The following is a 56,414-nucleotide window of genomic DNA, read 5'->3' on the forward strand; positions in this document are numbered from 1 at the left end:
AACTTCTGTCCTTTTTTCGCCATGAAAACACCCCTTAAAAGTAGTTCCGTTCACAGGGGGTTTTTCCTGTGTCTACTTTAAGGGGTGCACATCATGTTCAGCTGGGGGCTTTTTTTGGGTTGCTCTTTATCCCTTCAATACGCGGTTTACATGTTGGATCACGTTGTCTACGGTGAATCCGTACTCCTCCATCACTTGACCGCCGGGGGCAGAGGCGCCGAAGGTGTCGATGGCCACGATGGCCCCTTGATCACCGGTGTATTTCTCCCAGCCGGAGGGGTGGGCCGCTTCCACGACCACCCGGGCTTTCACATTGGAAGGAAGGACCGATTCCCGGTAATCCTCCGATTGTTGGTCGAAAAGTTCCCGGCAGGGCATGCTGACTACGCGCGCTTGCACTCCCTGTTCTTTCAACTGTTTTTGGGCGCTGACAGCCAGACTCAGTTCCGAGCCGGTGGCGATCAAGATGACATCGGGATCGCCGTTGTCAGCATCCGCCAGCACATAGCCACCCTTGGCCACTCCATCGAACCCTTTGTCCGCGGTTCCTTCCAGGACGGGCAGGCCTTGGCGGCTGAGAGCGAGAGCCACTGGCCCGTCGTTCCGGGTAAGGGCATGCCGATAGGCTGCCACGGTTTCGTTAGCATCCCCAGGGCGGAACAGTTGGAGGTTGGGAATCAGCCGCAAGGAGGGGACCTGTTCCACCGGTTCATGGGTAGGGCCGTCTTCGCCGACAGAGATGCTGTCATGGGTCAGCACGTATAGGACGGGGAGGCCTGACAAAGCCGACAGACGGATCGAGCCCCGCATGTAATCGGAAAAGACGAGGAAGGTGCCGCCGAAGGGGCGCAGTCCGCCGTGATAGGCCATCCCGTTCAGGGCGGCGCCCATGGCATGCTCTCGCACCCCGAACCAGACATTGCGCCCGGAGTAATCCTCGGCGTGGAAAACCTTTTCCTCCTTCAATGTGGTCTTGTTGGAGGAAGCGAGATCAGCCGAGCCACCAAACAGGTTGGGAACGGTCTTGGCCAGTGCGTTGAGGGCATCACCGGAGGCGGCACGGGTGGCGATCTTTTCCCCGGTCTCGTAACGAGGAAGTTCCTGGTCCCAGCCTGCGGGCAGCTCCCCGCGCATCGCCCGTTCCAGCTCCTCCGCCAACTCGGGATGGGCCTGTTTGTATTCGGCAAAGAGTTCGTCCCATTCCGACTGGGCCCGGGCTCCTTTTGCCTTCAGTTCAGCAAAATGGCTCCGCACCTCTTGCGGAACGAAGAAAGGCTCGTCCCATTTCCATCCATAAGCTTCCCGCACCTTAGCCGCTTCATCGGCACCGATCGCTTTTCCATGCACTTCATGGGTGCCGGCGAGATTGGGACTTCCGTAGCCGATCGTGGTCTTCACCTCGATCAGAGTGGGACGGGTGGTCTCCTTCTGCGCCTCTTCGATGGCGGAGGCGATCGCCTCCAGGTTGTTCTCCTCTTCGACGCGCAGCACTTGCCAACCGTAGGCTTCAAATCGCTTGGCCGCATTTTCGGTGAAGGCGTGGGCGGTTTGCCCGTCCAGGGAGATATCGTTGGAATCATAAAGGGCGATCAGTTTCCCCAGGCGCAGATGGCCGGCCAGGGAAGCGGCTTCCGATGCCACCCCTTCCATCAGATCCCCATCACTGCAGATCGTGTACGTGTAATGATCCACCACTGGAAAACGTTCCCGGTTATAGACAGCCGCCAGATGGGCTTCCGCCATCGCCATGCCGACCGCGTTGGAAATTCCTTGCCCCAGCGGCCCGGTAGTCGCTTCGACACCGGGAGTGTGACCGTATTCCGGATGACCCGGTGTGGCACTCTTCCACTGGCGGAAATTTTTCAGCTCCTCCATCGGGAGATCGTAGCCGAACAGGTGGAGAAGGCTGTACAACAGCATGGAACCGTGGCCGGCGGACAAAACAAACCGGTCCCGGTTGAACCAATCCGGATTGGCCGGATTGTGCTTCATAAAACGGGACCAGAGCGTATATGCCATGGGGGCCGCACCCATTGGCATCCCCGGATGCCCAGAATTGGCCTTTTCCACCCCGTCGATCGACAGCATGCGGATGGTGTTTACGGCCAGTTGTTCGATGGACTGGCTGGTATTGGGCATAAGTTTGATGTCCTCCTTGTCCTCTGCTTATCATTTTACGGTTATTATAGCACAGACAACCTTTTCATCTCGCTTATTTTTTGCTTTCCAGGATCAGAGTAACCGGACCGTCATTGGTTAGCTCCACTTCCATCATCGCCCCGAACACTCCGGTTTCCACTGGTACGCCGTGAGCTTTTAGCTCCTCATTCAATCGCTCATACCATTTTTCAGCCACGTCTGGTGGAGCGGCCGCCATAAAATTGGGGCGACGTCCCTTTCGACAGTCTCCGTACAAGGTAAACTGGGAGACCGACAGAACACTCCCACCTACATCCAGCAGGGAATGATTCATCTTCCCCTGCTCATCCTCAAAGATGCGTAAATGGGCCAATTTGTCCGCTAGGTAACGGACATCCTCTTCTCCATCCCCTTCAGTCACCCCGACCAGGCAAACCAAGCCATGGTCGATAGCGCCTGTTGTCTTACCATCAACGGTTACACGGGCCTTTTTGGCCCGTTGAATCACAATCCGCACAAACTTCCCCCTTCTTGGCTCGACCTATTGCATGATGCGGCGCACACTGTAGATATCATGCACCTTTTTGATGTGATCCACTACCGATTGCAGATGGTTGATGTTCCGGATGGCGATGGTCATATTAATTTTGGCCATCCCCCGCCGGTCGGCCTTTCCACTGACTGCGATCAGCGTCACCCGAGTCTCAGCAACTGCCTGCAACACCTCGTTTAAGAGGCCATCGCGATCCAAGCCGGAGATTTCGATATCCACATTGTAAAACTGGTCGGGAACGCCTTCCCATTCCACCGGAACCATCCGGCCTTCCTCAACTCCCTGCAGGTTGGGGCAATCGGAGCGGTGCACCGATACGCCCCGTCCCTGGGTGACGAAGCCTTTGATATCATCACCGGGCACCGGATTGCAGCACCGGGAGAGGCGGACCAGCAAGTTGTCGACGCCTTTGACCCGAACGCCGTCACCCAATCGTCTCCGACGTGTCGGCATCGCTTTGACATCGGGGAGAACCAAGGGTTTCTCCTCTTCCTGACGAAGCCCCTCAGTCAACCGGTTCACCACCTGGGCGGCGGAGATGCCTCCATAACCGACGGCGGCAAACATATCCGTTTCATCGGGAAAGTTAAATTTATCAGCCACTTCCTTAGGCCGTTCACTGTTTAACACTGTAGCGGGATCAAAATCCTGTTTTTTGAGGGAGGCCTCGATCATTTCCTGTCCCTTCGCTATGCTCTCCTCACGCCGCTCCTTTTTAAACCAGTTTCGGATCTTATTCCGAGCCTGGGAAGATTTGACCAACTTCAGCCAATCCCGGCTCGGTCCGTAACTGTGCTTAGAAGTGAGGATTTCCACAATGTCCCCGGTTTTCAGCTTGTGCTCCAGGGGGACGATCTTGTTGTTCACTTTAGCACCGATGCAACGGTTTCCCACTTCTGTGTGGATACGGTAGGCAAAATCCAAGGGAACCGATCCAGCCGGTAATTCCAGCACATCCCCCTTCGGCGTGAAGACGAAAACCGCATCAGAAAACCAATCCATCTTCAAGTTTTCCACAAACTCCCGGGCATCTTGCGTCTCTTGCTGATGTTCCAGGATTTCTCGGAACATTTTCAGCTTCTCGTCGAAGGAGCTTTCACCCGGCTGGCTGCCAGATTTATAAGCCCAGTGGGCGGCGATGCCGTATTCCGCGATACGGTGCATCTCCCGGGTCCGGATCTGCACCTCGATCGGCTCCCCTTTGGGACCGATCACTGTGGTGTGCAGCGACTGGTATAAGTTGGCCTTCGGCATGGCGATATAATCTTTAAACCGGCCAGGCATCGGCTTCCAGATGGTGTGGATGATGCCCAACACGGCATAGCAATCCCGGATGGAGTTGACGATAACCCGGACCGCCAACAGATCATAAATCTCATTAAACTGTTTGTGATCCTTCACCATTTTCCGGTAGATACTGTAAATGTGCTTCGGTCGACCGGAAATATCGGCGGAAATGTCCATATTTTCCAGTCGCTGACGGATCGTGGCGATCACTTCTTCCAAATATTTCTCCCGTTCTTCTCGCTTTTGCTTCATCAGGTTGACGATCCGGTAATATTGCTGCGGATTCATGTTTCTGAGGGCAATATCTTCCAGCTCCCACTTGATCGTCGAAATCCCCAGCCGGTGGGCGAGGGGAGCGAAGATCTCCAGGGTTTCCTGGGCGATCCGGCGCCGTTTCGCCTCGGGAAGATAGCGAAGCGTCCGCATGTTGTGCAGCCTATCGGCCAGTTTGATCAAAATCACCCGGATATCTTGCGCCATGGCCACAAACATTTTCCGATGATTTTCCGCTTGATGTTCCGCATTGGATTTATATTTCATCCGTTTTTTCAGCTTGGTCAAACCATCCACGATCTGGGCGACGGTCTCCCCGAATTCCGCCTCTATCATTTCCAGCGTGGCACCGGTATCTTCCACCACATCGTGGAGAATAGCAGCGGTCAGGGTGGTGACATCCATTTGCAGGTTCGCCAGAATCCCAGCAACCGCCACCGGATGATGAATATATTCTTCACCGGATTTGCGGGTCTGCCCTTTGTGAGCTTCCGCGGCAAAAAGGTAAGCTTTCTCCACCTGTTCCAGCTCTTCTTTTTTCAGATATTGACCCACGATATCCAGTAATTTCTCAATCGGCATATCCCACTCACCCAGCAGTTATTAAAAAATAATTTTATCTTGTATTATCTCTTAATTGACTAGCAAAGTAAAGGAATGTCATGAACCTTTCGGATAAGCGGCGAAATGAAAAGAACCCGGCGGACAACCGGGTGGGATCTGTCAACGACGTCGAAAGCCGAATAATCGGCCGCTCTGGTACCGAATATATAGAAATAGAGCCGATGCGAGGATCGCCAACACCATCATCACCGTATATTGGGCCACTTCCTCCTCGCTTTTTTGCATCATGATCGGCGCCACAATCATTCCGCCGTAGGCGGACAGTTCAAAGGAAAATAAAAATCTTTTCCAAGCACGGTAAAGGTAGTCCCGAATCTGGATATCACCCGGCGTAAACAGTTCCTTGAAAAAGAGAAACAGGATAAAGACCATCCAAATCAAAAAACCGCCGACCACCAGACGGGCGAACCCCCCTACCAGATTTGAAAAAAAATCCTCAAACAATGATATTCTCCCCTTTTTTCCATCGTGCTGTCAAAATAACAGAAGGGTTAACGGAAATGCAAAGGGAAGCGGCCGGTTCTCCCCGTGAGGAAAACCGGGCAGGAGAGGCTAGCCCTTCTTCCATTCTCCCAGCCTCTCTTTCCATTCCTGCTTTTTCTCTTTCCATCGCTCGGAGAGCTCATCCTTCTGTTTCTCCCATTCCCGTAACTTCTTCTGTAACGATTCGTTCTCTTTCTCCTCTTTGTCCTCCCGTTCCACTCGGGGCGGCTCTTTCCATTTTACCGCATCCAAATCGAAGGCTCCCACCGGTCGGTCGGCTAAGGCTTTCGACATCATTTCCCGGAACACCACCGCCGCCGTCGAACCACTGGAACCGGTCAGATAGTGTTCCGAGTCGGTCTGGTCGTAGCCGATCCAGACGGCTCCCACCAGGTTGGGGGTGTAACCCACGAACCAGTGGTCCTTGGCTCCCTCCCGCTCCCCTCCGGGCAGCTGGGTGGTCCCCGTCTTACCGGCGGTGGGACGTCCGGGAACCTGGGCCTTCTTCCCTGTTCCCTCCTGGACCGCCCCGCGCAGCATATAAGTGATGTGTTGGGCCACCTTCGGCTGCGTGACGCGAACGGACTTCTTGTACCATTTGCCCAGGGTGTCACCCTCGACCGTCTCCACCCGACGGATGGTGTGGGCATCCACCATTATCCCATTATTGGCAAAGGCGGCATAAGCTTGACTCATTTCCAAGGGAGAGACCCCTTTGTTTAATCCGCCCAGGGCCAACCCCAACTGATGGTCCTCCTGCGTCAAGGAAATACCAAATGCTTTAGAAAAACGAACGCCTTGATCCACTCCGATTTGGTCCAGCAGCCAGACTGCCGGCACGTTGCGTGAATCGACCAGAGCTTCATACATGGTAACCTCGCCGAGATACTGATCATCGTAATTGTACGGTGTGTAATCTCCGAAGCTCATCGGTTGATCTTTCAGTCGCGCATCGAGGTCGTAACCGGCGGCGAGGGCGGGAGCATAGACAGAGAGGGGTTTCATCGCCGACCCTGGCTGCCGTTGCAGTTGGGTGGCCCGGTTAAATCCGCGGAAAACGTGTTTCCCTCGTCCGCCGACTAAGGCCCGGATGCCCCCCGTCTTTGGATCCAACAGTACGCTGCCGCTCTGAACCGGTTGGTCATCGCTTCCCTTCGGGAACAGCTCCCTCTGGCTGGTTACTTTCTCGGCCGCTTGTTGCATGGTAGAGTCCAACTCCGTATAAATGCGCAAGCCACCAGATAGCACTTCTTTTTCCGTCAAGCCGTAACGTTGAGTCGCCTCCTGGATGATCGCATCCACGTAAGAGGGGTACCGCCCGCGGTAATCATCCGGCTGCTGCCCTTGAAGCACGATATCCTTCTTTTTGGCCTGAGCCATTTTTGCCTCGTCGAGAAACCCTTCCTCTTCCATGCGGTTTAACACCACATCCCGCCGGGCCATCGCTTGGTTGAAATGTTTGAAGGGAGACAAGGAAGAGGGCGATCGGATCATTCCAGCAAGCAGCGCCGACTCCCCGACAGTCAACTCCTTCGGCTCTTTTCCGAAGTAGATCTGGGCCGCTTTTTTGACCCCCCAGGCACCTTCGCCGAAATAGATGGTATTGAGATACATCTCCATAATTTCATCTTTTGTATAAGTGCGCTCCACCTTTTTAGCCAGGAGAATCTCCTTCACCTTTCTTTTGTAGGTGCGATCGTGGGTCAAAAATATATTTTTTGTCAACTGTTGGGTGATGGTACTGCCGCCTTGGGCAATCGTCCCTTGGCGAAGGTTAGCGATCGCCGCACGAAGCGTACCCCAGTAATCCATACCAGAATGCTGGTAAAAGCGGCGGTCTTCAATGGCGACTACCGCCTGAATCATGTGATCCGGCAGATCCTCCAAATGGATCGCCTCGGATGGGGAGGTGGAAATTTTACTGGCCACATTCCCCTGTCGATCCAGAATGAGCGTCGGCTGCGGGGAAGCGGCTTCCAGCGCATCGACATCCCGGGTTGAGATCAAGAGGTTCACGATGAGAAAGAGAACCATCCCGATCAGACCGATACTCCAGACAGAGACCCGAACCCATTTTTTATGCCACCAGTCAGTCAAGGTGTGGATCTTGGCGCTTTCATCCTTTATCGGTTCCATGTGATGAACCCCTTCACCCCCACAGTTTGCAGAGAGTCCATCTCCCCGGGCGTCAATTGATCGGGCACTCGTTTCCACCTTCCGCTATACGTAGCTAGATTGTACCAGAAAATGTTCACACTTTCGAGAGGATCGGCTTCCTTTCGACATCCTGTCCTCAGAAACAGGTTAGATAAAATGGACGCATGTCCCCCTACTTCCGAGGATAACCTTCCAAATAACGGACCCCATAGGAAGGAGGATTTGTTATGAGCCGGCGTCGGAAGAAAACAGAGCCACCACCCTTCACTGAAGCAGAGGATTTGGATCCCATCCAAGCGCTGGAGCCGATTATCACCCGGCCCGCGGATGAGGCTTTTGACGGCCCCGAACTGGACCGGGAAACGACCACCCGAGATGAGGCGTAGCTTTGCGCTGTTATCAATCCATACTGGGATTCCGCGCGCCCGGTTCCTCGGAACTGGGCTTTTTCCATGTCAGCAGTCCGTTTTTTCTTCACAGACCGCTATGTGATAAAATAGATCGGACAAGCTCAGCTAGAAGGGAAGTCTGTCTCATGAGAGACATCGATGTGAAACAGGCCATAAAAGAAAAGAACGTTCAATGGATCGATGTCCGGTCCCCGAGGGAATTTGCAGAGGCCACCGTTCCTGGTGCAGTCAATGTTCCCCTGTTTGACAATGAAGAACGGGCCGAGATCGGGACCATTTATAAAAAACAGGGCAAACAAGCAGCCATCCGCCAGGGAATGGAGATCGTCTCCCCAAAAATTCCCCATTTAGTGGATGCGATGCTGGAGCAATCGGCCGGGCGCACCCCTCTGTTGTTTTGCTGGCGAGGGGGAATGCGCAGCGAGTCGATGGCCACCTTTCTGGATCTAGCCCGCGAACCTGCACTTCGTTTGGAGGGCGGTTACCGTGCCTACCGGGAACACGTGGTCAACCGTCTGGAAAATATTCCTATCTACTTCCGGTTTGTGGTGTTGCACGGCTTGACAGGTGTGGGGAAAACGGCGCTTCTTCACCGAATCCAGGACCAGGAGGTCCCCGTGTTGGACCTGGAAGGGTTGGCCGGGCACCGGGGCTCCGCCTTTGGCAGCCTGGGGGAAACCCATCCCCGCAACCAGCGCATGTTTGATGCGCTGCTCCTGAAGGAACTGGAGCGGTATCGGGAGGAACCTTACGTATTTATCGAAGCGGAGAGCAAACGAATCGGCCGTGTCCAACTGCCCGATTTTATGGTAAAGGCCAAGGATGACGGTATCCCGGTGCTGGTGGAAGCTTCGGAAAGCTCTCGGGTCGACCACATTTTGGATACCTACCTGCAACAACATCCCACCAAGGAGTTCCAACGACAGGTGATGGGTGCGATCTCACGGATTGAACGCCGATTGCCGCCAGACACTCGCAAAGCGTTGTGGGATTGGGCGGAACGGGGGGAGTATCGCCCGTTGGTTCGTACGCTTTTAACCCAGTATTATGACCCCCGTTACCAATACAGCCAAGCACGATATCAATACGTCCTCCACATTCAATCTGACGATATGGACCAGGCGGCAGCCGAACTGGTCTCCTTCCACCACCGGCTGCTAAAGGAACAGACGGCCCTTCACCCCTGAAGGGCTCGGCCTTTTGGTGCGATGGGTAAACAAAGAGTAGCGAGTATGCTCCCTCCTGATTTGTCGCAAACTGGGACAAAAGACTGATCCAAAGGAGAAATCAGGATGAACCTTCAACGTCTGTTCGCCTGTGCGTTCACCATCTGCTTGCTGTCTGCAGCGATCTTCTATCCGGCACAAGCCCACGCCGGGAACCTTCCACCCTCTAAGATTTCAAAAGTGGAGGGATACCGCGTCCTGCAGCAGCAAAAAACCCCTATCCGGGTCGACCGAGCGATGCAGATGGAATTGGAGCGGGTGCTGGAAGGGATTCGGCAAATGGGTGGAATGAGCTCGGACGAGCTGCCGCAACAATACGTTCTGTTCCACTTTCCCCGTCCGGTGGTTCTCCCCTTAACCCCGGTGGGATATCCGGTGGAAGACGTGATCATCGCCCCAGCTCCCTCTCTGTGGGAGGCCCCTCGACTCTTAATCAAAAACCGGCAACACCAATGGATTGAATACAAAACCAGGCGCTCGCTCCACCAATTGGCGGATCAGGTGAAAGCTGCCCAGTAAAGAAACAAACGGGAGGCGGCCACAAGGCCGCCTTTATCGATGGAGCATCACACCTCGATAGAGACCGATTTCCGCGACAGAGGCATCAGCGTATCCTCTAACACCACGCCGCCGACGGAACCTCCCAAAAGCACCCGCTCACCTTGCCGAAAAAACTCCATAAACAACCGCCACATGTCATCCTTCCAGACCATTTCCCGGCACAGCTCTTGTTCCGAACCTCCCGTCACCGTTACCTCGAGATCCCCTTCCGGGTGGGAGGCGATGTGAAGGGTGAGCGATTCCACCATCGAAGCCAAGCGGCCGGTAGCATCCCGAGCCTCTTCTTCCTCAGTAAAGTCTAAAGCGACAAAGGGATTCGGCTGCCGTTCCTGCTGTTCGTAGGCGCCGATCAGAAGACCGGATACGTTTAAGACCATCCTTCATACCCCTTTCGGAATGAAACCAATTTTGCCACAACAGACACAGCAAAGAACTGCCACACTTGGAGGTGTGACAGTCACTGACTTAATTGATGGAGACGATTTTAAATTGGATGGGGCCGGCGGGAGCGGGCACTTCTACGATTTCCCCTTCCCGCTTCCCGATCAATTCAGCACCGATCGGAGACTCGTTGGAGATTTTCCCGGAGAGAGGATCCGATTCCGCGCTACCCACAATGGTATAGGTCTCTTCTTCCCCATCGGGCATTTCCTTGATTGTTACCTTGGCTCCAACACTGATAAAGTGTTTATTCTGCGTATCCTGGTCAATAATTTTGGCGTTACGCACCATATTTTCCAGGGTAACAATCCGCGATTCCACGAACGCCTGCTCTTCCTTGGCTGCGTCATATTCGGCGTTTTCGCTCAAGTCCCCTTGGGCGATCGCTTCTTTCAAACGTTCTGCAACCTCCTGACGACGTTTCGTCCGAAAGGTTTCCAGTTCTTCTTTAACCTTTGCCAAACCCTCTTCAGTAAGTAGAACTTCTTTTTTTTGTGCCATACCGATTCCTCCTTGAAAAGACAAACAGATGGTCCCGATCCATCGTTACAGTTTGTATGCCTTTTCACACTAAAATTGGGCATAAAAAGCCACGGTATACAATCGCCCGTATTCACACAGATCCCAAATATTTTCCAAACCCGTTCCCCGAGACTGAATGATATCTTATCACAAATCCTTCCACCGTAAAAGAGGCCTCCGCATCGTGTAAAGGGTATACTGTTACCGGAAAAGGAGAGTGAGTGAGATGCTAAAATGGGTTCAACTGACGGGTAAAGTGGCGGTCACGTTAATGATGGCGATCACCGCTCTTTTCATATTCAGTCTGCTCCTGTCCCCGATCTCCCCTGACCTCGGTCCGCTGCCCCTTACCGTCGCCCAGAATGCTGCCTTTGTGCTGGCGGCCTATGTATCCTGGCGCTATATGGAAAGAAGGCCCTTCACCGACATGGGATTGGACCCCTCCAGGTGGATTCGCCCTTTCTTGCATGGAAGCACGTTGGGACTTGTATTGATCGGTGGGCTGTTTCTCCTGCTCTGGTTGACGCCATGGCTGGAAGTCACAGGGCTACGACCCGCCGGGCTCATCACTCCGGGACTTTATTCCGCCCTTCTTTTTCTGATCGTGGCCTTCGGAGAAGAAGTGTTTACCCGGGGTTATATGCAGACATTGCTATCCCGGTCCTTGGGTAGCTATCGCGGCATCTTTACCACCGCTATCTTGTTTTCTGCACTCCATCTCCAAAACCCTTCCTCCACCCTGCTGCCCATGGTCAATCTTTTTTTGGCCGGGGTGTTGTTAGGGGTGGCTCGTCACGTCAGCGGAGGATTGTGGTTGCCGATCGGGATCCATTTCACCTGGAATTGGTCCCAGGATATGCTCTCCTTGCCCGTCTCCGGGTTACGGATCTCCCGGGATTCGCTGTTGACCGCAGTGGAGACGGGGCCAAACTGGATCACCGGCGGCGCCTTCGGCTTGGAAGGAGGAGCCGCCGTCATCCCGGTCTTACTGCTGGGTACGGGGTGGCTTTTGTACCGATGGCGATCAACCCAAAACACGAGTGGATTCTCCGATTCCCACTAGTTCCGCCACAATATTTTTCGCCGCCCGTAGAGCCATGGCACGCCGTGTCTCCCAAGTGGCGCTGCCTAAATGCGGGGCCAGAACGACGTTGTCCAACTCTTTCAATCCGGGAGCGAGTCGGGGCTCATCCTCATACACATCCAGCCCGGCACCAGCGATGGTTCCCGTTTGAAGCGCCTCTACTAAGGCCGGTTCATCCACCAACGCCCCCCGAGCGGTGTTGATCAGATAAGCTGATGACTTCATCTGGGCAAGCTCTTTTGCTCCAATCAGATGATGAGTCTCCTCTGTATAAGGGGCGTGAATAGAAACAAAGTCCGACTGCTGAAGGAGCTCGGTCAGGGAGAGGAAGGTGACACCCCACTTTTTCTCCTCCTCGGGATCGAGCGGGGTACGGGAATGAACCACCACCTTCATGTTAAAGCCGGCCGCCCGCTTAGCCACCGCCCGGCCGATTCGACCAAAGCCGATAATCCCTAAAGTGGAGCCGGTCACTTCTTTTCCCAGATGGAACATCGGCGCCCACTCATGCCACTGGCCGGCCCGATTCAGCCGGTCCCCTTCCGTCACTCGACGGGCGGCATCCATCAAGAGGGCCCAGGCCAGATCCGCCGTCGCTTCCGTCAACACGCCAGGGGTGTTGGTGACCGCTATTCCCCGCCGGGCTGCCTCTTCGACATCGATGTTGTCGTAGCCCACAGCATAGTTGCTGACCACCTTCAATTCAGGAGCAACATCCATCAACTCCCCGTCCACCCGGTCAGTCAGCATGGAGAGGAAGGCATCTTGATCCTGAATCAGTTCCAGAAGCTCTTCCCGTTTCAACATCCCATCCTCGGCGCCCACTGTCACAGAACAATGTTGGCGAAGCAGCTCCAGTCCCGCCTCCGGGATCTTTCGACTCACCAGGACCCGAGGGCGTCTTTCCCGTTTCATGGTTTCAACCTCCCCGAAAATGATGTTTGTATTCGTTCGATTCATCCCTGATTTACTCCTGCTCCAAAATCGGAACCTGCCTGATGGAGAGCCAGGCAATCAACTGCACAAAACCAACGGGTAACACCAGCCATTTCAACTGTGCCGGATCCGGCATCTCCCGTATCCACCAAAGAAAGACCAAAACACTGAGCACCCGCCCCACATTGAGGGCCAGCTCACGAGCGACCACATACTCCACTCGCAACCGGGCCGTATCCTGATTCTCCCCGATCACATCGAAGACCGCCGAAGTAAGTGGGACCATATAGACCGGGTAAAAGAGGGACGCCCCTACCCCTAAAATAACCAGGGTCCAGGTATTGACATCCCATAACACCGGCAAAACCACGATCCCAGACATAGCGGCCCCCAACAGGATACTTTCATCCCGCCATTTCAGCTGCATGACCCGGCCCACCGCCACATAAGCGAGCAGGGAAACGACGGAGGAGGCGGTCAGATAGCCCCCCAACGCCAGCTCGTCACCGGTGGAGACGAAGATCAAGAGACTGATCAGGAAGGCAAATAACCCTTCCCGTGTCCCCTGAGCGATCATGGCGAGATTAACCCAGTACCAATGGTTATCGCGGCGTTGGGTGAGCCGGAGGATTTCCCGCAAACGGTAAGCGCCCCGAGCACTCCGCTGCTTCAACATGAAACTGATGATGACCGCCAGCAGGAATACAGCCAGGGAGATGGCAAAAATGATGCGATATCCGGTAAAGTGATCGACGACGGTGATCACCCAACCGGAGAAGAGGGGAGCGACGATGCCGGCCAGCGAGGTGAAGAGTCCGTTGATGCCGTTGTAAATATCCCGGTTATCACGCTCGGTAATTTCAAAGTACAACACATGATAAGATAACCAGAAAAAACCGGAACCAATCCCCATAAAAAAACCGAGAGGAATGACCAGTTCCGCAGATCGGGGACCGAAAAACAACACGGCCAAATAAAAAAGGGCCTGCAACGCCACACCTATCCGGATGGCGATGACCCGATCCAGCTGCTTGGCCAGACGACCAGCCAGTACAAACGTGATCGCCATCGCCAGGTAACTGGCAAGATTGAAGCGGCCGATCACGATAAAGTCCTGTTTCAATTTCCATAAGTATACATTGACAAAGGTATTGGACATGGCGGTAGAAACCGCAAACAACCCGTTAATGATCAGCAGAAGCCATGCTGGGCGGTCCAAGCGATCAGTTTTCCCAAGTAAGCTCATAGGCCTCACCCAAGCATAGCTTATCCAAATAGCGGCGGATTTACCGATCCGATGTGAAGGGAAATCGGTAAACGGCTTAGAGCCCTTTTTTCAAGCGTAACAACGGCCCGGCCAACAATAGCCCCGATATCAACCCTCCCAGATGAGCGATCAGATTGATCGAGGGGTCCATAACGCTGAGCAAGAGGTTGATCCCCACCAGAGCGAGCAATCCTTTACCTGTATCCGGATCCATCGATCCTTTGCGGAATAAAAACAGATAAACATAGACACCGAACAATCCGTAGATCGATCCCGACGCCCCTGCGCTGATGTTCCCCGGAAATTCTAGATAAAAAGTGGCCAGGTTCCCCGCGATCCCCGTTACCAAATAAAGGAGCAAAAACCGCCAGCGGCCGAAGAGCCATTCCAGTTGGGGAGCCAAGATATATAAGCTAAAACTGTTAAATAAGAAATGAGTAACACCGATGTGAAGGAAGATAGGCACAACCAAGCGCCACCATTCCCCTTCGACCACCAGAGCGGGAACCAGCGCACCGAAGGCCTGCAGCACAAAGGGATTTTTAGAACCACCACTTATTGTCATCAACAGAAAAAGAACAGTCTGTACCAATAAAATAAGGGTTACGATGGGGAAATAGGACTTGAATCGCCTCGGGGGTAGTTGGGTGTGCTGAAACAATGGGATTTCCCTCCTTTCCCTTCCGGTTGCGGTATGATCCGCGCAATCGCTTGGCCCATCTGAACCGATTGACCCGGTGATAGGTCATCCACCCATACGGTTCGGCCCGGTTCAAAGACAAGAATCACCGTGGAACCAAATTCGAACCTTCCCAGTTCCTCCCCTTTTTCCAGCGTCACCGGGTGCTTGTATGTTTTCGTGCTCTCCCGTCTCCGTCCCGGTCGGTTGGTCCGCACTTGATCATCGTAATAAACCCTTATGCTTCCGACATTCGTAGCCCCCACCTTGACGAGAGCCACTTCCCCCGCCGGGGAATGGAGATAAGTGATCAATCGTTCATTTCGGGAAAACAGTCCCCGAACCCTGCGCACACCGATGGAATTGACAGGAAATAGGGTGCCCGGTATGTACGTCAGCCTGTGCACTTTTCCCTTTACCGGTACGTGTATTCGGTGGTAGTCCCTTGGACTTAGGTAAAGGGTGATAAATGCCCCTCCCAAAAAGCGTCGGCTGTTTGCAGCCTCTCCACCCAATAGGGCTTCTAAAGAATAGGTTACTCCTTTGGCCTGCAGAAGACTTCCTTCCTGTACTGTGCCGACCTGGGAGACCGTTCCATCCACCGGACTGATGATCCGGTCGGAGGCTGGATCCACCGGACGCGCCCCTTCTTTCAGACCCCGGACAAAAAAATCGAGCAGCGTCCGATAATGGGAAACGGGTTGTTCCACTTGGGAGAGATCCACATTAAAACGTCGGATATAATAAGGAATCAAATGTCGGCTGTAGGGAGATCGAGCCAATCGCCCCATCCAGCGAGAGACGGATTTTTTGGGGATGCAATTCATCATCGCCATCAAAATTTGTTCCTTCATGATGCCTCCTCAGGCAATAAATGTTTCTAAAATCAGTGAGTGAAACCCTTGTTTCCGGACACAATACTTAGCACGGAGGTGATAAAATGGCTTTCCAACCCAAAGGCGCTTCCAAAACCAATGCTCAACAAGTGCGCCAACAAAACCAACGTTCTGCCGCCCAAGGTCAACAACAGCAATTCGGGAATGAGTTTGCTTCCGAGACGAATGCCCAGCAAGTTCGTCAACAGAACCAACGTTCTGCTCAAGCCGGTCAGGCTGCCCAGGCCGGACAAGCCGCTCAACAACAGCAGCAACAAAAGCGGTATGCGAACGAGTTTGCTTCCGAGACGAACGCTCAACAAATTCGTCAAAAGAACCAGCAATCTCAAGCCCGCAAAAACCAAAATCAACAGTAACATTCCATGATAACGATCCCATCCCGCCGAGGCGGGATGGGATCTTTTGTTTCCCCGCAACATCCGCGGATCAGACGCCAGTTCCAGCAATCGATCCCTTCATTATTGACCAGACGGCACACCCATTGCAACAAGTGTGACCAGGTCCACGAACGCCCTATCACCGCCCTTACCCGCTGTTTTTCATATAATCCTCTGCATACACGCTGATCATTTTTTCTGCGATGGGACCAGCCGCAATACTACCGTAACCGCCCTCGGGCACGACGACAGCCACAGCGATTTCCGGATCTTTTGCGGGGGCGAAGGCGATGAAGACGGAGTTTTCCACGCGTCCCTGACCGGGAACATCCTGCTCCGAAGTACCCGTTTTGGCCGCCACATCAAAGGGCAGGTCCTGAAACAGGTTGGAGGCTGTCCCTCCCGGCTGGGTCACCTGGGCCATGGCCTCTTTGACGGTTTGAAAGTGGCGATATTCAATGGAGGATTGGTTCAGTACCTTCGGTTGAAACTCTTTGACCGTTTCTCCATCCTGATTTTTCACCTTCTCCACCAGCAGAGGTTTCATACGCTTGCCGTCATGGGCCAAAGTGGCGGTGAACTGGGCCAGTTGCATGGTGGTATAGCGCTGGGCTTGCCCGAAGGAGCTGAGCACCATCGCTCCCAAGGGGGAAAAGCTTTCCGACAGATATCCTTCCGATCCGTCTTGTTCCCCTTTAAGAGGCACTTCCGTAGGAACGCCCAACCCGAACTGGTGGGTATACCGTCTAAATTGATCCAGGCTCTCCTTTCCATCCCTGCGGTACCACCGGTTCGCCGTCCACGCGAAAAAAGTGTTCGCCGATTTCTGGATCGCCTTATATACATTGAGGGCTCCGTAGTTGTGATTGCTCGAGTTGCGCACCGGCGGCGTCGCCGTCGCGTAGTAGTATGTCCCCGGATCCTGGAATATGGTCTGGGGTCCGATGAGACGCTCTTGCAAAGCCATCAGCGCCATCAGCGGTTTAAATGTAGACCCTAAGGGAACTACCGACATCGGATGCCGTCGATATTCTTCCTCGGGATGGGCTGCATTACGGGCGTCGTAGGGAGCCTCCTGGATCGTTCCATTGCGGATCGTATAGGTTAACCGCTTGTAATCTTCCGCGGTCACCGGGCCATTCCAAATGTTGGGGTCGTAATCCGGGTAACTAACCATGGTACGGATTTTCCCCGTCTTCACTTCCATAGCCACCGCATAAGCGTTTCGTGCGTTGGGCGCCCGATGGCGGCCGGGAGCTTCTTCTCGCAACCACTGTAATTGTTTTTCAATAAACGCCTCGGTTTCCAGTTGCATGGACTCATCCAGGGTCAAGGTGAGATGGTTCCCGGGGCGAGGTTTCACCTCTTTGATCACCTCCACCGGCTTACCCGTGGAGTTGACCCGGACCACTTTATATCCGTGCTGTCCGCGGAGGTAGTCCTGGTAACTGTATTCGATCCCATCCATGCCCACCTGTTCCCAGTCGAGATACCCACCGTCTTCCGGCTTATTATCGGCCTGTTTGTACTTTTGCAAAGAAGCTTTTGCTCCGGCAAAGGGTCGTACATACCCGATGGTCTGTACGGCAAAGGTATCCTCCCGGTAATCGCGAAGGGGCTCGAGGAAGATGTTCACCCCTTTATACTGGGAAGGATGCTCCGATAGCTGCACGACCTCTTCCTCTGTTAACCGATCCTTAATTTTCTTAGGGTAGTAGGCCGGCTGTTTACGCGGGACCGAATTGCCTTTGGGGTCCAAACCCACGTCCATCTTTTCCAAAACCTTTTTAACGGACATATCCAGTGCCTCAGCCAGGTTTTTGGCCGTTTGCAACTTCTCTTTTTTATCTCCCTCAGTTTCCAGATACATGGCGGTAAACAGGGATTCATTTCCCACCAACAGCTCCCCTTCCGCACTGTAGATCTTCCCGCGGGGAGCCAATATCGGTATCTGCTTAAAGTTATTCTCTTCCGCCAGTTTTTGATACTTTTCTCCTCCGCCAAGCTGAACCCATGCCAGGCGCAAGATCAAAACCACAAATAACAAAAAAACGATCAACCATAAAATATGCAACCGTTGAAAAAGGATCTCACCAGGTCGGGAACCCTGCGGTTTTGGTTTGATCATGGTCGCTTCTCAACCTCTCTATTTTTCCCACATTGCCGATTTTAAGTGTAACATAACTGGCTCGTTTATGGTTCATCCCGCACAGTCTATTCCAAAGATCTTCCTGATTGGGTATATGCTGTGCCCCTCTTCTTCTATGAATCATACTTTGGCAAGTGAAGATTTTATAGATAGGAGAGAGCACTTATGAGCCAGACCCATTATCAATGGATCCGTGAATACGGACGGAGAATGGATTCCGATTTACGTTGTTCACTGATCCAACGGTTGCATCTTCTCCGTTATATTCCGTGTTTCTTTCACCGGGCCACCCTCTCCCTGATGGAAAGACTGAGCCGTGTGCCCGTCCTCGTTCAGGTGGATCAACATGCCAAAGTGAGTGCTTCATTACAAAACACCCTATACAACAACCCTTCTTCCGTCGATTTCTTCAACAGCATTCACATGTTTCGTATGCACCTCAATCTCAACCAGCTCCACAAGATGATGAAGCATCCAGAGGTCAAACGCGTCTACTTGGACCGCAAGGTTTATGCTTTGTTGGATACGGCCGCTCCCGCCGTCAATGCCCCGCTAGCATGGAAGTATGGCAATACCGGTGAAAGGACGGGAATCGCTATTATCGACACCGGCATCCACGCCCATCCCGATCTGATGAATCCGGAACCCCGTATCGCCGCCTTTAAAGATTTTGTCAAAGGGAAAACCAGCCCATACGATGACAACGGTCACGGCACCCACTGTGCCGGGGATGCCGCCGGTAACGGTTATGCCTCCGACGGCAAATATAAAGGCCCCGCTCCAGGGGCCAAACTGATCGGTGTAAAAGTGCTGGACAAAGCCGGTTCCGGCCAGCTTTCCGATGTGATTTCCGGAATTGAATGGTGTATTCAAAACAGAGAGAAGTACAATATCCGTGTGCTGTCTCTCTCTCTGGGAAGCCGGACCAACTCTTCCTATAAGGATGATCCGGTGGCCCAAGCGGTGGAAAAGGCCTGGGATCATGGAATCACCGTGGTGGCAGCGGCTGGTAACGATGGACCGGACCCTGGCACCATCTCCAGTCCGGGAATCCATCCCCGAATCATTACCGTGGGAGCCAGCAATGACAAAGGAACTCCAACGATCCGCGACGATGAAGCCGCTTCTTTTTCCAGCCGGGGTCCCACACCGGATGGTGTTACCAAGCCCGATCTACTGGCTCCGGGAACGGATATCGTCTCCCTCCGGGTCCCCCGTTCCTACATTGATAAAATGTCGCCGGACAGCCGGATCAATCGGCACTATACCACCTTGTCGGGAACATCCATGGCCACTCCCATCGTCGCCGGCATGGCGGCTGTTCTGCTCACCCATCAGCCGGACCTGACCCCAGATGAAGTGAAAAGAGAGTTGGTGCAAGCGGCCCAATCCCTGGAGCTGCCCCCCAATGTTCAGGGGGAAGGATTGGCTCAGGCAGCCGATTCCTGGTTTAAGGGATAAACCGGCCCATATAATGAGCCAAGGACTGTGCCGCTCGATACGCATTTAATTTGCCGTATTCCCGGGTGTTGCGAATCGTGCCTGCCGATTCGATAAACAAACTGCGGAGCTGATCCGGCGAGAGATCCGGTTTCAGGTAAATGAGCAGCGAGCAAGCTCCGGCTACATGAGGGACGGCCATCGATGTGCCGCTCATCTCACGGGTAGTTTCATTTAACCAAGCGGAAGCGATTTTTTCCCCCGGAGCCGCAAGATCCACTCCTTTTCCCGTATTGCTGAAGGAGGAAAGGGTCCCGTTTCGCGAAACCGAGGTGACGCCGATCGTTTCTTCAAACCGGGCCGGATAGTCCGTCGGTCCCGCAACTCCCTGATTACCCGCCGCAGCCACCATCGTTAAGCCTCTGCGATGAGCCGTTTGTATCGCCTGGCGCAGGCTGTCACTCACATTGGACATTCCGAAACTCATATTGACCACGTCGATCTCATTTTCGATACACCAGTTAATCGCACTGAGAAGGTCGGAAAGATTGGCACTTCCTCTCCGGTTAAAAGCTTTGACCGCATAGATCCGAACCCGGGGAGCCACCCCCATCACACTCAGTTCGGCAGCGCTTCCGGCGATGGTGCCGGCGACGTGGGTTCCGTGGCCATTGTAATCATACGGGGTAAACATGGGAGACAAAATATTGACCCCGCCGGCGTAATTTTTACGGATGGCCGGATGGTCGTTGGCGATGCCGGTATCGATCACCGCCACTTTTACCCCACGCCCTTTAGTATAGGGCCATACCTTGTAGGCACCGACATCCTGAACACCCCAGGGCAACTGGTCTCTCGTCTGATCGGTGATCTCCCCGGCAAAAGGGTCGGTAATTCTCACTCGGGAATCAAATTCCCAATGAGCCACATCCGGATGACCTTCCAAACTTCGGGCACCTTGCTGATTGATAAATTCACCCACTATGATGCCCAGATGGGACAATATCCGAACCGGTCGCCCGCCCGATCGGTTGATTTCCCGAATACACTCCTTCGGGTTGCGGAAATTCCTTAAATAATAAATCTTTCGAACCCTTTTTGCCTTCCGATGAAATGCGGGCAATGGTCCCTGAAACCATTCCGGCTTTGGCATTTCGCTCAACTCCTTCTCTCACTGATAACCCCCGGTATGAATACCTTATGAGAGCGATGCAAACCACCGAGGGAGTGTAGCATTTTGAAACAGCCCAAGCTATATACCCATCACCGAAGGGGAAAGCAAGCCCGGCGTCCGGCTCGGCGGGCCGCCACCGCCAAGGGCGGGGCGGAAAACATATCCGTTTCCGGACGAATGGATGAAATCCGGAATTTGTCCAGGGAGATTTTTTCCGCCACTTCTAAAATGGAGCAATGGCTGACCGCGATCACCAATCTGAGTTACGCATTGGAAGACAAAAAGGCATTCCAAAAATTTCTTACCAGCCTATCCAAAATGGATTTGAATCCATCGGACGACGACAAAAAGGATTCTTCCAACCAGTCAACCGCATCATCCCCAAAAAAGTCGTCGCATTTATCTTCCAAGCCTTACTCCACAGACGGCGAAAGCCTTTACGATCTGATCAACTCTCCAGGAATGGCCCAAATGGTCGACACCATTATGAAAAACAGACAGGCGAACAAAAAGCGAAAATAATGTGGTAACGGGCTCTCAGACAGCCCGTTATTTTTTCTTCCGATTGCCAGAGGAATTCCGCAATTTTCGGTTCATCTTTTCTGCCTGCTCCTGGGGAAACCATTGTTGTTCAACCAGTCTGGTCAGTGCCCGGTCCGGTTTGCCGGCATCGATCACCAGCTTCATCATCTGCTTCAGCTCCTCATTGCTTAACGGAGCCTGGGTCAACCGACGGATATACCCGAGAAAACCGTCTAACCCCCGGTTATAGTAGCTGTTCTTGGCATCGCTCAAAATCTGTTCCAACAGCCGAGCATTCATCACATTTCGACCCATCATCTGATTGATCAGATCGGCGAATTCTTTTTTAGTCGGCCCCGTTCCCGTCATAGTCAGCGCCCCCTTTTCTCTTCACATGCTCCTTGTGCGCTTACACATAGATGTATGTAAATCGCCCGGACTTGCATATGGCAAATACCCAGCTTCCAGGTAAAGAGGCCGCCGCCTACACCGTCTTTTCCATAAAAAAGCGAGGGGATCATCACCCCTCGCTTTGCTGATGCTTTTATACGCCTGTGGCCGACAAGCCCTCAAACAAAAGCACTCGAGCTGGAGCAGCTTCTGTATCTCGCAATTTGATCGGCGCTCCCACCATGAAGTACTCTCCAGCGGGTACCTCCTTGAGTCGCAAACCTTCCACAATCAGCACCCCAGCCTGAAACAGTTTTTTGTGGGTTGGGTGTCCCGGCTGGCTCCGTTCCACACCGAGGGCATCAATCCCTACCCCTCGAACGCCGCAGGAGGCAAGAAACTCGGCGCCGTCCTCCGCCAAGAAGATAAAATCGAAATCGAAGGCATCCTCTTCGGAGTTGCGGGTTTTAAGCAGCAGGAAATCCCCTTCCCGGATCTCATACTTCTCCAGATCGGAACGGCGAATCCCTCCTTCAACATCAGTCAGGTCCACCACGCGGCAAGGACCGGTCAATGGTTTCACGTCCACTGTCTCTATGGTTCCGCCGTCGGGCAACATGTGCAGAGGAGAGTCCACATGAGTGCCCGTATGAACATCGAGATGAATCCGGGATTCCCGGGCGGAACCGGTATCGAAATCCTGGATCACTTCGATCTCCGGCTTTTTTTCAGGCTTGTTTTTGTAAACCGGCATCTCTTCATGAATGGTCATGGATACATCGTATACGCGGTAACTCATCTTTGTCTCCCTCTCAATTCTGTTAAATGCCACTGGGTTCCATCCTGTTGCAGCAATCCATCCGCCTCCTTGGGCCCCGTCGAGCCCGCTTCGTAGAAGCAAAGGCTGGACGCTTCGGAGCGGTCCCAAGCCTCCCGGATCGGATCGACAAATTTCCAGGCCAAAGCCACCTCTTCCCAGTGAGTAAAGTAGGTTCGGTCTCCCTCTAAAGCATCTCGCAGCAAACTCTCGTACGCTTCCGGGGTTTCCGTCCCGCAATCATGGCAAAAATCCATCGCAATCGGAACCACTTCCGTCTCCGTCCCCGGTTTTTTGGCATTGATTTGCAGGGACAATCCTTCTTGGGGATTGATCTTGATCACCAACAGATTGGGACCCAAGTTGTTGTCCTTATGAAAATACAGGTTGTCCGGCACACTCTTAAATTGGATCACGACCTCGGTGGTTTTTCGGTCCATCCGTTTCCCGCTCCGTATGTAAAAAGGAACCCCGGACCAGCGGAAATTATCGATATACAACCTGCCGGCCACAAAGGTTTCGTTGAGGGAATCCGTCGGAACTCCTTCCTCTTCCCGGTATCCCGGCACCTCTTTCCCATCCTGGATACCCCCGGTGTACTGGCCGCGAACCATATTTTCATCCACTGCTGTTCCGCTCCAACGCCGCAAAGAACGGAGCACCTTCACCTTTTCTTCGTGGATCGCCTCTGGTTTCAGGTGACTGGGAGGCTCCATGGCGACCAACATCACCATCTGCAGGATGTGGTTTTGCACCATATCCCGCAGAGCTCCGGCGTGATCGTAGTAGGCGACCCGGTCCTCCACCCCCACCGTTTCACTGGCTGTGATCTGGACATTGCTGATGTACTGGTTGTTCCAGATGTGCTCAAACAATGTGTTGGCAAACCGGATCACTTGAATGTTTTGGATCATTTCCTTGCCTAAGTAATGGTCGATCCGATAAATATCTTCTTCGGCAAAGGATTCTTGAATCTGATTGTTCAGCTTTTCAGCGGAGGGGTAATCGTCACCAAAGGGTTTTTCAATCACCAACCGCCTCCAACCGCTTCCCTGTGTTAAACCGTTCTCCCGGAGATGGGTCGACACCTCACCGAACAACTGAGGAGAGATCGCCAGATAGAAGAGTCGATTTTCAGGGATATCCGATTCCCGTTCCCGCATCTCCACCTGTTCCTTCAGTTGTTGATAGCCAGCCGAATCCCGTACATCGAGCGACATGTATTCAAATTTGTTGCAAAAAGATTGGAGCCCGTCCTCATCATCCACCGGGACACGGAAGTACTGATTTACAGCCTGACGAACCACCTCCCGGTATTCTTCCGGCCCTCTCTCTGAACGACCGAGGCCGATCACCTGAAAATCTTGATGAATCAACCCACTGCGGTACAACCCGTACAAAGCGGGAAGTAACTTTCTTCTGGCCAGATCCCCCGCTCCGCCAAATAAAACCATGACAAAGGGGGCCAGATGTGAATGGCTCTGATTCGACACCGTTTTTTCACTCCTGTTCCGTCGTTTCCGGTTGTTCCGGATTCCAACAGGTCCCGGTTTTCTCTCTCATCTTTCCCTCAAGGAACCCACCTCATAAAAACCATCGGGAGGGAAGACAACAAAAAGCTGTTGACCGTGAGATACCGATGTCAACAGCCTGTCGATGGTTATGACCAACGGACGGTTATTTTTCTTTTTCCGTCTGTAGGACGTTCTTGAAATCGGGGACGACCCTGCAGCCCTCGGCGGGAAAGTCCACATCCCGGCCCACTTCCCCGCTCTGATTCCAAAATTCCACGACACATTCCAAGGGTTGGGAAACCTTATCCCGGGGAGCCAGGAAGAGCGTCTCTTCCCCGGAAGCCTCCCCTTCCTTGTTAAACGTGACGTAAAAAACCGGATACCGGACCACAGTCGATGCGTCTTCAATATCGAAATATACCTCGTGGCTGATCACCAGATCGGAAATCGTGCGGGAAATCGCGTTCTCTTCTCCATCCTCCGACTGGGTGATCACCTCCACCCGGTCTTCCTGTTCATCCACCCGAATCTGTTTAGCCTGTCCAAAGACAAAGACCGCCTGTTGGTCCATATCGAGTAGACCCGCCACGACGGGAGCATGATCGGAAATCACATTTTTTAACAATCGATCAAGCCCCGGGCCTGTCATCTCTCGGACGGAAGCCTCAAAGTTGACGATATTACCATGGGGGAAAACGCGCATGTTATTCGGCTCCTTCTATACAACTCCCTAGGATTATAACTCAGCAGGGAGACTGGTTCAAGGAGTCTGCTTTTTCCGTTCTTGTTCCATCTTTCGCAATTCCACCCGCCGGATCTTGCCGCTGGTGGTTTTGGGCAGCGCGGAGACAAATTCAAGTTCACGGGGATACTTGTAGGGTGCCGTCACTTTTTTCACGTGATCCTGCAGCACCTCGATCAACTCCTGCGAGGGATGGTTCCCGCTTTTCAGAACGATAAATGCTTTAACGATAGAACCTCGCACCGGATCGGGACTGGCTACCACCGCACACTCCTGCACCGCCGGATGTTTGATGAGCGCATCCTCCACTTCAAAGGGCCCGATCGTATATCCCGAACTGATGATGATATCGTCAGAACGACCTTCAAACCAAAAATAGCCATCTTCATCCCGACGGGCCCGGTCACCGGTCAAGTACCATTCTCCTCGAAAGGCACGCTCTGTCCTCTCCTTATCTCGATAGTATCCTTTAAAGAGGGCGGGGGCATCCCGATGAACGGCGATATCTCCCACTTCTCCATCAGGGACCGGCTGACCCTCTTCATCGATCAACGTCACCCAGTTGCCAGTGGTCGGCTTGCCCATCGATCCCGGCTTTAGCTCCATCCCTTTTGTAATGCCCACCAACAGCGTATTTTCGGTCTGTCCGTACCCATCCCGAACCTCCAGATTGAAATGGTGGCGGAAGGTGTCGATCACTTCCCGATTCAAGGGTTCCCCAGCGCTGACGGCACTACGGAGATGGTTCAGCCGATAGGTGTCCAGCCGGTTCACTTTGGCCATCAAACGGTACTCCGTAGGCGTACAGCAAAGTACATTGACCTGGTAGGTTTCCATCAGCGACAGATACCGTTCAGCATCAAACCGTCCCTGATAAACAAAAGCCGTCGCCCCGCTGCCCAAGGTGGACATAAAGGGGCTCCAAACCCACTTCGCCCAGCCCGGTCCAGCGGTGGCCCACACCGTATCCCCAGGCCGAATATCCAGCCATTCCCGTGCAGCTACAGCCTGATGCGGGATCGCCCAGCTGTGATGGTGGATCACTCCTTTGGGGCCCCCGGTCGTCCCTGAGGTGTAGGAGATAAAGGCGACATCGTCGCTACGTGTGGCGGGTAAATGGATATCGTCCGCCCCTTCACCGAGGCTGGCGAGAGGCCCCCACCGATCCGTACCTTCACCGACCATCCAACCCCAGTTGAGGGAAGGACAATCACGTGCCGCCTCTTCCACGCGATCGAGCAAGCTGTGGTCAAAGATCACCGCTTTGGCTTCGGCATGTTGAATCCGGTAGGCGATATCAGCGGATCGAAGCATTTCCGAACCCGGCAACACCGCCAAGCCCGCTTTCAGTGTTCCCAAATAGGCCATATAGGCTTCCGGAATCCGGGGCAGAAGAATCATTACAGGATCTCCTTTCCTCAACCCCGCCGCGATCAACCCCCTGGCCATTCGATCGGAAGCTTCTTTTAGTTTCCGATAGGTAACCTCCCGTCGATCCCCCTTGTCATTTTCCCAACGGATCGCCACTCTCTTTTTATCATCCGCATAACGATCCACATCATGTGCCATATTGTAGTGCTCGGGAATCTTAAACATGTCCATATTCTCCCCTCCGTCGTTCCATATGGTGTGAAATTTCAGTCGACAACGCGGCCGACTAGGCACACCAGATATTTCGACAACCAACAGGCCACTTCCTTTTCCCAAAACATGTTAAAGGGCAGCGGTTTTTCCGCTGCCCCAGAACCAATTATTTACTTTTTACTTCAGACCGCCACCCATTTGTTGCTCAGCCAGAGCAACCAGACGTTTGGTGATCTCTCCACCAACGGACCCGTTGGCCCGGGAGGTGGTGTCAGCACCCAGTTGAACACCGAACTCAGAAGCGATTTCGTACTTCATTTGGTCCAGAGCTTGAGCCGCACCGGCAACCAGCAGTTGGTTGTTGTTGCGCTCGCGGTTGTTTTGTTGTTGAGGCATCCTCGGTTTCACCTCCTTGCAGATGGTACTCTTATATTGCTTTAGAACCGCGAGCCCAATGCGAGTGAAATTCTGGAATGCGATTGTTGTTTTTAAAATGGGCTGCGACTCAGGTGTCCGTTGACGGGAGCGGGACATATAATACCCAACAAAAGCCTTGGTGGCTGATCCCTGACAGATCCGGTTTCCGATCCATTCAGCGAGGTGTATCCGTTGAATCCAAATGATTATCGTTTGTTGGGAGAGCTGCAAACCGTTGATTTTCTCCTTTCGGAACTACAATTCCACTTGAACAGCCATCCCGAAGATTCCCGCGCCCAAGCTCAGCAAGAGGAGGTTCACCAACTTCGCCGCAACTTAAAAAGGGAGTACGACAAGTGTATCCACCTGTTGCACTCCGCCCAAGAACAACTGTCGATGAAAATCGATCCAAAAGATATCCTGTAATATCCTGAGCGCCACTGAGCGCTTTTTATCCTGTATCTTTAACCAGTTGGTCCCATTGCATCTTCAGATTTTCTAACTCTTCCCGTATCTTCATTTGCTCCAGAAATTCGTGACGGTCCACTGCCTGTTTATATTCTTCTCTCTTCCGGTTGTACTTCTCTCGGATCTCCAAAAGTTGGTCCTTCATAAAATGCAACACCTCTTTCACCTTGGAAATGGTGCCCGGATGGAGCTAAAAATAGGTACCCTTTTCCGGGGTGGATCAAACCCATCCAATATATATGCATTTTTCTGTCAATTATATGAGAAAAAGGCTGCCTCCTTTTCATTGTGCAGCCTTTTGTTAGTCTTGTTTATCCTTTTTTTCTCGCAACCACTCTTGACGACTTAAGTTGGATGACCGGAACACCCGGTACATTTTCGCTCCGTCAACCGCAGTCCACAAGCGGGTGCCTGCGGTGATCGATCCGTCACGGGTGAAACGGACATAATCATAATCTCGTAACTGCGTGAGCATCCCTTCCCACTGGGTTTGTGTCCCCAGATGCTCCTTAAACAATCGATAAATCTCTTCTTTGTGCATAGCAGGGCGCCCCCGGTTCTTCGATTCTGGATCCAACTGGGGATAAACCAACAATCCCCATAAAATGACCAAAGAAGCCTTTGACGCCTCATCCCAGCGATGATGCGGAGCTGAATGAGTGGGTTGGAGTGTCTCTTTTTTTACCGAAGGAAGCCTTGATGTCAAAAAGGAACTGATTTTCCGTGCGGATAACCGGGACATTCACCACACCTTCTTTCGGTTCAGTCCTGATTTTTCCATTTTCTAAGTATAATTTTTACCCTTATTCTCTTTATGTCCATCGGAAAGTATGTTTATACTAAATCAAGGCCAAAATAAGGAAAATGATATGGACATCATTGCCAATATTTTTGAATGGAAAAGGCCTTTTCTTTTCTGTTATATTATTCATTATAGAAAGTTTAGACAGGGGAGGGATAAAAATGTTAGATACGAAAAAAGGAAAATACACCCACGAGGAAAATGAACGGATAATTCAGAAAATTAATGATGATTTTGCCCAGGGGATTCGGGAGAAAGAGACGCTGAAGGAGTTGTCCCGGGAATTGAACCGCGGTTTTGCCGGCATTATGTCCCACGTGAGAAAACTGCGCAATCAGTTTCCCGATCGATTTCCCGCCAAACAAAAGGCTAACCGGTCCCGAAATGACCGTATGAACAGCTGGACCGAGGCGGAGGAACAGCTGGTCATTGAAACAGTCAACCGACACCTGGAGCAGGGAAAACCTCTTTCAACTGCCATCTCCGAACTGGAACGACAGCTCAAACGGACACAAGGGGCCATTTACCAGCGAATTTACAATTTACGCCATAAGTACCCGGAACGCTTTAAACACATACCCCAACCTCGTCCCAGAGGTCGGAGGCGACTCAAGCCGTGGCAGATTGAATCGTCTCCGAGCCAACAAGGAGAGGGAAGCCACTCTGAACCTCACACGACGCCTATCCAGGGGGAAATCGCCGCTTCCCTAGAGCCGTCCGATCCCGCCTCCCTCCCAGGGAGGAACAAGATCCCTACCCCCTCTGAAGAAGAAATGGTGCTGAAAGCCTTCGAAAAGCGGTACGGTAAACTGAACAACGCCGCACGTAAAAAAATGCGGGCGTTGATACAGGAATACGGAGGGACACGGGTGTCCATCGCCTTGTTCACCCTTTCCGAGGACAAAGAGTTTCCCGCCTTCATCCTTCGTTTTTTGCACGATCATTTGGAACGGAACCGCCTGTAAGTGTAAAAGCGCGGGTTTATGAACCCGCGCTTTTTTCCTCTTCCCGTTCTTCTCGCAATCGGACGGGAATGCTCGCATTTAAGACGGTGGTATTATCCCGCTGACGAGATTGGGGGCGAATCTCCACCTGTCCCACCACATCGTAGCCAAATTCATCACAAAGCTCAATCAACCGGCCCTGAAACTTTTTCAATTTGCGTTCGTCGATATCGGATCGTTGATAACTGAGCACCAGAGACAAGCGGTCATCCGCTGTAGCTGCCGTTGGCCGCTCCTTCTCCTTATTAAACATATTTAAAAAAACCACTTGAGTTCACCTCGTCATTTGATCAGGCGATGTGAAAGATCCGTTTGATTCGACTGATCAGGGTTGGCTCCTCCAGCTCGATAAAAGGGATATCCTCCCCATTTAAACGGCGGGCAATATTGTCGAAGGCTTGTCCTGCCATCGACTTATCATCCAGAACCACCGGTTCACCGGTGTTGGAGGAGCGGATGATCCGCCGGTCTTCCGGCACGATGCCCACTAGATTAATTGCCAGGTGATTCTGTACCCTTTCCACGCTCAACATGTCTCCATCTTTCACCATGCCCGGCTGTACACGGTTGACCACTAGATCGATCTGATCCAGATTGGCCGACTCCAGCAACCCGATCACCCGATCCGAATCTCGGACCGAGGGAATCTCGGGGTTGACCACCAGGATCGCCTGATCAGCTGGCGCAATCGCATTTCGGAATCCCCCTTCGATTCCCGCAGGCGAATCGATCAGGATGAACTCAAATTCTTCGCGGAGCTCGTCCACCAGTTGTTTGACCTGGGCCGGGGTGACCTCCTCTTTGTACCGTGTCTGAGCAGCTGGCAGCAGGGCCAAGTTGTCATATTCCTTGTGGCGGACCAACGACTGGCGCAACTTACTCGTCCCCTCAACCACATCCAGCAAATCATAGACGATCCGGTTTTCCAGACCCAACATCAGATCTAATTTCCGAAGGCCGATATCTGTATCCATCACACAGACTTTTCGGCCCAATTTAGCCAATGCCAGTCCCACCGAGGCGACAGTCGTTGATTTTCCTACACCACCCTTGCCGCTGGTCACAGTAATCGCCACGGATTTCTGCTTCATAACTCGTTACCCCTTTCCCAAAGCCTTGACCTTATCTATCTAAAACAACGTAAACCCACAGCCCTGGGGACGATACCTTTCTAAGCCCAGTAATATGGGCCGTCTCCGCCACCACGGCCTGATATTCGCTAAATTTTTCAACGATTCCGCTTTCCTGACATCAATCTACACGTTTCACTATTTATTGTAGCAGAAGTTTTGGGGCAAAAGAAGAGATTGGTTAAAATTCCTGATTTATCCCTATTCTTTTCCTTTTTCGCGGATGCGATGTTCATAATGGGCCATTTCGTCGCTCAAAAACTTCCACACCATCGCTACCGCAGCCGCATCGTCCACATATCCCACCCCCGGCAGCAGGTCTGGAATCACATCTGCCGGCAGGATAAAATAAAGCAGCGCTGCTCCAGCCAACGCTTTTTTGGCCCGATGGGTTTCCGGGTCGCGAAAATAGTGATAAAGAAGTTTTAATTTGTCGATCACGCGTTCAATCCCACCGACACGCCGGACTTTGTCGTTGAATTCGTCGAGGATTTTCCGTTTTCCTTCCGGTGTGACGGCTTGACTTTTGAGCGGCTTAAGGAATCTTTCCACCTTCTGGTTCAGGTTGGAAGCCATGAACATCCCCCTCAATCATGGTAAACATGTTTATGGCAGTGGGGACAAAAAACGGTGTCTTCTTCCACCCGATCACCGCAGTGAGGACAGATAAAAATCGCTTCTCCTTCCACCCAGCCATTAGAAGGCGTCTTTGGCTGTTCATCTGCTTTTTCCAAGCTCCTGTTGCTCCTTCTGCTGCGTGAACCCAGCATCGGTTCTTTCCCTTTCTCCTCCTCCGAAGCTTCCTGTACGGCCTTCGACTCTTCGTCAGTGGAAGCGGGAATTTGCTCCGCTTCCTCCTTCCATTCGGAGGATCGTTCCTTTTCCTCTTTTTTCAACTGCTCCAATGTCTCTTCCATCTCTGCGATTTTCTCCCGAACTTCTCGTATCTGATTTAACGTGGCTCGGGTGAGATCGGTCAATTCCAACTGTTGTTTTCGTTCCCAGTAACGATAGATTTCCCTGCCGAGCCGACGATACAGATCCTCTTCATTTTCCTTGGTACTGCGGAGCAACAGACTGATCCGGCTGATGTCCAACACTTTTTTGGACCTTTGGCTGGTGGTCTCCAGCCCCTTTTCCAACTTATCTTTCAATCCCGTCCACAAACCCAATGCGATCCGCTCCTCCAATTAGTGACTGTGCTTTTATTTTACGATGAATTCACCTCTCCTTCCATAGGGAACCCGATTTCCTGGCAAGAAAAAAGCCCCTTTGCGGGGCAAAAACGTTAAAAATCATCAGGTCCGGGACCAAAACCGGGACCCGGTCCAAATTCTGGTCCAGGGCCCGGTCCAAATTCTGGTCCAGGGCCCGGTCCAAATTCAGGATCGAACCCGGGGCCAGGTGGTGGAGGTGGCGGTGGAGGCGGCGGACCTAGGATTCCCCTCGGTCCTCTCGGGCCTCGCGGACCAAAACCTCTCCGCCCGATTCTACCCAGGAACCTTTTTCCCAAGAATCCAATCATCGATGTCCCTCCCGTCTGAAGAGTCCGTGGGTCAATCTCATTCTATGCTAGAACCCTCTTCAGAGAGTGGGACACCCTCCTTCGGTCAGGTGTGGATTTTTCAACCATCACCGAGCCGAGGGTAATTTTCGCGATACGGAGCGGTGGGCTTCCTGGTGGTGCTGACTCGGACGGATCAATCCCTTTCTCAGTACCATAGCCCCGCTGATCAACAGGATCGCGGTCATGATAAACAAACCCCGGATCCCGATCACACCGGACAGGTACCCTCCCGTGATCGGACCCAGCATATTGCCCAGGAAGGTGGCGCTGGTGCTGTAACCGTAAGCCGTGCTTTCTTTCCCCTGGGGGGCTTTGCTGCGGATCAAAGAGTTAAGAGAGGGAAGCAACCCGCCCACGCACAACCCCAGCAAAAAGCGGAGGATTAAAAGCTGCCATACGGAGGTCACCATGGCATGGGGAATAAAGAAAACAGCAGCCCCCAGCATGGCAAAGAAGAGCACCTGCTCAGACCCATACCGGTCACCGAGCCGTCCCAACCGCGGGGCGGCAAGCATATTGGCCAAACCGGTGACTGCGGTCACCAAACCGGCAAAAAAGGCGAGATAGCCACCAGGTGCCCCCAATTGGTCCACAAACAAGGACATTTGAGGCATCGGTGCCAGCATGGCGAACTGCAACATAAAACCGACGGAAAACAAGATCAACAGCGGTTTTTGATGCAAAATCTCCGATACTTCTTTGAAAAAACCGGCCCGCTCTTTTTTCGGATCAGGCTTCTTCTCTTCCTTGACCGAATAGGTTACCACCAGGGTGGCCAGGCCGATCATCACTGCGGTCAGGTAAAAGATCGTCTTGTAGTCCACCACTTCCGCCATCAGTCCCCCGAAAAAGGGACCCATGATATTCCCCGCCACCGCGCCGGACTGGAGCAAGCCCAGGGCATATCCGGTCCGCTCTTTCGGCGTATTGGTGGCCACTAGAGAAATCGCAGCGGGTATGAATCCGGAGATGGTTCCGTTGAGTAGACGAAGCAGCAGCAACTGCAGCGGGCTGGTAGCCAACCCCATCAAAAAGATCACCACGGTCATGCCGTAGCCCGAGCGAAGAACCATGATCTTACGGCCCACTTTGTCAGCCAAGCTCCCCCATATTGGAGCCACCAAAAAGGCGGACAAAAAGTTGACGCCGAAAATCAGCCCAGACCAAAGCTGAGTCTTCTCAGGATCCGTCACCCCCATCTCCTGCAAGTAGAGAGGGAGGAACGGGATGATCATACTCATGGCACCCATCACCAGAAACTCAGATGCCATCAAAATGTAGAGATTTCGCTTCCATGTTTCCATTGGCTCCAGTCACTCCCTCCCCAAATTTTTCTCTCAACGTTTATTTCGTTAAACGAAATAAGGCACCAAAAAAACTGCCTCCTCGAAGACAAGGCAGCGAACATCCATCATGAATGCTTTAATCGGTCAGGTTTATGAAATTCAGTCGCCAGTTCCCGGCGGTGCGAACGATCGATCCGGGTGACGAAGGGCATCCGTTCCATTTGGCGGATGATTTGATCCGCCTGTTTGCCATCAACGTAGAGAAACACATATTTCAACCGCTTGGAAACGTAGTGAATGTTACCCAAACGCCCCAGCGCGCGTGCCGCCTTGAGATCCTTGACCCAAACAGCTAAACCCAGCCGTTCTGCGATCTCAACAGACATAAAGAAATACCCCTTTTCTCGGTTCGGTCAAAGCACAGCAAAGTCGCTTTTCCGGGCACAGAAAACAACGAGACGACATTCACACACTCAATTATACCATAGCGAACAACTTTTTACAGCCCCGCCGGAGAAGTTGATACCCTGTTGTCAGGGGTGGATAAAGTGTCCAACGGGAACAACAATTGATCAATCGGCTGCAAGGCGCGGGCTTTCACGATGTGGAATGGAGGAAATACGCGGAGCTTGTGGTTTTTATATTCAAACCGGATTCGAGAACAGAGCCGCTCAAGCGACTCGTCCCTTTATCCGGAATACGGATTTCACCTTTGAGTGCCAGTTGGTTCGCTGGACGCCAGATCGCTTCCGATTCCGGGTCCCTTCGGGAAAAAGCACTTGCTGCGGAAGGCGTTGTCCCGATTGCATTCTGTTAGCCGCAACTCTTCCGTTTGGCCCGGTTGGCTTTTCTCAACTCCCGCGGATCGTTGATCGGTACTTTAATCGAGTCGGAAACGGAGTGAGCCAAGGTACGGCTGACTTCGCCCAACAGGCGGTCCAATTTCTCCTCCAGTTCCAGATAGGCCCCGATCTTCGGATGTTTCCTCATTTCGGCGAGGAACTCTTTTGCTTCATTCTTTGCCCGGTGATAATCCGGGTGAAAATGGCCGAAACGCTGACTTTCCTCAAAGAGCTCCTTCTTCCGTTGAAACTCCCGAATCAGCCGTTGTGCCTCCGGATCTTCCTGCACCTCTTGTTTTAACTTCAGATATCGGTTCACCTCTTCGGATTCCTTGATCCGATCCGCCAATTTATACGTCTCAAGCAAGAGCTCGGTCATATCGACTGCACTCATGTCAATCCCTCCGACTCCATCATAACATATGCCCGCCACATACATAAAAAAGCTCCCCTTCCATCTCGGAGGGAAAGCGGAGAGGTCTTCAGACCACTCCTTTTCGAAGGGATCTGGGGGCACGACCGTTGACCGCCTGTTCCACTTTGCTGTCGATGATCTCCGGAGTCCAAGCGGGTCGGGTATCCACTTTTTTTCTCTTTTTAAACTTTCCCTTCGCATTGATCGGCTCATCATTCCGCTGTTTATTGATCAAAACGCTACACCGCCTTTTTATCGCTATCGTTTTATTCTCCAACTCCCTTGACGGCGTCCCGGCGGATATGAAGCAAACGCAACGCCACCAGAAACAGATGCTTATGCTCCACGATGATGTGCCCCAAAATGTCGCTGGCCTCATCCGGGTCCGTCGTATCGAGACGAAACACCAATACAAACAGTTCTTCATGAAAGACAGTGGTCACCATATATTCATAAGGGTATGCTTCATTCTGGGAAACGATGTCGTCTCCTGTGACCCAGCTCTCGATTTCGGGCGAATCAGAATCTTCCTCCTGGTGAAAGACCGGGACGAAGCGGGCCCCGGCGGAGCCGATCCGTCTCAGCTCCTTCCCCGCCGACTCGTAGCAGGCGACGGCGACACACTTGATATCCAGCTCCTTGAGCAGGCGCTCCATCAACAGGTGGGAATCCACCGGGTCTTCCCCCTGAAACAGGACATCGTACAGGCGCACTTCACTCCGCATTTTGCTGGCGAGACGCAAAGCATATTCTGCTTCCCGTTGTGCCCCATGCAATTGATCCTGCAGCTTTTCCTTTTTCTGTTCCAGCTTTTCCAGACGTGATTCCAGCTTTTCCTTCCATGCCCCCTTCTCCTTCCTCTGTTCCCATTCCTGCCGTTCCACAAACTGTTTCCGGTTAAAGATGTATTCGCCGAAGGGACTGTAGAAATAGGAACCCCGTTCACAGATTTTGCGGGAGGCAGACTGACCGAGGACGATGACGATCAATGCTATATAAACTAATGCCACCGCCGGAGCCGCCGCCCAGACCTGCCGGAAGTCTCCGTTGAACACCGGTGTGAAAAAAAGTACTGTCACTAATGCAGCCCCGTACCGAAACCATTGTCCCACTCTACCTGTCCACATCACGGCAGAAGCGATAAAGGCCCCGACAAACTTCCATACAAAATCCCCCGAGAAACGGGGAGGCGAGGCCGGATTTGGGGTTTCCGGATGTTGAGGCATCGGTTGCATGCGCTTCCCTCCCCTGTATCCATTCGACCTTGGATGGGGATTCCCTGCCTTCTCTTCCGCTTTTTTAAAACAGCTCTTTCCATGGGGCCAGTAGTCGGACTGCCGATATCTCCTCCAATGAAAACCTCTGGTTTCCACCCAGCTCATCCTGTCCATCCACCATCCAACGGTCCCCGTCCCGAAATACCGTCACCGGTGTCAGTCGGATCGGATCCCCGTCACCCGGGGCACAGAGGAGGTCCAGCTCCATTTGAATCGCCTGTTTGATCAGCTGGCGCAGAGTGGAAGGGTGATAAGGGCGAAGCCCTTCCGTCCACACCTTGGGTAATTGTTTAAAACCGGGCACCGCCTCCTCCAAAGCGGGGTAATGCCCGTCCACCAAAAGGGGCTCCTCCTGCCCTTCCGTAAAAACGGGCTGCGCCGCCGGCTCGTTTTTCCACCAAGGGGTTTCTCCCGGCGGTTCGATCACCGGCGTGCCCCGGTCACTCCATCCCTTCCGAACGGATTCGATCTGCGATTGCGGAACCCGGTATAACCCGTCGGCGAGACTCTCCAAGCCCCACGCAGCCCGGTCTTCATCGGACAGACGGTGGTGGGATCCAGGCGGCAAGCGGAGCAGCCACGCCTCCTCCAGCACAGGGTGACCACCCCCCGCCCAGCGGATGAGACTCTCCCGCACATTTTGCGGCGGTGGGTAACCGGAAATCTCCTGCAGCAATTCCATCATTTCGTCTGCGGATATGCCTCGCTCCGCTCCACGCCGAACCGAGGAAGCGGTCAAAGCATAGACGGAGAGCTGGTCCCCGCCCATGTCATCGGCAAATTGAGCCAGCAAAAACCGACGATACAGCGAAAAAAACGGAGGCAACAGCACTTCAAAATCGGGCTTCACGTAACCTTTCATCTCCGGAATCTCCGGCCCTGCCGGGGGGGACCAGGGCGTCCAGCGCCAATAGCGATGCCCCCGGTATGTCCCGCGTTCCACCCAGCCCATGGTATCCAGGGGGGCGAGCCAACGCTCTTCCGCCTCCTCCACAACAGCGGGAAGCTTACGGGCATCTCCGATCACCTCCAGCCATCCCAGACAGGTGTCCCTCCAGCGAGCCCATCCCTCAGAGTGGGCAGTCATTCGCCACCACAGTCCGTCCCAGCCAGGACGGTCTTCCAACAAAACCGTCTCCGTCAACTGAAACAATTGGGCGATGCGGCTATCCCAGGACAACCCCAACCATCCTTCCAGGCAATCGGGATCAGCCCGCCATTTTCCCTTTTCCTCCCGCAAGAATCCCAGCCGGGCGGCGAAGTCCGCCATCAACTGGAGGGCGGCGGAGCCGGTCCCGCCTCCCCACAGGGAGAGGTTGAGCCCTCTATCATCCAGATCCAACTCCGCTTCCAATTTCCGTTCCACCGGACGCGCCACCCTTTGCTCCCGGGTCAGAGGAATCCCTCCCTGCTCCAACTGAACGGCAAATTGAAACAGAGGGTCCCACAGCCCGCGGGAGCTCTCCTTTTCCGGACGGATCGGGGGTTGTTCCCGCTGGGAGGAAGCTTCGCTCTTCGCGGCGAGACAAGCCCGCCGGATCTCCCTGGGACACCAATATACCCACTCCCCGAATTCCTTCCGGATGCGAAACAGAAGGCCGCGACGACGCAGAAGGATACATGCAGTTCGCAAGCAGGCGGGAGATAAGGAGGGATGATTCAACTCTGCCATCCCCTCCGGCAGCCATCGGTCCCCTCGAGGAAGGATCAACTCATCGAGAAGAATCTGCTCCCAAGGATGGAAGCCTTTTGCCGTCCCTCCTCTCAACATCCACTGTATGATCGCCTCCGCAAGGGAAGTCGGGTCGTTCCTGCAGCTGTAATGATCCGCCAACCGCTGGCGTGCCTCATGCTTCAATTTTTGCAGACATTGGATCAACGACGGTTTCATCGGGGTCACTCCCATGCTTCAAAATCTTGCACATCGTATCGATAACCCTGTTCCACTAAAAACAGTTGCCGCTGAAGAGCATACTCCTGATCCAGGGTGTCCCTGGAGACCACATGGTAAAAATGTGCTTCATTCTCTCCTTTTTTCGGTCGTAAAATCCGGCCCAGCCGCTGCGCCTCCTCCTGACGGGAGCCGAAGGCGCCGGAAAGTTGAACCGCCACTCCGGCATCCGGCAGATCCACGGCGAAATTGGCCACTTTGGAGACGACTAGCACCGGTTCATCTCCGCTTCGAAACCGGTCAAACCAAATCTCCCTTTCCGATTGCGGCGTCTGACCTGTGATCAGTGGGAGACTTAACTGAGTCGCCACCTGCCTCAATTGATCCAGATATTGACCGATAACCAAAATCTTATGATCCCGGTGACGGTGAAGAATCTTTTTCAACACGTTGATTTTTAGCGGATTTTCCGCCGCGATCCGGTATTTTTTCTTTTTAGGTGCCCGCTGGTATTGCTGTCGCAAACCCGGTTTCAACGGGGTTCGGATTTCCGTGCAGGCAGCCTGAGCGATCCACCCCCGGGACTCCAACTCTTTCCAGGGAACTTCAAATTTCTTGGGGCCGATCAGGGAGAAGACGTCCTCTTCCCGACCGTCCTCTCGAACCAGGGTCGCAGTCAGTCCCAACCGGCGACGGGCTTGAATGTCAGCGGTGGCCCGAAACACCGGTGCTGGGAGCAGGTGCACCTCATCATAGATCACCAGTCCCCAATCCCTCTCTTCAAACAGCTTCATATGGGTAAAGGGATCCCGCTTTCCCGAACGGTGGGTCAAAATTTGATACGTGGCCACCGTGACCGGGCGAACTTCTTTTTTATCCCCTGTATAAACCCCCACCTGCTCTGCCGTAAGATCGGTCTTGTCCAGCAATTCCCGAATCCACTGTTGTACCGATGTGGTATTGGGGGTAAGAATCAGGGTCGCTTTTCCCACTTTCTCCATCACCGACAAGCCGATCACTGTTTTTCCGGCACCACAGGGAAGGACCAACACGCCGTTACCTCCAGTTACATCCCCTCGGCGATGGAAATTTTCTACCGCACGCCGCTGATAGTCCCGCAAATGGGTAGTTTCTTTCAACTGCAAAGAAAGGGGTTCTCCCCGGGTATACCCGGCCCGGTCTTCCACTGGATACCCCAGCCGGATCAGCTCCTGTTTGACCCACCCCCGCAACTCAGAGGGAACAGCAAATGTACCCCGCCCCAAAAAAGTCATGCGATCCCTCCAAGGGCGGCTTTTCCTCATTTTTTGGGAGAGGGCGGCATCAGCGACAGACAGGATCAATTGTTTCTCCTTCGAGGTTAAAGTGACGAGACCGCACCGTCCCATCTTCTCTTCTACTTGCCGCTTGAGGGAAGCAGGCAGGCCAAATTTGCTCTCTTCCTCCAGAAAGCCCACCGCTTCCTGAACCGTCCACCCCGCCGACACCGCATTCCACAACGAGAGCGGCGTAATTCGGTAAGTGTGGAGGTGGTCCGGCGTTTTGACCAGCTCAGCCAGATTGGACAGCCGATCGCGCACCTCAGGAAAAGCGGGATGATCCGCCTCTAAGAGAACCACACCATCCCCTTGTACAATCATGGGGCGATCCGGACAAAATTTCATCGAGTACCCCCCTTTTCCGTCTTATTCTTTTACGGATAAAGGGGAAACATGACAACTGGCGAATATCTATGGTAAAATACGGACAAAATGGCATCAAAAGATTTGCAACTTTTTTCTGCCCACTCCCGTCCATATATTAACTTCACATAACGGGAGGCACTGAAATGCATAACTGGAAGGTGGCCCTTCTCATGATGATGATCGTCGCGTTGATCGGAGCCGGTGGCTGCACTCCTTTTTTCGCATCGGATGATGCCAAGGCCAGAGAACCGGACGGTGATGGCGCGTCCCTCTCCTTCCAAGAGGAATCGGCGGAAAAACTTCCTGAGGCTGTGAAAAAGATACGGTCCGAAGTGATGGCTGCGGACAGCGAAAAGTTGTCTCATCGGGAAGTTCGCTCCGGCGACCGTACCTATTTAATTCTTTCCCTCGGTCAGCGACCGACCGGAGGTTATGCCATCCAGGTGGAAAAAGTGGTACGGAAAGGGGATACCATCCAGGTGATCGCCGAAGAATCCCCCCCTCCCAAAGGCAGCTTCAACACACAGGTGATCACACAACCGACTACTGTCATCTCCCTTGAAACACCTGATGAGGAAGTCCAATACCGTTACCGGTTGAAGGAATCCCCCTGACCCGAAGGAAAAAGCCCTGTGCTTGGTGCGCAGGGCTTTTTCATGGATAATCCAAAAACGTTACAAGGCCTGATCTTTTCTTCCCGGTTTAGGGTCCCGCCGCTCTGGGGGCTTGCCCCGATCCGGCTGTTCCGGGGAAGTCGTAATCGGCTCCCGAGGCGTCGTAATTTCCGGCTCCCGTCGCGGCGATCCAATTTCGGGTATGCGCATATATCTTCCTCCTTGATGGATGGTATCATTAGTGTACCCGCGTTCCTCCTCGCTACCCGACCGCCGCTGCATATGAAAAAAATCCCTCCCCTTTATGGACGAGCCTCCATTTTTTATACACTTGAGAAAAAATCGGATTGATGTACCGCAACCACCTGGATGTGAGAGCATCATCCCTTTTTTTGGCTACATCATGCTCAGTTACCCTCCAGTATCATCGACTCCTGTTCGTTTACACCACAAAAAACACCCCTTAACCTGTGTCTATTTTCAGGGGTGTACATCACTGGCGGGCATGTTTTTTGAAAGAGGAGTCGTCTCTCCGCCTATACTAATGACCGACCTGTTTATTCCACGCCATCCAGCCAAGGGGATTCCGGTGATTCGGGAGAATCCCACAATGGTGGAGGTGACCCGGGCATTCCCATTGGCGGCCTGACCGGATAAGGGGCCGGCGGCGGAAGAGGCCCCCTTCCGGGAGCCGGCGGATAAGGAGGCCACTGGGACATATACGGCGGCGCCATTCGTGGGTCCTGATAGGATACGTAGCCCATGGGAAACATGGGGTATGGATAAGGAAGCCGATTCCCGCCGGGATGTACCGGATGATCCGGCACTGGGTAACCTCTGGCCGCATAGGGATGAGGGTGACGAAAGGACATTAAATCCCTCCTTGAGGTCTTGAGGTAGTTGCAAGGCCTATCATAGGATATATACGGTCCCACTCCTCGTCCTATGTCCTTTCAGTCGCGATGCCGTTTCCAAACCGGGAACGGTTTGATATGATGATGTAGATTTTCAAACCAAGTGGAGAGGAGGTAGGACGCATGCCGGAAAATGAAGAACGGAAGCGTGAGATCGATCTCGATTCAATCAAAGTCGCCCTGCAAAAGAGAGAACAACGGTTTTTGCGCCCTCTGGTTGAGGAACTTCAGCCTTATGACCTGGGGCAAGTTTTTTTTCGTCTGCCCACCGTCTACCGCTCCCAGTTCGTCCGGATGCTTAAGCCGGCGGAGATTGCCCTGCTGCTGGAAGAAGTGGAGTCGGAAGAACAACAGGAAATCTTGTCCACCCTCGGACCGGAGCGCACCTCCGCCATCCTGAACCGGATGCCCTCCGACAAAGTGGCGGATTTGATGGGTGAACTGGACGAAAGCATTGTTCGGTTGCTGCTTCGATCGATGGAACGGGATGAAGCGGACAAAGTACGGGCCCTGCTCCATTATCCTGAAGATACCGCCGGTGGGAAAATGACCCCCGAGTATGTTGCCGTATACGAATACTACACCGTGGAAGAAGTGATCCAGTACCTGCGAAGGGAAGCCCCGACGGCAGAAACCATTTATTATATTTACGTGATCGATGCAGATGACCGGCTGGTCGGCGTTATTTCCCTGCGGGAGCTCTTGATCGCTTCCCCGTCCAAACCGATCACCGAGGTGATGTACGAACGCATTATCTCCGTGCCCGCGGAAATGGATCAAGAAGAAGTGGCTCAATTGATGCAGCGGTACGATTTTCTGGCCATCCCCGTGGTTGACGGTGAAAATCGCCTTCTCGGGATTATCACCATCGATGATGTGGTCGATGTCCTGATCGAAGAGGCTCAAGAGGACATCTCCAAACTTTCCGCCGTCGGGCAGACGGAAATGGACGTGCTGACCCATCCGTTTTCCTCTGCCCGACGCCGGATCCCCTGGCTGGTTTTGCTTCTCTTTATCGGAATGCTGACCGCCACCATGCTCAGCACCTTTGAAAACACCATCAATCGGGTGGCCGCCCTCGCTTATTTTATGCCGATGGTCGCCGGGATGACCGGTAACACCGGCACCCAATCCCTGGCCTTGGTCATTCGGGGACTCAGCTCCGGGCAGTTAACCCGTGACAAGTATTTGCACATCCTGAGACAGGAAGGCATCACCGGAGTCATGATCGGCACGGTTTGCAGTGTCCTCATCTTCTTCATGGTCACCCTGCTTTACGGGAAACTCTCTCTGGGATTGGTGGTGGGGGTATCCATGTGGTTTACCCTGCTGCTGGGCACCATCGGCGGCACGCTGATCCCGCTATTGCTCAACCTGTTGAAAGTGGACCCCACCGTCGCCTCCGGCCCCTTGATCACCACTATCAACGACGTCTTTTCTCTGTTAATCTACTTCGGCTTCGCCACGCTGTTTCTTCACTACCTGCTCTAGTCTAACGCCCGGTTACACCGGGCTTTTTTGTGACAGTCTCTCGACCTTCTCCCCATGAGCTATGAAGGGAAACCGATTTTTGGTAATGTATATATTAACCTTGCAAACACTATAGAAACCATACTCATCGCAGGAGGTCGTCGCTGGAGTGGAAAGTTTTTTCCTGATCCTCTGGAATCTTTTCCTGGTTTTTATACTTGTCTTCCTCAACGGGTTTTTCGTCGCCTCGGAATTTGCCATTGTCAAAGTGCGCGCCACCCGGATCGCCCAGCTCTCCGCTGAGGGAAATCGCCGTGCCATGGTAGCTGACAAAGTGATCCGAAAAATGGACGCCTATCTTTCAGCCACCCAACTGGGCATCACCTTGGCCTCGCTGGGGTTGGGTTGGATCGGGGAGCCGGCGGTCGCCAAATTGATCGTGGAACCGCTCCTCGGTTTGCTTCCTTTCGCCATCCCGGAATGGCTGGTCCACACGCTGGGTTTTGGAGTCGCGTTCGCGATCATCACCTTTCTTCACATCGTCCTGGGAGAGATGGCCCCCAAGTCTCTCGCCATCCGCCGCGCCGAAGGGACCACGCTTTGGACGGCAACGCCTCTCAACTGGTTTTACAAGCTGTTTTATCCCTTCATCTGGACCCTGAACACGGCAGCAAACAAGATCTTGAGTTGGGTCGGGGTCGATGAAGAGCTCACCGAACATCAGCAGGCACATACCGAGGAAGAGATCCGGATGATGGTGGCCCAGAGTCACAAAAGCGGCCACATCGATCAGACCGAACTCTCCCTTTTTGATAACGTCTTCGAGTTTACCGACCGTGTCGCACGGGAAGTGATGGTACCCCGGGTCGATATGATTTGTCTGTACACAGAGGATCCAGTGGAAGAAAATCTGAATGCTCTGCGGAAAAGCCGTCACACTCGCTTTCCCCTCTGTCGGGAAGATAAAGACGACATCATCGGCATCGTCCATATCCGCCACGTTTATGAAGTACTGCTCACCAAGGAAGAGCTCGATTTGACCGCCCTGACCCAACCGGTCATCCGGGTGCCGGAGACGATGGAGGTCAAAGACGTCCTGCGCATCCTGCAAAAAAACCGCTCGGAGATGGCGATTGTCGTCGACGAGTATGGCGGGACAGCGGGCTTGGTTACCACGGAAGATATCATCGAAGAGATCTTCGGCGAGATTCAGGATGAATTTGACGATGAGCGTCCATTCTTTCAGAAGAATGGTACGGCGACCTCCATCGACGCCCGCCTCCTGATCGAGGAAGTGAATGAGTACTTCCATACTGACATCGATGATCCTGACAACGATACGATCGGCGGTTGGGTTTTCTCCCAGCTAAACGAAGTCCCAGAGGTGGGTGACGAAGTGACCTATCAGGACTTCATATTTAAAGTTCAGGAAACCGATCAATACAGCGTCGGGCGGTTGTTGGTCACCAAGGTGCCTCCTGAGGAAAAGGAAGCTACCGACTAAATAAAACCCCCGATCCCCGGGGGTTTTTTTACGTTCCTCCTTCACCTTCACACCTGTACCAGTCCCGCTCCATACCATCTCCTGGCACCGAGCGGGATCGCCCGCTGGAACAAGAGACGGCGCACGGCGGCTGTCGATCGTCCCCCTTGTTTGAAACGGGCCGCGACACCGGACACATGGGGGCAAGCCATCGATGTCCCGCTGAAGACAGCGTAACGATTGACCGGATAAGTGCTCAAAATGTCGACCCCCGGGGCTGACAAATCGAGAGCAGGACCTGTTGCTGAAAATGAGGCCCGACGGTTTTGGCGATTGGTGGCAGCGACAGCGAGGGTAGAGGCGATCCGGGCGGGTACCTCTACATGGTTTCCATTTCCCTCGTCGTTACCGCTGTTGCCCGCCGCGGCCACCACCAGAATTCCCCGGCGGACCGCCGTATTCACCGCGTGAACCAGAGCGGCGGGGGCGGAACCTCCTGCGGATAGGCTGAGATTGAGAATATGCATCCGGTTGTCGATGCCCCAGTCGATTCCCCGAATCAGATCAGTGATACTGCCGGATCCTTGGGCATTTAACACTTTGATTGCGTATAGACTGGCTGAAGGAGCGACTCCTACCACGCCGATCCCGTTGCTGCGCGCGGCGATAATACCGGCCACATGGGTGCCGTGACCGTTATCATCCCGGGGAGGACGACCTGGATGGACGAAATTGACTCCACCACGAATGTTGCGGACCAAGTCCGGGTGGCTGAGATCGATCCCTGAATCAACCACCCCGACCCGGATCCCCCGTCCTGCATCGGGGGCGGGAGCACCCCGCCAAACACGGCGAACATTCCAAGTCAGGGTTTGTTGGGCTTTCTTTACCGACTGCTGATACTCCCTTTTGGTCAGCACCCGGCTCAATTTTGGCTTCGGAATGGTAACCCCCTGGTCTTCTTCGGCCAGGAGCACATCCCGTCCCCGCAGCATCTTTTTGGCTTGACTCCGAGGGATGCGAGCAGAAATCAAGCCGCTGTGAAGGCTGACATAATCCACTTGGCCGCCGGATCGGCGAATTCGGTTTACTACAGAGCGATTCCGGGCGAGAATGGTGTAGCGAGGATGGTCTCTTCCATGCATATGTGATCACCTCGTACTCCAAGGTATGAGGCGGCCGCTTCGATGCTTGTACGGGTATCGGAAGTTTACGAGATTTGGACAAAAAAACCGACCAGACGACGAACCGTCTGATCGGTTATTCTTCTTCCACCGGCGCCACGAACACGACGGCATCCCAACGGATATAGTACTTTTGGTCGCCTTTGGAGATTAATAGGTGATCTGGATAAACACCATCGATGTTCCCGTTTAAAACCCCTGTAAAGGTGGAGACTTGAACCTGTTGTCCCAACACCCGATATAACTGCTGAGAGAGACGATATTCCCGGGGTCGTTTTTTGAAAAGCCCTTTGAAGGGATTTTTAAACTCTCCAAACAGCGGTTCATCCGGGGACGGAGGCGCCATTTCCTGCGGATTTGCGGGAAAAGGATACTGGTAGGATCCGGAAGGCATCCCCGGCGGGCCGGGATGCATCGATGGCGATTCTGGTGGATAACCGTATCCGGGCGTCTGAGGAACATAACGGTTGTAACGGGGGACCATCGGGTGGAACCACTCGTCCATAGCATTCACCCCCAATCCTTTGTGCAGATATCCTATGCAGACGCCCGGCATTTGCCACCCTGAACCTTACACCTTCGATCCCTCTGCAGAGCGCATCCCCATTTTTTCCAAGTCATCCATCATGGATTGAAAATTTTCCAAGGTGAGGGACTGGGGTCCGTCGGACCAAGCCGCTTCCGGCTGGGGATGGACTTCCACAATCAAACCATCGGCACCCGCCGCCAATCCAGCTCGGGCCATCGGTGCCACATAACGCCATTTCCCCGTTCCGTGACTGGGATCCACCAAAATCGGCAAGTGGCTCAGATGTTTCACCACGGGTACTGCGGACAGGTCGAGGGTGTTCCGGGTGTAGGTTTCAAAGGTGCGGATCCCCCGTTCACACAAAATCACGTTAGGATTGCCTTCATTGAGGATGTACTCGGCGGACATCAGCCACTCCTCGATGGTAGCCGACAACCCCCTTTTTAAAAGAACCGGTTTATTGGTGCGCCCCACTTTTTTCAGGAGGTGGAAGTTTTGCATATTGCGGGCGCCCAATTGGAGAACGTCAGCATACTCCGCCACCAGCTCCAAATTTTCGGGATCCATCACCTCTGTGACGATGGCAAGCCCAGTCTCTTCCCGGGCTTCAGCCAACAGCTTCAGCCCTTCTTCTCCCAGCCCCTGGAAGGAATACGGGGATGAACGAGGTTTAAAAGCGCCTCCCCGGAGCATCCCGGCACCGGCTGCTTTAACCGCCCGGGCCGTCTCCAGGATCTGTTCCCGGCTCTCCACGGAACAGGGACCGGCGATCACCACGGGATCCTCACCGCCGATCACTAAATTTCCTACCTGAATCCGACTCGGTTCCGGATGAAAGGAACGACTCGCCAATTTGAAGGGTTCACTCACATGAACCACTTTTTCCACGCCGGGATAACGCTCCACCGGCAGCTCACTGATTTTTGGTTTGTCCCCGATCAAACCGAGAATCGTTTTATCCACGCCCTCTGAATAGTGGACCCTCACCCCTTTTTCTTCTAAGGACCGCACAATATGATCCACCTGCTGCCGGCTCGCATTTTTCTCTACCACAATAATCATTTGACAACCTCCTCTCCCATAATTCGAGAAAATAAAAAATCCCGCCCGATAAGGGACGAGATTTTCTCGCGGTACCACCCTTTTTGGATCCGTAACGATCCCGCTCAAGGCACACACGGCTCCTCCATGTGTCACCCGGGTAACGGCGGGTCCTCCGGAACGGGGTTCACCGACAATCGGTTTCAACCGTCAGCTCCAAGGGCGTACTTCAAAGGCGGGCCCGATGCCGGTTTCCAGCACCACCGGCTCTCTGTGATCGGGGAATCCTCCTTTTACTTTTCCTCTTCAACGCTTTTGGGTGCTAAATTTAATTGTTGATAATCTAACATGGGAGCCAAGCCATTGTCAAACCCTTTTTTCCTTTTTCCCACAAAAAACCCGCGCCTCCTTATGAGGTCACGGATTTTGTGTTCTCCCCCGGCTCTTTGGTCTGTCGCTTCGCCGCTGCTCCTATGGCACTCTCCTGAAACAGACCGGCCAATACGTTGTAGCCGTTTTGATTGGGATGTACTTCATCGGCAAAATAATCCTTTCGGTGTAAAAAGGAGTCAAAGGGGTTGACCATTTGAATCCGGTATTTCCCGCACATCTTGGCATATTGGACATTCATGGAATGAAGGGCACGGGAAGCAAACAAAAATCCCAGTTCGTAAGCAGGCAAGGGAACATAAAAGCCCAGCAGTTGGATGGGGGCCTCCGGATTCAACTCCCGCACCGTCTGCAAAATCCGATCGGCCCGATCACGCACCTTGCGCATCGTTCCCCGAAGACCGGCGAGAGATGCTCCCGTTTCAAACCATTCGATAAAGTCACATCCACCGGTGGTGATTGTGATGTGGGAGACCCTGGGGATTAACTTTCGAATCGCCGGGGTCTGGACGAGATCCAGCAATTCTCCGGAGGTGAGTCCCGAGATCCCGATATTGACCAGCCGACAGCGGGGGGAACATTTCAGGTGATTGAAATGCTGAGCCACAAAATGGGTATCGGCCCCATCGGCACCCACCCCCTCGGTTAAAGAATCACCCATTGCCAGGTAGGTGATCGGGTTCATTCAGCCGTTCCCCCTTCCTTCCAAGGTCACCGCGTGGGCGATACAGGGGATCGATTCCCCTTGTTGGTAGGAGACTGGATTCATCAAGGCCCCTGTTGCCACCACCATCACTCGGTTCAGTTTTCCGTCCATCATCTCTTTGATGATTCGCCCGTAGGTTACAATAGCGCTGCTGGCACAGCCGCTGCCTCCAGCGAAGGCTTGCTGATCCGGCTGAAAGATCATCAAACCACAATCCTGAAACCGTTCTCCTAGATCATACCCTTTCTCTGCCAATAGATCGGCGGTGATCGGGTGCCCTACTTTGGCCAAATCCCCGGTGACGATCAAGTCATAATCATCGGGCGCCAACCCGGTATCTTCAAAATGGGCTTGAATGGTTTCCGCAGCCGCCGGGGCCATCGCCGAACCCATGTCGAAAGGGTTTTTCAGTCCCATATCCACCACTTTGCCTATAGTGGCATATCGGATCAATGGGCCTTTTCCCCCTAAACCGATCAGGCCCGCTCCGGCGCCGGTTACCGTCCATTGGGCGGTATCCGGCTTTTGCCCTCCATATTCTGTCGGATACCGGTATTGGCGCTCCGCCGTCGCGTTATGACTGCTAACCGCCGACACCACCGTGTCACAAAATCCACCTTCCACCAGCACCGCTCCGGTGGTCAGGGTGAGCATGGAAGCAGAACAGGCCCCGAACATCCCCATCAACGGGATCTGGTGGGTCCGAGCTGCAAAGGAGGCACTGATATTTTGATTGAGGAGATCGCCTGCCAGAAACATATCGATTTGATCCGTCTTCTTCCCAGCTTTTTTTGTGGCGTGGTTGACGACATCCTCCATCATTTTCCGCTCCGCCTTTTCCCAAGTATCCTGTCCGCAGTATAAATCGGGATAAACTTGATCCAACATATCTTTTAATTGGCCTTTCCCTTCTTTGGGGCCGGCCACGGCGGCGGCCCCCAACACCGCCACACCACGCTCAAAGGCCCAGGAACGTTGTCCGATCCGCTTTTCCGCCATCTTTATCCCCCCTTATCCGGTGATGTACATGAGCAGCGTCCGGATCAAACCGATGAAAAAGGCCGCCACCACGCCAAATACGATTACCGACCCGGCCAGTTTAAACATGTTTCCGCCGACTCCCAACACGTACCCTTCTGACTTATGCTCCAGCGCCGCTGACGCGATCGAGTTGGCAAACCCCGTGACGGGAACGGCTGTACCGGCTCCCGCCCACTGGCCGATTTTGTCATAAACACCTAGCCCGGTCAGGAGACAGGCGATAAAAATCAACGTGGCCGAGGTCATATCCCCGGCGCTGCTCGGTTCCACGCCAAAACCGCTGATAAACATCAGCTGGAGCAATTGCCCCAAGGTACAAACCAGCCCGCCCACGATAAAAGCTTTCAGGCAGTTGACCCATATATTGGGCTTCGGTTGATACGATTTCGCCATTTTTTTGTACATCTGTTGCTCTTTGTTGTTTTGGCCTTGGCCATCACTGTTGGTCAAGCCTGGTCACTCCTTTGACCTAACGGTTCACAAACTTATATTTCAGCACAACAGGCGCTTTTATACCGGAGAACAGGGTGCCAAAAACAGAAAAAAAACCGCCGAAGGCGGTTATCCAGCTTATAAAAACATCAAGCTGAAACCGATCACCAGACCGGAGTAAAAGAGGGCGAGCAGACAAAAGCCCATAATATCCCTGGCATTAAGCCGAGCAATCGCCAACAGGGGCAAGGCCCAAAAAGGTTGTACCAAGTTGGTCCAAGCATCTCCCCAGGCAACGGCCATGGCGGTTCGCGCTGGATCCACTCCCAGCGCTTGCCCCGCAGACAACATAATCGGTCCCTGAACCGCCCACTGACCACCTCCGGACGGGACAAAAATATTCAACAATCCGGCACTCAGAAATGCGAACAGAGGAAAGGTGGTTTCATTGGAGAAGGCAATCAACCACTCAGAAATGATTTTTCCGAGACCGGACAAGCTCATCATGCCCATGATCCCGGCATAGAAGGGGAATTGAATCACGATTCCCCCCGCTTCTCGGATCGCCTCCGCCAGCGCCGACAAGTATCTTCGCGGGGTTTGATGCAACATCAGACCCATAATTAAAAAGGAAAAATTGACAATATTTAGATCCAACTGCCCTCCGTTCCGATAAAAAAACGTGGCGATATAAACCAAACCCATCCCGCCGACACTCATGGAGATCCATCGACTCCGCTCGAGGCGTTGCGCCGGTGTGGCCGCCACCTCCTCGGCTGCCAGTTGGAGCGGGCGGCTCTCTTCCAGCGCATCGGGATCCACCAACACCCGCTCTTCCCTGCGCGGTTGTAACCGAGCCATAAACAAAGGAAATGTGAAGATCAAAATCAGGGCCGGAATCAGGCTGAAGGAGGCAAAGATCGTTTCCGAGGCCGGTACGGTGACGCCGAAGGAGTTATCAGTGGCGATTTTTAATGGGATGGAACCGGAGATACCGGCATGCCACACAATAAATCCGGCGTAAGCTCCGGCAACCAATACCCGGTAATCGACTCCCTGCACCTTTCGGGCGACTTCCCGCGCCACCAGGGCTCCGACGACCAGCCCAAATCCCCAACTGATCCAACTGGCAAGGGCGGAAATAAAGGTAGTCAGCATCACCGCCTTAGCCGGTGTACGGGCCGAGCCGGCAATCAAGAGCAACACCCGGCGCACCGGCGGCGCCTGGGCCAATACGTGGCCTGTCACCAGGATCAGCACCATCTGCATCGAAAACTCCAACAGTCCCCAAAAACCGTCTCCCCAGTAGCGAATCATCTCCAAAGGCCCCGCTGAAGTCACTGCCCATCCGAATCCGAATACGACAAAAGTGAGCAAGATGGCGAACAAAAACGGATCCGGCAGGTACCGCTGAACGATGCGCACGGAAATACGGGTCACTGCGTGCAACAAGAGCATCACCTCACCGCTTTTTGGTCTGTCAACAGGAAAAAAGCGGACCCCCCGTCCGCTCGCTGACCGCAATCACTCCTTCTTTCCGGGTAACTGCCGATTTAGTTCTTCAATTTGCTGTTGAAATCCTTCCTCTCGCTCCTGTCTTTTCGACTCCATCTTTCGGCTCACATTTCCCTCCATCTCTTTTTACTTCTCTTCCTTTTCAGTTCTTTCAACTCTTTTTCCTTGTCTGCGATCTCTTTTTCTCCTGGGTTTTCCATTCCTTTCTTTTTGATGCGTCATCTGTTCCCGTTCTCGCAAACGGCGGTGCAGATTGACGATCATCTCTTCCTTCTCGTGCAATGCCTCTCTGGTTTGATTCAGGAAATGGCGAAGCTGCTCCAGTTCCGGCGATTCCGATGCCTCTTCTCTTCCTTCAGACCGGGCCTGTTCAAACCCCCACCTTTTTCCTGCAACTGCGACGATAATTTTCTCTTTAGACTGGAAATATCGATAATAATCGTTCCACCGACCCAATAATTTTCCCAGGCCTCTTTTCGCTTCAGTTCCCGGTTCTTTTCTTCCAGGATGCGTTAAACTTCCCCGCCATGAGCTGAGCTTTTTCCTTAAAGGTGGGGTAAGCGGGACCCTTTTCTCACCATTCCCTAGAAGCAGGTGTAGCACACAGGAAAAAGGGAAGCATGAGCTGAAGCCGGCCAATACTTCCCTTCTAATCAAACCGGATATCGACAACCGAAAGGATTCTAAATGATTCCATGAAGCGATCTATCGTTTGCGACCGATGGCTGCAGCCACTCCTCCCAGGAGCGCGTGGGCCAATCCAAACCCACAGATACCATATCCCCATGCCTGCCGATCGCGAACGTTACTGATGCACTTTTCCTTTCCAAATAAAACCAACGCTCCCGCCAAACTGACAATCAATCCCAAGAGCAAAGTGATCATACTGGTACGTCTCACCTTGATCCCTCCCTTCCTCTCTTAATCTGTTCATCAAGCAGCATCTCGTCACTGGTATTTTTACCCTCCCAATAATGAAGCAGCCACTCCTCACACTCGCTTTTGATCCAACCGTTCATATAGCGCATGGTCCGGATGTAGCCTTGGTACCAAACCTTCACTTCCCGACAATCTTGTCTCTGTACAACATCCACAATGTGCCCGCCCCATTGACTCAGCGTGGTTTGTCGCGCTACCAAGACGAAGCGGATTCCCTCTATCGTCCGCTCAAACCAGCGAATCAGGGCTCTACTTGTTTTTAAGGCGGGGATTATCTGCATCCGATCCCGGTCCCTTTCCAGCACCAACAGGAGAACTTCCAGCAATACCACCTGTTTCACCAAAGTAGATACCTGCGTCCAATCCTTCTCTTCCTTCATGGTCCTTCCCCTGAAATAAATAGAACATATGTTCCCATTATATGCAACCAGCCATCGGAAAGTCCTGGTATTTTTAGGATTTACGGATTTCCATCTCCGGTATCCACATAGATCCGCTCTTCCCCCTTCTGTTTGGCCGCGTAAAGAATCTCTTGCAGATTCCGATATCCTTGCTGTCGCAAGGTTTGTTTTAGCCAGTCTTCATCCTTTCCGATCAGCTTCAGATTTCCCTGCTGGATTTGGCCGTCCACCACCAGGGAAATGGCGATACCGCCTCGGCTGTCGGGCAATTTTAAATCCTTTACGGTGACGGGGTTTAGCTCCGGACTCGGCAAAATGCTCATATCCCCGGTAGGTTCCAAAATGGCATACTGCACCTGGCGCAGATCCGGATATCCCTTGGAACGGATGGTAGAGATCAGTTCCGACACCGAGATTTCACAGCGAGCCAAATTTTCCCGAATCATTTTGCCCCTTTTGATCAGGATAGTCGGCTCACCCAAAATCCAGGTATTGGTGCGGCGGTAGAGGGTCAATTTGGCGAAGGCGATGTGCAGGCCCGTCACCACCAAAATGCCGAGCAGCGTGCGATCCAGTTCGGTCTCCAAGATCGGGTTGGTCGCCAAAGCGGCGATCACTACAATCGCCATCAGATCGTGGGGGGTCACCTGGGCCATGGTGGACTTTCCCATCAACCGGAGGGCGGTGATGGCGGCGGTAAAAAGAAGGGCCACTTTCAATATGTACAGCAAATAACCACCTACTCATAGAAAAAGCCCGTCCCTCGCAGGGGAAGGGCCGTTTTTCCATCGACACTCCATTACATCTGGGGAGAACTGGGTTTGGAAATGTTGCTGAGGGCCTGGCCCGCCTCGTTGGAAAGGGTATTTCTGACGGCCAAATCCCCCAGGGAGACCATCCCGACCAATTGGTTGTTCTCCACAACCGGCAACCGACGGATCTGATTTTGCGCCATCAGCTGGGAGGCTTCCCCCACTGTCATGTCGGGACTTCCGCTCACCACCTGGTTGCTCATCACTTCCCCGACGGACACCGCTTCGTTTTGTTGGTCGGCCAGAGCCCGCAATACCAAATCGCGGTCTGTCACCATCCCCCGGATCTGTCCATTTTCCACCACCGGAACCGCTCCGATGTTGTGCTGTTTCATCAGGCTGGCCGCTTTATAGACGTTATCCTGTGGAGAAACGGACGCTACGCTTTGCGTCATGATTTGGCGTAATTGGTTCATTCAAAATCCCTCCTTTTCTGTGACTATGGTTTCCGTTTCTTTGAATTCCATACGATCGATGTGAGATCTAATCCTGATATTTATCCACATAAAGGGTTCCATCACTTTCCAGTGCTGCGTAAAAAACCTGGTTGACCGAACCCACCGATGCTTTTTTGCGCAGCTCCTGTAACAGCCATTTCCCCGTCTTTCCGGTTTTGCGCAGATTGTCATAGATGATCTGCCCTTCCACCACCAGTTCCATGGGCAGCTTCGGGGTAGACTGGGAAGTATTTAAAAAGTTTTGTGCAGTGAGCGGCTCATGCTCTGGTTTCAACATCACTGAGATCGCCCCGTCGTTTTCCAACACGGCATACTGCACCTTGGATACGTCGAAGACATTCTTTGTACGCAACATGTTCAGAACTTCGCCGACGGTGTATCTGCTTTTGCGCAGATTGTTCTCCAGAATCTTTCCGTTAGAGATCACCAAGACGGGATCCCCCTCCAGCCATCGCTGAGCCCTGCGGCTATTTAAAGTGATATATGACATCCCTAGGGTCAACAAACCGAACAGGACCAAACCGAATAGGTGAGGCCAGGTTTGATTGGGTTCCAGATCTGTCGCCATATTGGCGGCAATCGAGCCAAAGGTGATCCCGTTGATGTATTCAAAGTAGGTCATCTCCGACAGCTGTTGCTTCCCCAATAACCGGGTTAACACCAGGATGGTGATAAAGGCGAACACCGTCTGGTAAAACACTTCAAAAAGCGTGTTCATTAGAAGCCCCCCTCGGGACCCTAGCCTTCCTTATTCCATCCCCGCTCATACAAACTTCCCGAGCAAAGGACACAAAATGAAAAATACCATTTGACATCCAGGTTGCCGGAGTGTATGATCTCCTTAGTACAGTTAATGTATGAATACATTAGTACACCGGTACACCTAATAATGGAAAGGAGGCGGTCCTGTGACCGCATGGCGCGGATTGTTGTGGAAGGATACCCGCTTGATCCTTCCCTGGTTTCTAGGCGGCTTGGCCCTGATTCTCCTATTTGATGTCTGGGTGACACTCACAGTGGACTCCCCCAACGCCCGCTTTGGACTCAGTTTGTTCCCACTGTTTTCCCACTTCTTTTACTATCCCTTATATCTGATGATCACCCTCAGGGTCGAGGGAAAGCAGATGCACCAATGGCTGCACAACCCCCATCCCGCCTGGCAGCTGCTCCTGTCCAAAACGGGCATCGGCTTTCCGCTGATGGTTTTCTCCCTCGGGGTGAGCGGGTTATACCCCAGCTTTGTGCTGATCACCCATGATTTTTTTCAGATCCACTCCGTGCTGGATCCCGTTTCTTTGTGGATGGATGTCGGTTCCTTCTTAATCGGAATCGTCGGATATTCTCTCAATCTAGGGATTATTCTGCTCTTGCTTTGGTCCATTTACCGCTGGTTACACACCTGGTGGGGAAAATGGACGTGGGTACCCCTCGCCGGCGGATTCATCGCGATCCTGTACGGCTTCAGCCAAATCATGAAGACCGCTCTGTACGATACCTTGTTCCGCTGGGGAGCTACATGGCCCCAATTCCACTCGATCCCGGAGTCACAGCCTTCGGCACCGGGCCTCTACACCGGCGAACTGCTCCTCAACATGCTGCTGTTGGCCTTGTTTTTCTTCCTGTCCGGACGGATTTTGGATCGACGGATGGAGGTGTAGTCCATGTACGGATGGCTGATGATGGTTCGCAAAGATTTCCGGCTGGGTCTACCATGGTTATGGACAGGAAGTTTGTTCATCGTCTGCGGCCATCTCTCCGTCGCCTGGCTGCTGGAGGGACAAGAACAGTTGTTGGCGACTCTGTACCTCCTCTTTTCTCATCTGTTGTTTTTCGGGCTCTACCTGATCCTCACCCTGTCCGCAGAGGCACAACAACTGCATCAGTGGCTGCATGTGCCGCGCCCGGCGTGGCAACTGCTTTTATCCAAGATATGGTGTGCCCTGCTGGCCGCCACCCTCACCTTTGTCTTGAGCAGTCTCTACCCTTTCAGTCTGCTCGTGGACGGGATCGGCTGGGTGACAGGGTTGGAGCGGTTCTTTACCGCTTATCTCCACCTGACCTGGTTCGCCCTCCGCTTCGGCTTGATCCTGATGCTGATATTCGTTCTGCAAACCGTTTTTTCGTTTGGAAAAGGGAAGGATTGGATCCTCGGTCTCTCCCTGCTCCTCTTGATTCTTTTCGTCCCCTCGGTCTCGTCGTGGATCTTGCCTGTCGGCTGGGGAGGGTGGCCCGATTGGGTGCAACTCTTTGAACAGGGTGCGGCCTTACCCCTGTCGACCCTGGCGATCGGGGGCGATGGGCTGCTGATGGGAGCCTGTTTCACGGCCTCGTCCTGGCTGCTGGAAAAACGAACGGAGGTGTAGCAAATGAAGCCCAATTTTCAACACTCCAGCCCGATTTACCTCCAACTGTCGGACCGAATCCAGCGGCAAATCCTGCGGGGGGAGTTGAAGCCCGGGGAAAAATTGCCATCTGTACGGGAAATGGCCATGTTCTCCCAAGTCAATCCCAATACGGTCCAACGAACCTACAATGAATTGGAAAGGATGGGAATCGTGGAAACGAGAAGGGGCCAGGGAACCTTTATCACTGAAGATGCCGCCCGTCTAAACGCCCTTCGGGATGATCTCCGTCAGAGACAGATCGCCACTTTCGTGGAGGCCATGGAAGAAATGGGGTTTCATTCTCAGGAGATCTTGACAGGACTGGAAACGTATCTAAACAAACATAAAGGGAGTGATCAAGATTGATCCGTTTTGAAGGGGTGAGCAAACGATACCTGACCCGCACGGCTTTGGATGCGGTGGATCTGGAGCTGCATCCTTATCAGGTGATCGGCGTCGTGGGGGAAAACGGCAGCGGCAAATCGACGATGCTGAAACTGATCACCGGGCTGGCCCGTCCCACCAGCGGTCAGGTTCATGTGGACGGAGAACCGGTCACCCGCCGCATCGCCAGCAAGGTGGCATACCTATCAGAGCTGGAAACCTTTTATCCGTTCCACACGGTGGAGGAGACGGTGCAATTTCACGCCTCCCAGTTTCCCGATTTCGACCGGGCACGGGCCCGGGAAATCATGGCGTTTATGGGGTTGGATCCCGACGCCAAGGTGAAAAACCTATCCAAAGGCAACCGGGGGCGGGTAAAACTGATGGTGACACTGGCCCGCAATGCCCCCTACATCCTGATGGATGAACCCTTATCCGGATTGGATCCGATGGTACGGGACTCCATCATCAAAGGGCTGATCTCCTTTGTAGATTTGGAGAAACAAACGGTGGTGATCACCACCCATGAAGTCAATGAAATCGAACCTCTGCTGGATACCGTCGTCGCCATCCGCCAAGGACATCTCCTCAAGGTGGAGGACGTAGACACCCTCCGGGGAGAGACAGGGCTCAGCCTGGCGGAGTGGATGACCCAAACCTATGCGGGAAATGAAAGCTGAGCCAAA

62 protein-coding genes and 1 other annotated feature are annotated in these 56,414 nt (G+C 53.3%); of the genes, 16 read left to right on the forward strand and 46 right to left on the reverse strand.

The genetic code is table 11. The annotated features are described in order from the left end of the window. Window positions 1–126 precede the first annotated feature (126 nt). From tkt to BLP91_RS13930, 5 genes are all read right to left on the reverse strand, one after another. A complete protein-coding gene (gene tkt / locus BLP91_RS13910; RefSeq protein ID WP_091572353.1) occupies window positions 127–2,139 on the reverse strand; it encodes a transketolase in 2,013 nt (670 codons plus the stop codon). A 73-nt stretch (window positions 2,140–2,212) separates the two neighbouring features. Then, complete coding sequence (gene dtd, locus BLP91_RS13915) at window positions 2,213–2,656, reverse strand: D-aminoacyl-tRNA deacylase (protein ID WP_091572355.1); 444 nt, start codon at window positions 2,654–2,656, stop codon at window positions 2,213–2,215. Window positions 2,657–2,680: 24 nt separating this feature from the next. Further along, entirely contained in the window at window positions 2,681–4,852 is a 2,172-nt protein-coding gene (locus BLP91_RS13920) for a RelA/SpoT family protein (RefSeq protein WP_425412232.1), read from the reverse strand. Window positions 4,853–4,975: 123 nt separating this feature from the next. Next, window positions 4,976–5,320, reverse strand: a complete 345-nt coding sequence (locus BLP91_RS13925) for a hypothetical protein (protein ID WP_091572360.1) — start codon at window positions 5,318–5,320, stop codon at window positions 4,976–4,978. Between the two features lie 108 nt (window positions 5,321–5,428). Beyond that, window positions 5,429–7,486, reverse strand: coding sequence for a transglycosylase domain-containing protein (locus BLP91_RS13930; protein ID WP_425412233.1), 2,058 nt, complete (start codon window positions 7,484–7,486; stop codon window positions 5,429–5,431). 257 nt (window positions 7,487–7,743) lie between these two features. Between BLP91_RS13930 and BLP91_RS16795 the strand changes: the two genes are divergently transcribed. The 3 genes from BLP91_RS16795 to BLP91_RS13940 all read left to right on the forward strand — a co-directional run bounded on the left by BLP91_RS16795 (window position 7,744) and on the right by BLP91_RS13940 (window position 9,671). Further along, window positions 7,744–7,902: a hypothetical protein gene (locus BLP91_RS16795; protein WP_176757995.1), complete on the forward strand. Its 159-nt coding sequence runs from the start codon at window positions 7,744–7,746 to the stop codon at window positions 7,900–7,902. A 149-nt stretch (window positions 7,903–8,051) separates the two neighbouring features. Next, window positions 8,052–9,113, forward strand: a complete 1,062-nt coding sequence (gene mnmH, locus BLP91_RS13935; RefSeq protein WP_091572365.1) for a tRNA 2-selenouridine(34) synthase MnmH — start codon at window positions 8,052–8,054, stop codon at window positions 9,111–9,113. A 105-nt stretch (window positions 9,114–9,218) separates the two neighbouring features. Further along, window positions 9,219–9,671 carry a hypothetical protein gene (locus BLP91_RS13940; RefSeq protein ID WP_091572368.1) on the forward strand — a complete coding sequence of 151 codons (453 nt, stop codon included), beginning with the start codon at window positions 9,219–9,221 and terminating at the stop codon, window positions 9,669–9,671. A gap of 47 nt (window positions 9,672–9,718) precedes the next feature. Here the strand turns inward: BLP91_RS13940 and BLP91_RS13945 are convergent, their stop codons facing one another. Together BLP91_RS13945 and greA are read right to left on the reverse strand one after the other, a co-directional pair. Further along, window positions 9,719–10,090 carry a hypothetical protein gene (locus BLP91_RS13945; RefSeq protein WP_091572371.1) on the reverse strand — a complete coding sequence of 124 codons (372 nt, stop codon included), beginning with the start codon at window positions 10,088–10,090 and terminating at the stop codon, window positions 9,719–9,721. 88 nt (window positions 10,091–10,178) lie between these two features. Beyond that, on the reverse strand, window positions 10,179–10,655 hold the full coding sequence (gene greA, locus BLP91_RS13950) for a transcription elongation factor GreA (RefSeq protein WP_091572373.1): 477 nt from the start codon (window positions 10,653–10,655) through the stop codon (window positions 10,179–10,181). Between the two features lie 247 nt (window positions 10,656–10,902). Between greA and BLP91_RS13955 the strand changes: the two genes are divergently transcribed. Beyond that, window positions 10,903–11,739 (forward strand): CPBP family intramembrane glutamic endopeptidase, encoded by an 837-nt coding sequence (locus tag BLP91_RS13955; protein WP_091572375.1) that lies wholly within the window; start codon window positions 10,903–10,905, stop codon window positions 11,737–11,739. Here BLP91_RS13955 and BLP91_RS13960 read toward each other — a convergent pair. The 4 genes from BLP91_RS13960 to asd form a co-directional block, all read right to left on the reverse strand. After that, window positions 11,701–12,675 carry a 2-hydroxyacid dehydrogenase gene (locus tag BLP91_RS13960; RefSeq protein WP_091572495.1) on the reverse strand — a complete coding sequence of 325 codons (975 nt, stop codon included), beginning with the start codon at window positions 12,673–12,675 and terminating at the stop codon, window positions 11,701–11,703. The genes BLP91_RS13955 and BLP91_RS13960 overlap by 39 nt on opposite strands. A 52-nt stretch (window positions 12,676–12,727) precedes the next feature. After that, a complete protein-coding gene (locus BLP91_RS13965; RefSeq protein ID WP_091572378.1) occupies window positions 12,728–13,942 on the reverse strand; it encodes an MFS transporter in 1,215 nt (404 codons plus the stop codon). A gap of 76 nt (window positions 13,943–14,018) precedes the next feature. Then, the gene (locus tag BLP91_RS13970; protein WP_091572380.1) at window positions 14,019–14,624 is read right to left on the reverse strand and encodes a rhomboid family intramembrane serine protease; all 606 of its coding nucleotides are present in this window, start codon (window positions 14,622–14,624) and stop codon (window positions 14,019–14,021) included. Further along, entirely contained in the window at window positions 14,567–15,496 is a 930-nt protein-coding gene (asd, locus tag BLP91_RS13975; RefSeq protein WP_091572383.1) for an archaetidylserine decarboxylase, read from the reverse strand. The genes BLP91_RS13970 and asd overlap by 58 nt, the downstream gene beginning before the upstream one ends. 86 nt (window positions 15,497–15,582) lie before the next feature. Between asd and BLP91_RS13980 the strand changes: the two genes are divergently transcribed. Continuing rightward, the gene (locus BLP91_RS13980) at window positions 15,583–15,894 is read left to right on the forward strand and encodes a gamma-type small acid-soluble spore protein (RefSeq protein ID WP_091572384.1); all 312 of its coding nucleotides are present in this window, start codon (window positions 15,583–15,585) and stop codon (window positions 15,892–15,894) included. A gap of 169 nt (window positions 15,895–16,063) precedes the next feature. On the opposite strand, the gene BLP91_RS13985 is transcribed toward BLP91_RS13980, so the two are convergent. Then, on the reverse strand, window positions 16,064–18,043 hold the full coding sequence (locus BLP91_RS13985) for a peptidoglycan D,D-transpeptidase FtsI family protein (protein ID WP_091572387.1): 1,980 nt from the start codon (window positions 18,041–18,043) through the stop codon (window positions 16,064–16,066). Between the two features lie 186 nt (window positions 18,044–18,229). Here BLP91_RS13985 and BLP91_RS13990 point away from each other — a divergent pair, with 186 nt between their 5' ends. Further along, window positions 18,230–19,525 (forward strand): S8 family serine peptidase, encoded by a 1,296-nt coding sequence (locus tag BLP91_RS13990; protein WP_091572389.1) that lies wholly within the window; start codon window positions 18,230–18,232, stop codon window positions 19,523–19,525. Here BLP91_RS13990 and BLP91_RS13995 read toward each other — a convergent pair. Further along, on the reverse strand, window positions 19,515–20,657 hold the full coding sequence (locus BLP91_RS13995) for a S8 family peptidase (protein ID WP_091572392.1): 1,143 nt from the start codon (window positions 20,655–20,657) through the stop codon (window positions 19,515–19,517). The genes BLP91_RS13990 and BLP91_RS13995 overlap by 11 nt on opposite strands. An 84-nt stretch (window positions 20,658–20,741) precedes the next feature. Here BLP91_RS13995 and BLP91_RS14000 point away from each other — a divergent pair, with 84 nt between their 5' ends. Beyond that, on the forward strand, window positions 20,742–21,200 hold the full coding sequence (locus tag BLP91_RS14000; RefSeq protein ID WP_091572395.1) for a hypothetical protein: 459 nt from the start codon (window positions 20,742–20,744) through the stop codon (window positions 21,198–21,200). 27 nt (window positions 21,201–21,227) lie between these two features. Here BLP91_RS14000 and BLP91_RS14005 read toward each other — a convergent pair whose 3' ends face one another. The 6 genes from BLP91_RS14005 to BLP91_RS14030 form a co-directional block, all read right to left on the reverse strand. Further along, a complete protein-coding gene (locus BLP91_RS14005; RefSeq protein WP_091572397.1) occupies window positions 21,228–21,569 on the reverse strand; it encodes a hypothetical protein in 342 nt (113 codons plus the stop codon). A 175-nt stretch (window positions 21,570–21,744) separates the two neighbouring features. Next, window positions 21,745–22,389 carry a cyclase family protein gene (locus tag BLP91_RS14010; protein WP_091572400.1) on the reverse strand — a complete coding sequence of 215 codons (645 nt, stop codon included), beginning with the start codon at window positions 22,387–22,389 and terminating at the stop codon, window positions 21,745–21,747. Beyond that, entirely contained in the window at window positions 22,386–23,861 is a 1,476-nt protein-coding gene (gene zwf / locus BLP91_RS14015) for a glucose-6-phosphate dehydrogenase (RefSeq protein ID WP_091572497.1), read from the reverse strand. Before zwf ends, BLP91_RS14010 begins: the two co-directional genes overlap by 4 nt. A 223-nt stretch (window positions 23,862–24,084) precedes the next feature. Continuing rightward, on the reverse strand, window positions 24,085–24,624 hold the full coding sequence (locus BLP91_RS14020) for a hypothetical protein (RefSeq protein ID WP_091572403.1): 540 nt from the start codon (window positions 24,622–24,624) through the stop codon (window positions 24,085–24,087). A gap of 57 nt (window positions 24,625–24,681) precedes the next feature. Next, window positions 24,682–26,265, reverse strand: coding sequence for an acetate--CoA ligase (locus BLP91_RS14025; RefSeq protein WP_091572404.1), 1,584 nt, complete (start codon window positions 26,263–26,265; stop codon window positions 24,682–24,684). A gap of 159 nt (window positions 26,266–26,424) precedes the next feature. Then, window positions 26,425–26,643, reverse strand: a complete 219-nt coding sequence (locus BLP91_RS14030; RefSeq protein WP_091572408.1) for an alpha/beta-type small acid-soluble spore protein — start codon at window positions 26,641–26,643, stop codon at window positions 26,425–26,427. A 213-nt stretch (window positions 26,644–26,856) separates the two neighbouring features. Here BLP91_RS14030 and BLP91_RS14035 point away from each other — a divergent pair, with 213 nt between their 5' ends. Next, on the forward strand, window positions 26,857–27,090 hold the full coding sequence (locus tag BLP91_RS14035) for a spore coat protein CotJB (RefSeq protein ID WP_091572411.1): 234 nt from the start codon (window positions 26,857–26,859) through the stop codon (window positions 27,088–27,090). 25 nt (window positions 27,091–27,115) lie between these two features. On the opposite strand, the gene BLP91_RS16800 is transcribed toward BLP91_RS14035, so the two are convergent. Then, window positions 27,116–27,277 carry a hypothetical protein gene (locus BLP91_RS16800; RefSeq protein ID WP_176757996.1) on the reverse strand — a complete coding sequence of 54 codons (162 nt, stop codon included), beginning with the start codon at window positions 27,275–27,277 and terminating at the stop codon, window positions 27,116–27,118. Between the two features lie 156 nt (window positions 27,278–27,433). Beyond that, a complete protein-coding gene (locus BLP91_RS14040; protein WP_091572413.1) occupies window positions 27,434–27,874 on the reverse strand; it encodes a hypothetical protein in 441 nt (146 codons plus the stop codon). A gap of 221 nt (window positions 27,875–28,095) precedes the next feature. On the opposite strand from BLP91_RS14040, the gene BLP91_RS14045 reads away from it, so the two are divergent. Next, window positions 28,096–28,899, forward strand: coding sequence for a hypothetical protein (locus tag BLP91_RS14045; protein ID WP_091572415.1), 804 nt, complete (start codon window positions 28,096–28,098; stop codon window positions 28,897–28,899). Between the two features lie 16 nt (window positions 28,900–28,915). Here the strand turns inward: BLP91_RS14045 and BLP91_RS14050 are convergent, their stop codons facing one another. The 11 genes from BLP91_RS14050 to BLP91_RS14105 form a co-directional block, all read right to left on the reverse strand. Further along, window positions 28,916–29,191, reverse strand: a complete 276-nt coding sequence (locus BLP91_RS14050; RefSeq protein WP_143003562.1) for a cell division topological specificity factor MinE — start codon at window positions 29,189–29,191, stop codon at window positions 28,916–28,918. A gap of 37 nt (window positions 29,192–29,228) precedes the next feature. Further along, entirely contained in the window at window positions 29,229–30,029 is an 801-nt protein-coding gene (gene minD / locus BLP91_RS14055) for a septum site-determining protein MinD (protein ID WP_091572420.1), read from the reverse strand. 240 nt (window positions 30,030–30,269) lie between these two features. Next, window positions 30,270–30,644: a YkvA family protein gene (locus tag BLP91_RS14060; RefSeq protein WP_176757997.1), complete on the reverse strand. Its 375-nt coding sequence runs from the start codon at window positions 30,642–30,644 to the stop codon at window positions 30,270–30,272. Window positions 30,645–30,655: 11 nt separating this feature from the next. Next, window positions 30,656–31,240: a zinc ribbon domain-containing protein gene (locus tag BLP91_RS14065; protein WP_143003563.1), complete on the reverse strand. Its 585-nt coding sequence runs from the start codon at window positions 31,238–31,240 to the stop codon at window positions 30,656–30,658. Window positions 31,241–31,700: 460 nt separating this feature from the next. Then, a complete protein-coding gene (locus BLP91_RS14075; RefSeq protein ID WP_091572430.1) occupies window positions 31,701–32,939 on the reverse strand; it encodes an MFS transporter in 1,239 nt (412 codons plus the stop codon). A gap of 107 nt (window positions 32,940–33,046) precedes the next feature. Beyond that, window positions 33,047–33,307: a YlbG family protein gene (locus tag BLP91_RS14080; protein ID WP_091572433.1), complete on the reverse strand. Its 261-nt coding sequence runs from the start codon at window positions 33,305–33,307 to the stop codon at window positions 33,047–33,049. Window positions 33,308–33,734: 427 nt separating this feature from the next. Next, complete coding sequence (locus BLP91_RS14090) at window positions 33,735–34,157, reverse strand: YlbF/YmcA family competence regulator (RefSeq protein ID WP_091572500.1); 423 nt, start codon at window positions 34,155–34,157, stop codon at window positions 33,735–33,737. Window positions 34,158–34,245: 88 nt separating this feature from the next. After that, window positions 34,246–34,413 (reverse strand): hypothetical protein, encoded by a 168-nt coding sequence (locus BLP91_RS16805; RefSeq protein WP_176757998.1) that lies wholly within the window; start codon window positions 34,411–34,413, stop codon window positions 34,246–34,248. Window positions 34,414–34,444: 31 nt separating this feature from the next. After that, window positions 34,445–35,413, reverse strand: a complete 969-nt coding sequence (locus BLP91_RS14095) for a hypothetical protein (RefSeq protein WP_091572438.1) — start codon at window positions 35,411–35,413, stop codon at window positions 34,445–34,447. Window positions 35,414–35,477: 64 nt separating this feature from the next. Next, window positions 35,478–37,346, reverse strand: a complete 1,869-nt coding sequence (locus BLP91_RS14100) for a helicase-associated domain-containing protein (RefSeq protein WP_091572440.1) — start codon at window positions 37,344–37,346, stop codon at window positions 35,478–35,480. Between the two features lie 5 nt (window positions 37,347–37,351). Next, entirely contained in the window at window positions 37,352–39,010 is a 1,659-nt protein-coding gene (locus BLP91_RS14105; protein ID WP_091572444.1) for a DNA repair helicase XPB, read from the reverse strand. A gap of 164 nt (window positions 39,011–39,174) precedes the next feature. Here BLP91_RS14105 and BLP91_RS14110 point away from each other — a divergent pair, with 164 nt between their 5' ends. Continuing rightward, complete coding sequence (locus tag BLP91_RS14110; RefSeq protein WP_091572446.1) at window positions 39,175–39,645, forward strand: protease complex subunit PrcB family protein; 471 nt, start codon at window positions 39,175–39,177, stop codon at window positions 39,643–39,645. A 60-nt stretch (window positions 39,646–39,705) separates the two neighbouring features. Here BLP91_RS14110 and BLP91_RS16810 read toward each other — a convergent pair whose 3' ends face one another. Continuing rightward, on the reverse strand, window positions 39,706–39,855 hold the full coding sequence (locus tag BLP91_RS16810; protein WP_176757999.1) for a hypothetical protein: 150 nt from the start codon (window positions 39,853–39,855) through the stop codon (window positions 39,706–39,708). Window positions 39,856–40,682: 827 nt separating this feature from the next. Here BLP91_RS16810 and mgtE point away from each other — a divergent pair. Both mgtE and BLP91_RS14120 read left to right on the forward strand, forming a co-directional pair. Further along, window positions 40,683–42,050, forward strand: coding sequence for a magnesium transporter (gene mgtE, locus BLP91_RS14115; RefSeq protein ID WP_091572449.1), 1,368 nt, complete (start codon window positions 40,683–40,685; stop codon window positions 42,048–42,050). A gap of 148 nt (window positions 42,051–42,198) precedes the next feature. Next, window positions 42,199–43,533 carry a hemolysin family protein gene (locus BLP91_RS14120; protein WP_091572452.1) on the forward strand — a complete coding sequence of 445 codons (1,335 nt, stop codon included), beginning with the start codon at window positions 42,199–42,201 and terminating at the stop codon, window positions 43,531–43,533. 47 nt (window positions 43,534–43,580) lie between these two features. On the opposite strand, the gene BLP91_RS14125 is transcribed toward BLP91_RS14120, so the two are convergent. The 13 genes from BLP91_RS14125 to BLP91_RS14185 form a co-directional block, all read right to left on the reverse strand. Next, window positions 43,581–44,657, reverse strand: a complete 1,077-nt coding sequence (locus BLP91_RS14125) for a S8 family peptidase (RefSeq protein ID WP_091572454.1) — start codon at window positions 44,655–44,657, stop codon at window positions 43,581–43,583. Window positions 44,658–44,772: 115 nt separating this feature from the next. Continuing rightward, window positions 44,773–45,201 carry a DUF2642 domain-containing protein gene (locus tag BLP91_RS14130; RefSeq protein WP_176758000.1) on the reverse strand — a complete coding sequence of 143 codons (429 nt, stop codon included), beginning with the start codon at window positions 45,199–45,201 and terminating at the stop codon, window positions 44,773–44,775. Window positions 45,202–45,267: 66 nt separating this feature from the next. Next, window positions 45,268–46,287 carry a 3-deoxy-7-phosphoheptulonate synthase gene (gene aroF / locus BLP91_RS14135; RefSeq protein ID WP_091572460.1) on the reverse strand — a complete coding sequence of 340 codons (1,020 nt, stop codon included), beginning with the start codon at window positions 46,285–46,287 and terminating at the stop codon, window positions 45,268–45,270. A gap of 48 nt (window positions 46,288–46,335) precedes the next feature. Beyond that, window positions 46,336–46,585, reverse strand: a binding site (T-box leader). A gap of 90 nt (window positions 46,586–46,675) precedes the next feature. Continuing rightward, complete coding sequence (locus tag BLP91_RS14140) at window positions 46,676–47,341, reverse strand: GDSL-type esterase/lipase family protein (protein WP_091572462.1); 666 nt, start codon at window positions 47,339–47,341, stop codon at window positions 46,676–46,678. After that, entirely contained in the window at window positions 47,342–48,361 is a 1,020-nt protein-coding gene (spoVAD, locus tag BLP91_RS14145) for a stage V sporulation protein AD (RefSeq protein ID WP_091572465.1), read from the reverse strand. 12 nt (window positions 48,362–48,373) lie between these two features. Further along, window positions 48,374–48,808 (reverse strand): stage V sporulation protein AC, encoded by a 435-nt coding sequence (spoVAC, locus tag BLP91_RS14150; RefSeq protein ID WP_091572503.1) that lies wholly within the window; start codon window positions 48,806–48,808, stop codon window positions 48,374–48,376. 165 nt (window positions 48,809–48,973) lie between these two features. Further along, window positions 48,974–50,284, reverse strand: coding sequence for a short-chain fatty acid transporter (locus BLP91_RS14155; protein WP_091572505.1), 1,311 nt, complete (start codon window positions 50,282–50,284; stop codon window positions 48,974–48,976). A 192-nt stretch (window positions 50,285–50,476) separates the two neighbouring features. Then, window positions 50,477–50,806, reverse strand: coding sequence for a hypothetical protein (locus BLP91_RS14160; RefSeq protein WP_091572467.1), 330 nt, complete (start codon window positions 50,804–50,806; stop codon window positions 50,477–50,479). A gap of 249 nt (window positions 50,807–51,055) precedes the next feature. Beyond that, window positions 51,056–51,235 (reverse strand): asparagine synthase, encoded by a 180-nt coding sequence (locus BLP91_RS14165; RefSeq protein ID WP_425412234.1) that lies wholly within the window; start codon window positions 51,233–51,235, stop codon window positions 51,056–51,058. A gap of 11 nt (window positions 51,236–51,246) precedes the next feature. Next, the gene (locus BLP91_RS14170) at window positions 51,247–51,669 is read right to left on the reverse strand and encodes a YhjD family protein (RefSeq protein WP_091572472.1); all 423 of its coding nucleotides are present in this window, start codon (window positions 51,667–51,669) and stop codon (window positions 51,247–51,249) included. Between the two features lie 80 nt (window positions 51,670–51,749). After that, window positions 51,750–52,421: a DUF421 domain-containing protein gene (locus BLP91_RS14175; protein ID WP_091572475.1), complete on the reverse strand. Its 672-nt coding sequence runs from the start codon at window positions 52,419–52,421 to the stop codon at window positions 51,750–51,752. Window positions 52,422–52,489: 68 nt separating this feature from the next. Next, window positions 52,490–52,918, reverse strand: coding sequence for a CBS domain-containing protein (locus BLP91_RS14180; protein ID WP_091572477.1), 429 nt, complete (start codon window positions 52,916–52,918; stop codon window positions 52,490–52,492). Window positions 52,919–52,985: 67 nt separating this feature from the next. Continuing rightward, window positions 52,986–53,678 carry a DUF421 domain-containing protein gene (locus BLP91_RS14185; RefSeq protein WP_091572480.1) on the reverse strand — a complete coding sequence of 231 codons (693 nt, stop codon included), beginning with the start codon at window positions 53,676–53,678 and terminating at the stop codon, window positions 52,986–52,988. Between the two features lie 190 nt (window positions 53,679–53,868). On the opposite strand from BLP91_RS14185, the gene BLP91_RS14190 reads away from it, so the two are divergent. Genes BLP91_RS14190 through BLP91_RS14205 form a run of 4 tightly spaced genes read left to right on the forward strand, consistent with a single transcriptional unit; the run spans window position 53,869 to window position 56,408 of the window. After that, window positions 53,869–54,618, forward strand: coding sequence for a hypothetical protein (locus BLP91_RS14190; protein WP_091572483.1), 750 nt, complete (start codon window positions 53,869–53,871; stop codon window positions 54,616–54,618). Between the two features lie 3 nt (window positions 54,619–54,621). Continuing rightward, window positions 54,622–55,323, forward strand: coding sequence for a hypothetical protein (locus tag BLP91_RS14195; RefSeq protein WP_091572485.1), 702 nt, complete (start codon window positions 54,622–54,624; stop codon window positions 55,321–55,323). Between the two features lie 3 nt (window positions 55,324–55,326). Then, on the forward strand, window positions 55,327–55,710 hold the full coding sequence (locus BLP91_RS14200; RefSeq protein ID WP_091572488.1) for a GntR family transcriptional regulator: 384 nt from the start codon (window positions 55,327–55,329) through the stop codon (window positions 55,708–55,710). Further along, window positions 55,707–56,408: an ABC transporter ATP-binding protein gene (locus BLP91_RS14205; RefSeq protein ID WP_091572491.1), complete on the forward strand. Its 702-nt coding sequence runs from the start codon at window positions 55,707–55,709 to the stop codon at window positions 56,406–56,408. Before BLP91_RS14200 ends, BLP91_RS14205 begins: the two co-directional genes overlap by 4 nt. Window positions 56,409–56,414 lie beyond the last annotated feature (6 nt).

It is taken from the genome of Melghirimyces thermohalophilus (assembly GCF_900102685.1).
GTDB lineage: Bacteria > Bacillota > Bacilli > Thermoactinomycetales > DSM-45169 > Melghirimyces > Melghirimyces thermohalophilus.

What these genes read in the sequence shown, in the direction of transcription:
- spoVAC (WP_091572503.1), bottom strand. Translation starts at nt 48,808, where the DNA reads ATGTACAAAAAAATGGCGAAATCGTATCAACCGAAGCCCAATATATGG.
- BLP91_RS13955 (WP_091572375.1), top strand. Translation starts at nt 10,903, where the DNA reads ATGCTAAAATGGGTTCAACTGACGGGTAAAGTGGCGGTCACGTTAATG.
- BLP91_RS16795 (WP_176757995.1), top strand. Translation starts at nt 7,744, where the DNA reads ATGAGCCGGCGTCGGAAGAAAACAGAGCCACCACCCTTCACTGAAGCA.
- greA (WP_091572373.1), bottom strand. Translation starts at nt 10,655, where the DNA reads ATGGCACAAAAAAAAGAAGTTCTACTTACTGAAGAGGGTTTGGCAAAG.
- BLP91_RS14060 (WP_176757997.1), bottom strand. Translation starts at nt 30,644, where the DNA reads ATGGCTTCCAACCTGAACCAGAAGGTGGAAAGATTCCTTAAGCCGCTC.
- tkt (WP_091572353.1), bottom strand. Translation starts at nt 2,139, where the DNA reads ATGCCCAATACCAGCCAGTCCATCGAACAACTGGCCGTAAACACCATC.
- BLP91_RS14025 (WP_091572404.1), bottom strand. Translation starts at nt 26,265, where the DNA reads ATGGACATGTTTAAGATTCCCGAGCACTACAATATGGCACATGATGTG.
- BLP91_RS13940 (WP_091572368.1), top strand. Translation starts at nt 9,219, where the DNA reads ATGAACCTTCAACGTCTGTTCGCCTGTGCGTTCACCATCTGCTTGCTG.
- mgtE (WP_091572449.1), top strand. Translation starts at nt 40,683, where the DNA reads ATGCCGGAAAATGAAGAACGGAAGCGTGAGATCGATCTCGATTCAATC.
- BLP91_RS14105 (WP_091572444.1), bottom strand. Translation starts at nt 39,010, where the DNA reads ATGAAATTTTGTCCGGATCGCCCCATGATTGTACAAGGGGATGGTGTG.
- BLP91_RS13945 (WP_091572371.1), bottom strand. Translation starts at nt 10,090, where the DNA reads ATGGTCTTAAACGTATCCGGTCTTCTGATCGGCGCCTACGAACAGCAG.
- spoVAD (WP_091572465.1), bottom strand. Translation starts at nt 48,361, where the DNA reads ATGGCGGAAAAGCGGATCGGACAACGTTCCTGGGCCTTTGAGCGTGGT.
- BLP91_RS13990 (WP_091572389.1), top strand. Translation starts at nt 18,230, where the DNA reads ATGAGCCAGACCCATTATCAATGGATCCGTGAATACGGACGGAGAATG.
- BLP91_RS16800 (WP_176757996.1), bottom strand. Translation starts at nt 27,277, where the DNA reads ATGAAGGACCAACTTTTGGAGATCCGAGAGAAGTACAACCGGAAGAGA.
- BLP91_RS14075 (WP_091572430.1), bottom strand. Translation starts at nt 32,939, where the DNA reads ATGGAAACATGGAAGCGAAATCTCTACATTTTGATGGCATCTGAGTTT.
- BLP91_RS14095 (WP_091572438.1), bottom strand. Translation starts at nt 35,413, where the DNA reads ATGCAACCGATGCCTCAACATCCGGAAACCCCAAATCCGGCCTCGCCT.
- BLP91_RS14130 (WP_176758000.1), bottom strand. Translation starts at nt 45,201, where the DNA reads ATGGACGAGTGGTTCCACCCGATGGTCCCCCGTTACAACCGTTATGTT.
- BLP91_RS14195 (WP_091572485.1), top strand. Translation starts at nt 54,622, where the DNA reads ATGTACGGATGGCTGATGATGGTTCGCAAAGATTTCCGGCTGGGTCTA.
- BLP91_RS14040 (WP_091572413.1), bottom strand. Translation starts at nt 27,874, where the DNA reads ATGTCCCGGTTATCCGCACGGAAAATCAGTTCCTTTTTGACATCAAGG.
- BLP91_RS14005 (WP_091572397.1), bottom strand. Translation starts at nt 21,569, where the DNA reads ATGACGGGAACGGGGCCGACTAAAAAAGAATTCGCCGATCTGATCAAT.
- BLP91_RS14020 (WP_091572403.1), bottom strand. Translation starts at nt 24,624, where the DNA reads ATGCGCGTTTTCCCCCATGGTAATATCGTCAACTTTGAGGCTTCCGTC.
- BLP91_RS13960 (WP_091572495.1), bottom strand. Translation starts at nt 12,675, where the DNA reads ATGAAACGGGAAAGACGCCCTCGGGTCCTGGTGAGTCGAAAGATCCCG.
- mnmH (WP_091572365.1), top strand. Translation starts at nt 8,052, where the DNA reads ATGAGAGACATCGATGTGAAACAGGCCATAAAAGAAAAGAACGTTCAA.
- BLP91_RS14050 (WP_143003562.1), bottom strand. Translation starts at nt 29,191, where the DNA reads ATGTTTAATAAGGAGAAGGAGCGGCCAACGGCAGCTACAGCGGATGAC.
- minD (WP_091572420.1), bottom strand. Translation starts at nt 30,029, where the DNA reads ATGAAGCAGAAATCCGTGGCGATTACTGTGACCAGCGGCAAGGGTGGT.
- BLP91_RS14200 (WP_091572488.1), top strand. Translation starts at nt 55,327, where the DNA reads ATGAAGCCCAATTTTCAACACTCCAGCCCGATTTACCTCCAACTGTCG.
- BLP91_RS14165 (WP_425412234.1), bottom strand. Translation starts at nt 51,235, where the DNA reads ATGATCACTTTGCTCTTGGGATTGATTGTCAGTTTGGCGGGAGCGTTG.
- BLP91_RS14030 (WP_091572408.1), bottom strand. Translation starts at nt 26,643, where the DNA reads ATGCCTCAACAACAAAACAACCGCGAGCGCAACAACAACCAACTGCTG.
- asd (WP_091572383.1), bottom strand. Translation starts at nt 15,496, where the DNA reads ATGAAGGAACAAATTTTGATGGCGATGATGAATTGCATCCCCAAAAAA.
- BLP91_RS14110 (WP_091572446.1), top strand. Translation starts at nt 39,175, where the DNA reads ATGCATAACTGGAAGGTGGCCCTTCTCATGATGATGATCGTCGCGTTG.
- BLP91_RS14140 (WP_091572462.1), bottom strand. Translation starts at nt 47,341, where the DNA reads ATGAACCCGATCACCTACCTGGCAATGGGTGATTCTTTAACCGAGGGG.
- BLP91_RS16810 (WP_176757999.1), bottom strand. Translation starts at nt 39,855, where the DNA reads ATGCGCATACCCGAAATTGGATCGCCGCGACGGGAGCCGGAAATTACG.
- BLP91_RS13985 (WP_091572387.1), bottom strand. Translation starts at nt 18,043, where the DNA reads ATGATCAAACCAAAACCGCAGGGTTCCCGACCTGGTGAGATCCTTTTT.
- BLP91_RS14125 (WP_091572454.1), bottom strand. Translation starts at nt 44,657, where the DNA reads ATGCATGGAAGAGACCATCCTCGCTACACCATTCTCGCCCGGAATCGC.
- BLP91_RS14010 (WP_091572400.1), bottom strand. Translation starts at nt 22,389, where the DNA reads ATGAGTTACCGCGTATACGATGTATCCATGACCATTCATGAAGAGATG.
- BLP91_RS14170 (WP_091572472.1), bottom strand. Translation starts at nt 51,669, where the DNA reads ATGAAGGAAGAGAAGGATTGGACGCAGGTATCTACTTTGGTGAAACAG.
- BLP91_RS14100 (WP_091572440.1), bottom strand. Translation starts at nt 37,346, where the DNA reads ATGAAACCGTCGTTGATCCAATGTCTGCAAAAATTGAAGCATGAGGCA.
- aroF (WP_091572460.1), bottom strand. Translation starts at nt 46,287, where the DNA reads ATGATTATTGTGGTAGAGAAAAATGCGAGCCGGCAGCAGGTGGATCAT.
- BLP91_RS14185 (WP_091572480.1), bottom strand. Translation starts at nt 53,678, where the DNA reads ATGAACACGCTTTTTGAAGTGTTTTACCAGACGGTGTTCGCCTTTATC.
- BLP91_RS13980 (WP_091572384.1), top strand. Translation starts at nt 15,583, where the DNA reads ATGGCTTTCCAACCCAAAGGCGCTTCCAAAACCAATGCTCAACAAGTG.
- BLP91_RS14080 (WP_091572433.1), bottom strand. Translation starts at nt 33,307, where the DNA reads ATGTCTGTTGAGATCGCAGAACGGCTGGGTTTAGCTGTTTGGGTCAAG.
- zwf (WP_091572497.1), bottom strand. Translation starts at nt 23,861, where the DNA reads ATGGTTTTATTTGGCGGAGCGGGGGATCTGGCCAGAAGAAAGTTACTT.
- BLP91_RS14045 (WP_091572415.1), top strand. Translation starts at nt 28,096, where the DNA reads ATGTTAGATACGAAAAAAGGAAAATACACCCACGAGGAAAATGAACGG.
- BLP91_RS13965 (WP_091572378.1), bottom strand. Translation starts at nt 13,942, where the DNA reads ATGAGCTTACTTGGGAAAACTGATCGCTTGGACCGCCCAGCATGGCTT.
- BLP91_RS14180 (WP_091572477.1), bottom strand. Translation starts at nt 52,918, where the DNA reads ATGAACCAATTACGCCAAATCATGACGCAAAGCGTAGCGTCCGTTTCT.
- BLP91_RS13995 (WP_091572392.1), bottom strand. Translation starts at nt 20,657, where the DNA reads ATGCCAAAGCCGGAATGGTTTCAGGGACCATTGCCCGCATTTCATCGG.
- BLP91_RS14090 (WP_091572500.1), bottom strand. Translation starts at nt 34,157, where the DNA reads ATGAGTGCAGTCGATATGACCGAGCTCTTGCTTGAGACGTATAAATTG.